45 protein-coding genes, 2 tRNA genes, 1 pseudogene and 1 riboswitch (1 of these 49 running past the window's edge) are annotated in these 57671 nt (G+C 41.9%); of the genes and pseudogenes, 40 read left to right on the top strand and 8 right to left on the bottom strand.

Features of this window, described 5'->3' with window-relative positions; all coding sequences use genetic code 11:
* From AC075L_RS13640 to AC075L_RS13630, 3 genes are all read left to right on the top strand, one after another.
* Positions 1–618: the 3' portion of a diacylglycerol/lipid kinase family protein gene (locus AC075L_RS13640; protein ID WP_118408796.1), read on the top strand. The gene continues 360 nt to the left of window position 1, outside the view; the window shows 618 of its 978 coding nt (coding positions 361–978); its start codon lies off the left edge, out of view; it ends in the stop codon at positions 616–618.
* Between the two features lie 39 nt (positions 619–657).
* A complete protein-coding gene (gene thyA / locus AC075L_RS13635) occupies positions 658–1506 on the top strand; it encodes a thymidylate synthase (protein WP_022381165.1) in 849 nt (282 codons plus the stop codon).
* 104 nt (positions 1507–1610) lie between these two features.
* Positions 1611–2102 (top strand): dihydrofolate reductase, encoded by a 492-nt coding sequence (locus tag AC075L_RS13630; protein WP_008705726.1) that lies wholly within the window; start codon positions 1611–1613, stop codon positions 2100–2102.
* Positions 2103–2305: 203 nt separating this feature from the next.
* Here the strand turns inward: AC075L_RS13630 and AC075L_RS13625 are convergent, their stop codons facing one another.
* Positions 2306–3331 (bottom strand): branched-chain amino acid aminotransferase, encoded by a 1026-nt coding sequence (locus AC075L_RS13625; protein ID WP_008705724.1) that lies wholly within the window; start codon positions 3329–3331, stop codon positions 2306–2308.
* A 228-nt stretch (positions 3332–3559) separates the two neighbouring features.
* On the opposite strand from AC075L_RS13625, the gene AC075L_RS13620 reads away from it, so the two are divergent.
* The 7 genes from AC075L_RS13620 to AC075L_RS13590 all read left to right on the top strand — a co-directional run bounded on the left by AC075L_RS13620 (position 3560) and on the right by AC075L_RS13590 (position 15986).
* On the top strand, positions 3560–4858 hold the full coding sequence (locus AC075L_RS13620; protein ID WP_118408794.1) for a 5-bromo-4-chloroindolyl phosphate hydrolysis family protein: 1299 nt from the start codon (positions 3560–3562) through the stop codon (positions 4856–4858).
* A 34-nt stretch (positions 4859–4892) separates the two neighbouring features.
* Entirely contained in the window at positions 4893–6032 is a 1140-nt protein-coding gene (locus tag AC075L_RS13615) for a toxic anion resistance protein (protein ID WP_118408792.1), read from the top strand.
* Positions 6033–6083: 51 nt separating this feature from the next.
* Positions 6084–7136 carry a flavodoxin-dependent (E)-4-hydroxy-3-methylbut-2-enyl-diphosphate synthase gene (gene ispG / locus AC075L_RS13610; protein ID WP_008705719.1) on the top strand — a complete coding sequence of 351 codons (1053 nt, stop codon included), beginning with the start codon at positions 6084–6086 and terminating at the stop codon, positions 7134–7136.
* 46 nt (positions 7137–7182) lie between these two features.
* Positions 7183–11673, top strand: a complete 4491-nt coding sequence (locus tag AC075L_RS13605; protein ID WP_118408790.1) for a PolC-type DNA polymerase III — start codon at positions 7183–7185, stop codon at positions 11671–11673.
* 97 nt (positions 11674–11770) lie between these two features.
* Positions 11771–13726 (top strand): fructose-1,6-bisphosphatase, encoded by a 1956-nt coding sequence (locus AC075L_RS13600; RefSeq protein WP_118408788.1) that lies wholly within the window; start codon positions 11771–11773, stop codon positions 13724–13726.
* A 208-nt stretch (positions 13727–13934) separates the two neighbouring features.
* On the top strand, positions 13935–15350 hold the full coding sequence (locus tag AC075L_RS13595) for an amidophosphoribosyltransferase (RefSeq protein WP_008705709.1): 1416 nt from the start codon (positions 13935–13937) through the stop codon (positions 15348–15350).
* Between the two features lie 168 nt (positions 15351–15518).
* Positions 15519–15986, top strand: coding sequence for a hypothetical protein (locus AC075L_RS13590; RefSeq protein ID WP_476387801.1), 468 nt, complete (start codon positions 15519–15521; stop codon positions 15984–15986).
* Positions 15987–16064: 78 nt separating this feature from the next.
* On the opposite strand, the gene AC075L_RS13585 is transcribed toward AC075L_RS13590, so the two are convergent.
* Positions 16065–16280 (bottom strand): helix-turn-helix domain-containing protein, encoded by a 216-nt coding sequence (locus AC075L_RS13585; RefSeq protein ID WP_020993399.1) that lies wholly within the window; start codon positions 16278–16280, stop codon positions 16065–16067.
* A 373-nt stretch (positions 16281–16653) separates the two neighbouring features.
* On the opposite strand from AC075L_RS13585, the gene AC075L_RS13580 reads away from it, so the two are divergent.
* The 12 genes from AC075L_RS13580 to AC075L_RS13525 all read left to right on the top strand — a co-directional run bounded on the left by AC075L_RS13580 (position 16654) and on the right by AC075L_RS13525 (position 30594).
* Positions 16654–18186 (top strand): YifB family Mg chelatase-like AAA ATPase, encoded by a 1533-nt coding sequence (locus AC075L_RS13580; protein WP_008705706.1) that lies wholly within the window; start codon positions 16654–16656, stop codon positions 18184–18186.
* 20 nt (positions 18187–18206) lie between these two features.
* Positions 18207–19124 carry a DNA-processing protein DprA gene (gene dprA, locus AC075L_RS13575; protein ID WP_062807261.1) on the top strand — a complete coding sequence of 306 codons (918 nt, stop codon included), beginning with the start codon at positions 18207–18209 and terminating at the stop codon, positions 19122–19124.
* A 131-nt stretch (positions 19125–19255) separates the two neighbouring features.
* Positions 19256–21325: a type I DNA topoisomerase gene (gene topA, locus AC075L_RS13570; protein WP_008705704.1), complete on the top strand. Its 2070-nt coding sequence runs from the start codon at positions 19256–19258 to the stop codon at positions 21323–21325.
* A gap of 371 nt (positions 21326–21696) precedes the next feature.
* Positions 21697–22482 (top strand): GTP-sensing pleiotropic transcriptional regulator CodY, encoded by a 786-nt coding sequence (gene codY, locus AC075L_RS13565; RefSeq protein WP_008705703.1) that lies wholly within the window; start codon positions 21697–21699, stop codon positions 22480–22482.
* A gap of 422 nt (positions 22483–22904) precedes the next feature.
* Positions 22905–23189 (top strand): co-chaperone GroES, encoded by a 285-nt coding sequence (gene groES, locus AC075L_RS13560; protein WP_008705701.1) that lies wholly within the window; start codon positions 22905–22907, stop codon positions 23187–23189.
* A gap of 131 nt (positions 23190–23320) precedes the next feature.
* Complete coding sequence (gene groL, locus AC075L_RS13555) at positions 23321–24940, top strand: chaperonin GroEL (RefSeq protein WP_025579650.1); 1620 nt, start codon at positions 23321–23323, stop codon at positions 24938–24940.
* A 360-nt stretch (positions 24941–25300) separates the two neighbouring features.
* Entirely contained in the window at positions 25301–25804 is a 504-nt protein-coding gene (locus AC075L_RS13550) for a DUF6106 family protein (RefSeq protein ID WP_022380754.1), read from the top strand.
* A 109-nt stretch (positions 25805–25913) separates the two neighbouring features.
* On the top strand, positions 25914–27371 hold the full coding sequence (gene guaB / locus AC075L_RS13545) for an IMP dehydrogenase (protein WP_008705695.1): 1458 nt from the start codon (positions 25914–25916) through the stop codon (positions 27369–27371).
* 117 nt (positions 27372–27488) lie between these two features.
* On the top strand, positions 27489–27683 hold the full coding sequence (locus tag AC075L_RS13540; RefSeq protein WP_476387800.1) for a hypothetical protein: 195 nt from the start codon (positions 27489–27491) through the stop codon (positions 27681–27683).
* Entirely contained in the window at positions 27619–28323 is a 705-nt protein-coding gene (locus tag AC075L_RS13535; protein ID WP_008705694.1) for a peptidoglycan recognition protein family protein, read from the top strand. The genes AC075L_RS13540 and AC075L_RS13535 overlap by 65 nt, the downstream gene beginning before the upstream one ends.
* Positions 28324–28414: 91 nt before the next feature.
* Positions 28415–28495, top strand: a riboswitch (ZMP/ZTP riboswitch).
* Positions 28496–28566: 71 nt separating this feature from the next.
* Positions 28567–29280, top strand: coding sequence for an IMP cyclohydrolase (locus AC075L_RS13530; RefSeq protein ID WP_008705693.1), 714 nt, complete (start codon positions 28567–28569; stop codon positions 29278–29280).
* A gap of 129 nt (positions 29281–29409) precedes the next feature.
* Positions 29410–30594 carry a phosphoribosylaminoimidazolecarboxamide formyltransferase gene (locus tag AC075L_RS13525; protein ID WP_008705691.1) on the top strand — a complete coding sequence of 395 codons (1185 nt, stop codon included), beginning with the start codon at positions 29410–29412 and terminating at the stop codon, positions 30592–30594.
* Between the two features lie 323 nt (positions 30595–30917).
* Here AC075L_RS13525 and AC075L_RS13520 read toward each other — a convergent pair.
* Positions 30918–30990: transfer RNA gene (locus tag AC075L_RS13520), tRNA-Gly, on the bottom strand.
* A 170-nt stretch (positions 30991–31160) separates the two neighbouring features.
* The gene (locus AC075L_RS13515; RefSeq protein WP_008705688.1) at positions 31161–31394 is read right to left on the bottom strand and encodes a hypothetical protein; all 234 of its coding nucleotides are present in this window, start codon (positions 31392–31394) and stop codon (positions 31161–31163) included.
* Positions 31395–31564: 170 nt separating this feature from the next.
* On the opposite strand from AC075L_RS13515, the gene AC075L_RS13510 reads away from it, so the two are divergent.
* The gene (locus AC075L_RS13510; RefSeq protein WP_118408785.1) at positions 31565–32704 is read left to right on the top strand and encodes a 3D domain-containing protein; all 1140 of its coding nucleotides are present in this window, start codon (positions 31565–31567) and stop codon (positions 32702–32704) included.
* A gap of 149 nt (positions 32705–32853) precedes the next feature.
* Here AC075L_RS13510 and AC075L_RS13505 read toward each other — a convergent pair whose 3' ends face one another.
* Positions 32854–34137, bottom strand: coding sequence for an O-acetylhomoserine aminocarboxypropyltransferase/cysteine synthase family protein (locus tag AC075L_RS13505; RefSeq protein WP_022380750.1), 1284 nt, complete (start codon positions 34135–34137; stop codon positions 32854–32856).
* Between the two features lie 117 nt (positions 34138–34254).
* On the opposite strand from AC075L_RS13505, the gene AC075L_RS13500 reads away from it, so the two are divergent.
* Positions 34255–34359, top strand: coding sequence for a DUF6783 domain-containing protein (locus AC075L_RS13500; protein WP_369122394.1), 105 nt, complete (start codon positions 34255–34257; stop codon positions 34357–34359).
* Between the two features lie 73 nt (positions 34360–34432).
* Here the strand turns inward: AC075L_RS13500 and AC075L_RS13495 are convergent.
* A tRNA-Phe gene (locus tag AC075L_RS13495) sits at positions 34433–34505 on the bottom strand.
* A 115-nt stretch (positions 34506–34620) separates the two neighbouring features.
* The gene (locus AC075L_RS13490; RefSeq protein ID WP_008705680.1) at positions 34621–35805 is read right to left on the bottom strand and encodes an iron-containing alcohol dehydrogenase; all 1185 of its coding nucleotides are present in this window, start codon (positions 35803–35805) and stop codon (positions 34621–34623) included.
* Positions 35806–36161: 356 nt separating this feature from the next.
* Between AC075L_RS13490 and AC075L_RS13485 the strand changes: the two genes are divergently transcribed.
* From AC075L_RS13485 to AC075L_RS13450, 8 genes and pseudogenes are all read left to right on the top strand, one after another.
* On the top strand, positions 36162–37529 hold the full coding sequence (locus tag AC075L_RS13485) for an extracellular solute-binding protein (RefSeq protein ID WP_243099425.1): 1368 nt from the start codon (positions 36162–36164) through the stop codon (positions 37527–37529).
* Positions 37530–37824: 295 nt separating this feature from the next.
* Positions 37825–38727, top strand: coding sequence for a carbohydrate ABC transporter permease (locus AC075L_RS13480; RefSeq protein WP_008705678.1), 903 nt, complete (start codon positions 37825–37827; stop codon positions 38725–38727).
* Positions 38728–38730: 3 nt separating this feature from the next.
* Complete coding sequence (locus AC075L_RS13475) at positions 38731–39579, top strand: carbohydrate ABC transporter permease (RefSeq protein WP_008705677.1); 849 nt, start codon at positions 38731–38733, stop codon at positions 39577–39579.
* A 123-nt stretch (positions 39580–39702) separates the two neighbouring features.
* Positions 39703–41502, top strand: a complete 1800-nt coding sequence (locus AC075L_RS13470) for a sensor histidine kinase (RefSeq protein ID WP_118408783.1) — start codon at positions 39703–39705, stop codon at positions 41500–41502.
* Positions 41495–43054 (top strand): response regulator, encoded by a 1560-nt coding sequence (locus AC075L_RS13465; protein WP_118338711.1) that lies wholly within the window; start codon positions 41495–41497, stop codon positions 43052–43054. Before AC075L_RS13470 ends, AC075L_RS13465 begins: the two co-directional genes overlap by 8 nt.
* An 80-nt stretch (positions 43055–43134) precedes the next feature.
* Positions 43135–45256, top strand: a pseudogene (locus AC075L_RS13460) (glycoside hydrolase family 3 C-terminal domain-containing protein).
* Positions 45257–45341: 85 nt separating this feature from the next.
* Positions 45342–45518, top strand: a complete 177-nt coding sequence (locus AC075L_RS13455) for a hypothetical protein (protein WP_476387799.1) — start codon at positions 45342–45344, stop codon at positions 45516–45518.
* Positions 45499–46413 carry a hypothetical protein gene (locus AC075L_RS13450; RefSeq protein WP_476387798.1) on the top strand — a complete coding sequence of 305 codons (915 nt, stop codon included), beginning with the start codon at positions 45499–45501 and terminating at the stop codon, positions 46411–46413. Before AC075L_RS13455 ends, AC075L_RS13450 begins: the two co-directional genes overlap by 20 nt.
* A gap of 186 nt (positions 46414–46599) precedes the next feature.
* Here the strand turns inward: AC075L_RS13450 and AC075L_RS13445 are convergent, their stop codons facing one another.
* Positions 46600–48174 (bottom strand): glycoside hydrolase family 43 protein, encoded by a 1575-nt coding sequence (locus tag AC075L_RS13445; protein WP_118408779.1) that lies wholly within the window; start codon positions 48172–48174, stop codon positions 46600–46602.
* Between the two features lie 339 nt (positions 48175–48513).
* Between AC075L_RS13445 and AC075L_RS13440 the strand changes: the two genes are divergently transcribed.
* From AC075L_RS13440 to ade, 8 genes are all read left to right on the top strand, one after another.
* Positions 48514–49422: an NAD(P)/FAD-dependent oxidoreductase gene (locus AC075L_RS13440; protein ID WP_118408777.1), complete on the top strand. Its 909-nt coding sequence runs from the start codon at positions 48514–48516 to the stop codon at positions 49420–49422.
* 97 nt (positions 49423–49519) lie between these two features.
* A complete protein-coding gene (gene trxA / locus AC075L_RS13435; protein ID WP_118408775.1) occupies positions 49520–49822 on the top strand; it encodes a thioredoxin in 303 nt (100 codons plus the stop codon).
* 6 nt (positions 49823–49828) lie between these two features.
* Positions 49829–51505 carry a B12-binding domain-containing radical SAM protein gene (locus tag AC075L_RS13430; RefSeq protein WP_118408773.1) on the top strand — a complete coding sequence of 559 codons (1677 nt, stop codon included), beginning with the start codon at positions 49829–49831 and terminating at the stop codon, positions 51503–51505.
* Between the two features lie 139 nt (positions 51506–51644).
* Complete coding sequence (locus AC075L_RS13425; RefSeq protein WP_118408771.1) at positions 51645–52232, top strand: AIR synthase-related protein; 588 nt, start codon at positions 51645–51647, stop codon at positions 52230–52232.
* Positions 52233–52286: 54 nt separating this feature from the next.
* Positions 52287–52787 (top strand): tRNA (cytidine(34)-2'-O)-methyltransferase, encoded by a 501-nt coding sequence (locus AC075L_RS13420; RefSeq protein WP_008705660.1) that lies wholly within the window; start codon positions 52287–52289, stop codon positions 52785–52787.
* Between the two features lie 27 nt (positions 52788–52814).
* Complete coding sequence (locus AC075L_RS13415; protein ID WP_022380387.1) at positions 52815–53384, top strand: TetR/AcrR family transcriptional regulator; 570 nt, start codon at positions 52815–52817, stop codon at positions 53382–53384.
* A 287-nt stretch (positions 53385–53671) separates the two neighbouring features.
* Positions 53672–55648: an oleate hydratase gene (locus tag AC075L_RS13410; RefSeq protein WP_182465585.1), complete on the top strand. Its 1977-nt coding sequence runs from the start codon at positions 53672–53674 to the stop codon at positions 55646–55648.
* Between the two features lie 278 nt (positions 55649–55926).
* On the top strand, positions 55927–57651 hold the full coding sequence (gene ade / locus AC075L_RS13405; protein ID WP_118408769.1) for an adenine deaminase: 1725 nt from the start codon (positions 55927–55929) through the stop codon (positions 57649–57651).
* Positions 57652–57671: the final 20 nt, after the last annotated feature.

The following is a 57671-nucleotide window of genomic DNA, read 5'->3' as shown; positions in this document are numbered from 1 at the left end:
CGAAAGGATCAGAGAGGTGAAGCACTTTACAGGATAGATCTGGGGCAGGTAAGCTGGGAAGGCTGTGAGAAGCCGCGGATTTTTGGAATCAGTTCCGGCCTGGGACTGGATGCACTTGTGTGTAAAAAAGCACTTCATTCCAGACTGAAACAGGTTTTAAACCGTTTCCATCTGGGTAAGCTTACATATCTTGCATTGACGGTGCAGTCTCTTTTTACCATGGAGACAGCCAATGCAAAGGTGGTGACAGAACATGGAGGCTATATTCTTCCGAAGATGATCTTTGCGGCAGCTATGAATCTGCCGGCAGAAGGCGGAGGGGTTCCTATGGCACCTCATGCATCGGTGCAGGACGGTCTGCTCTCGCTTGGCAGTGCATCCGGAATCGCCAAATGGCAGACTTTTTTCCTGCTTCCGTTTCTGGTTGCTGCAAAGCAGGAGCATATTAATGGTTTTACTATCAGAAATGAAAAAGGATTTCGCCTGATTCTGGATAAGCCAATGGTGCTCCATGCAGACGGAGAGTACTGTGCAGATGTGACGAGAGTGGAATTTCGGTGTCTGGAGAAGAAACTGTGGCTGCTGCATGAGCAGAAAGGGGATTCAAGTAAGACCTGAAACAATATAAAAAACAGAAAAACAGGAGTGTAAAGAAAAATGAGTTACGCAGATGATGTATTTATAAAAATGTGTCAGGATATCCTGGAAAACGGGACAAGTACGGAAGGAGAAAAAGTCCGCCCTGTGTGGGAGGATGGAACTCCGGCATATACGATCAAGAAATTCGGAGTGGTAAACAGATATGATCTGAGAAAGGAATTTCCGGCTATGACACTCAGACGTACAGCGTTAAAGAGTGCCATGGATGAGATTCTCTGGATCTGGCAGAAGAAATCCAACAATATCCATGATCTTCACAGCCATATCTGGGACAGCTGGGCAGATGAGAGTGGTTCTATCGGTAAGGCATATGGGTATCAGCTTGGCGTGAAACATCAGTACAAAGAAGGAATGATGGATCAGGTAGACAGAGTGATCTATGATCTGAAGAATAATCCGTTCAGCCGAAGAATTATGACCAATATTTATGTGCATCAGGATCTCCATGAGATGAATCTGTATCCCTGTGCATATTCCATGACATTTAATGTGACACAGACACCGGGGAACGATAAGCTGACTCTGAATGCAATCCTCAATCAGCGTTCACAGGATATCCTTGCAGCGAATAACTGGAATGTATGTCAGTATGCACTTCTGCTTATGATGATGGCTCAGGTATGTGATATGGAAGCAGGGGAATTGCTTCATGTAGTGGCAGACTGCCATATCTATGACCGTCATATCCCGCTGATAAAGGAACTGATCCAGAGAAAACCATATCCTGCACCTGTTGTGAAACTGAATCCGGAAGTAAAAGATTTCTATCAGTTTACAACAGATGACCTGATCGTGGAGAATTATGAGACATGGCCGCAGATTAAGAATATTCCGATTGCCGTTTAACCAAACTGTGGAGCAATTATCTGGTTATGAGCAAGTAGCGAATGCGGATGATTTTGTTCGCCTGACTTAAATTGACAATATAAAATCAAGAGAGGAAAATTCAAATGAATGTTATCGTAGCAGCAGATAAAAACTGGGGAATCGGCAAGAACAACCAGCTTCTGGTAAGTATTCCGGCAGATATGAAGATGTTTCGTGAGGAAACAAGTGGAAAAGTAGTAGTGATGGGAAGAAAAACTCTGGAAAGTTTTCCAAACGGACTTCCGCTTAAAAACAGGATCAATATTGTGATCACATCCAATAAAGAATATGAGGTAAAGGGTGCGATCATAGTACACAGTATTGAAGAAGCGCTGGAAGAGATAAAGAAATATCCGGCAGAAGATGTTTACTGTATAGGTGGTGACAGCATTTATGCGCAGATGCTTCCGTACTGTGATGTAGCTCATGTGACAAAGATTGACTTTGCATATGAAGCAGACAGTCATTTCCCAAATCTGGACGAAGATGATGAATGGGAAATTACGGGAGAGAGCGATGAGCAGACGTACTTTGATCTGGAGTATCAGTTTGTGAAGTATGAGAGAAAGAAATAGAAGGAACAAAGCAGATCCGGAAAAGCCAGTGATATAAAAGAAAAAATATCCCTCAGAATGTGTTTAAACTGATTCTGAGGGATGTTTTTGTATAGTGAAAATCTACGTTACTGTTCATTACGTTCTCAGCGGGATAGCAGTGTATGAACAGCAACAATTCTTCTGATGTTGAAAGACGTTAACTGTCTGCAGTCAGATGTTATTTATTCAATAACTTTCAGCCATCCTTCCGGAGCCTGGATACGTCCCATCTGGATACCTGTTAATGTGTCATAGAGTTTCTGGATAACCGGACCCATTTTCTCCATTCCGCTTGGGAAACAGATTTCTTTACCATGGTCAACAATCTTTCCGACAGGAGAGATAACTGCAGCAGTACCGCAGAGACCACATTCAGCGAAATCTTTCACTTCATCGAAGTATATTTCTCTTTCCTCAGCTTCTAATCCCAGGTATTCCTTGGCAACATAGATTAAGGAACGACGTGTGATAGAAGGAAGGATACTGTTGGACTTCGGTGTGACAACTTTGCCGTCTTTTGTAACGAAGATGAAGTTAGCACCGCCTGTTTCTTCTACCTTGGTACGTGTAGCTGCATCAAGATACATGTTCTCATCGAATCCGTTCTTGTGAGCATCTACGATTGCATGTAAGCTCATTGCATAGTTAAGACCTGCTTTGATATGGCCTGTTCCATGAGGTGCAGCGCGGTCGAAATCACTGACGCGGATTGTGATCGGTTTAGCACCGCCTTTGAAGTATGGTCCTACAGGTGTAGTGAATACACGGAACATATACTCATCAGCAGGTTTTACACCGATAACCGGGTTAGTACCCATCATATATGGACGAACATATAAAGTTGCGCCTGAACCGTATGGCGGAACATATGCTGCGTTAGCTTTTACAGTCTGAACAATTGCATCAACAAAACGGTCTTCCGGGAATACAGGCATCTCAAGTCTCTTTGCTGAGTTTGCCATACGTTCTGCATTTAAGTCAGGACGGAAAGTAACGATATGTCCGTCTTCTGTAGTGTAAGCCTTCATTCCTTCGAAAACTGTCTGCGCATACTGGAAAACACCTGCACATTCGTTCAGTGTTACATTAGGATCTGTTGTCAGTTCTCCGGCATCCCATGCGCCGTCTTTGAATTTAGATACATAACGATAATCGGTCTGTACGTAACCGAAGCCTAAGCTGCTCCAGTCGATATTCTTTTTTTCCATAATGAATCTTTCCTCCGTTCACACATATTTACAGTATTTACAAGTGTGATTACTGTTTATCTCTTTACCATTGTAAAACTTTTGTCTGCTAAGTTCAATGGGAAATTTCCAATTTTAATGAAAAATTGAAAAATCGTGTTACTGTTCACATACAGTAACAAAAAATCCGCCAGTCTTGTTTTTTATAGAGGATTTCGCTATAATATGGAATAGAAAATGGAGGAAAATATGAGCGAGAATTTTGATGAATTAGGAGAACTTGGAGACAAAATAAAAAAGATCATAGACACAGCAGTTTCTACTAAAGATTACCGCCAGATGACCGAGGATATTAAGCAGACGGTGGGACAGACTGTTAACAGCGCAGTAAATTCTGCTGTAGATTCCGGAAGTGAGGCAATCAAAAATGGTCTGAATAATGTATTTGGAACCGGAAACAGTCAGTCTGGTGATTCCGGGGTATATCGCAATAAAACAAAAGAATTTGAAGAAAAGCGCAGGCGGGAACGTGAACAGGAGCAGGAACGTCAGAGAATTGAGAAGGAGAAAGCAAAAGAGAAGATGCTGACTCTTTATGAAAGGAACACCGGGGGAAGAATGAAAGGTATGATGATTGCTGTTTCAGGTGGAATCCTTGCCAGTGGAATGGGACTGGGAACTCTGGTCCTCAGCATCTTTGGAGCGGTGGGGCATATGAGTTCCCTTGTGACCGGTGGAACCTGTTTTATGGCAGTCGGAGCTTTGACAGGAGTGGGACTTCTCGCAGGCGGCATTAAAAAACTGGGTAAACTGGAACGTTTTCAGAAGTATATTGACACACTGGGAAATCACACATACTGTAATTTTGAACAATTGTCAGCAGCAGTAAATAAGCCGGTGAAATTCGTTAAAAAAGATATTAAAAAGATGATTGATGACAGATGGTTCCGTCAGGGACATATTGATGAACAGGAAACCTGTCTGATCACCAGTAATGAGACTTATCTGCAATATACGCAGACGCAGAAGGCACTTGAGCAGAAGAAACAGGAAGAAGAAAAACATCAGGCTGAACAGGAGAGAAACAGAAAGAACACACCGCCTGAAGTGCAGGAGGTGCTGGATAAAGGAAATGAATTTCTGGATAAGATCCACAGGAGCAACGATGCGATTCCTGGAGAGGAGATTTCTGCAAAAATATCCAGAATGGAACTGATCGTGGAGAAGATTTTTGAACGGGCGCAGAAGCATCCGGAGATTATTCCGGATCTGAAGAAACTGATGAATTATTATCTGCCCATGACAGTAAAGCTGTTGGATGCATATGAAGAAATGGATCAGCAGCCTGTGCAGGGAGAGAATATCCAGGCATCCAAAAAGGAGATAGAGAATACACTGGATACACTGAATCAGGCATTTGAAAAACTTCTGGATTCTGTCTTTCAGGATACTGCGTGGGATGTTTCAAGTGATATTTCAGTGCTTCATACGCTGCTTGCACAGGAAGGTCTGACAGATGATGACTTTGCAAAAATGAAAAAGAACTGAAAATAAAAAAGGATAAAAAGGAGCGGCAGAGGACATGGGAAATGAATTTAAAGATTTTGAAATGGAAACACCATCATTAACACTGGAGCCGGATCTTGGAGAGTTTGAAAAGAAAGAAGAAGTAATCCCCAAAAAGCAGCTACAGAAGGAAGAAGTGCCTGTACTGACACCGGAAGAACAGAAAATGGTAAATGATTTTGCTGCAAAGATTGATATTGAGAATACTAATCAGATTCTTCAGTATGGTGCAGGAACTCAGAAAAAAATGGCGGACTTTTCTGATACAGCTCTTGAGAATGTAAAGACACAGGATCTGGGTGAGATTGGAGAACTGATCAGTAATGTTGTGGGAGAACTGAAAGATTTCGATGTACAGGAGGAAGGAAAATTCTTTGGATTTTTCAGAAAGCAGACTTCTAAGATTGAAAATCTGAAAAACAAATATGACAAAGCACAAGTCAATGTGGAGAAGATCACAGATTCTCTTCAGCAACATCAGGTGCGCCTTATGAAAGATTCTGCTATGCTGGACAAGATGTATGAACAGAACCTGAATTATTTTAAAGAACTTACCATGTATATCCTTGCCGGAAAAAAGAAACTGGAAGAAACCAGAAACGGAAAGCTTGCAGAAATGAAAAATAAGGCAGCTCTGAGCGGGCTTCCCGAAGACGCGCAGGCAGCCAGAGACCTGGATGAGAAATGCAGCAGATTTGAAAAGAAACTGCATGATCTGGAACTTACCCGTACGATTGCCATGCAGACAGCGCCTCAGATCCGGCTGATCCAGAATAATGATACGGTAATGGTTGAGAAAATACAGACAACGATCGTAAACACAATTCCATTATGGAAAAGTCAGATGGTGCTTGCTCTGGGAATTGCTCACTCTGCAGAAGCGGCACAGGCACAGAGACAGGTAACAGATATCACCAATGAACTTCTCAGAAAGAATGCAGAGACACTTCATATGGCAACGGTTGAGACAGCGAAAGAATCAGAGCGTGGAATAGTTGACCTTGAAACACTGCAGAAGACAAATGCAGATTTGATCCAGACTCTGGATGATGTGATGCGGATCCAGATGGAAGGCCGTCAGAAGAGACAGGCAGCAGAGATGGAAATGCACCGCATGGAAGAAGAACTGAAGAGAAAACTTCTGGAAATCAGATAACTGTTCAGCAGTAATTTATGGAATTGCTATAAATGAGAGAAGAGGAAAATTATGTACAGAGATCATACAAAAGTGATTCAGATCGGAGACAGAAAGATTGGCGGCGGCAACCCGATTTTAATCCAGTCCATGACAAATACAAAAACTGAAGATGTAGAACAGACAGTAGCTCAGATCCTGGCACTGGAGCAGGCTGGCTGTGATATTATCCGTTGTGCAGTACCGACTATGGAAGCTGCAAAAGCACTGAAGGAAATCAAAAAACAGATCCATATACCACTTGTGGCAGATATTCATTTTGATTATCGTCTTGCCATTGCAGCCATGGAAAACGGTGCAGATAAGATTCGGATCAATCCCGGAAATATCGGCAGTACAGAGCGAATCAAAGCAGTGGTTGATGTGGCAAAGGAGCGAGGAATACCCATTCGTGTTGGTGTAAACAGCGGTTCTCTTGAGAAAGAACTTGTGGAGAAATATCATGGAGTCACTGCAGAGGGGCTGGTGGAGAGTGCGCTGGATAAAGTTCATATCATCGAAGACCTGGGATATGACAATCTGGTGATCAGCATCAAATCTTCGGATGTCCTTATGTGTGCAAAGGCTCATGAACTGATCGCGGAGAAGACGAATTATCCACTTCATGTAGGAATCACAGAAGCTGGAACTCTTTATTCCGGAAACATTAAATCTGCTATCGGACTGGGGATCATCCTGAATCAGGGAATCGGTGATACCATTCGTGTCTCTCTTACAGGAGCACCTTTAGAAGAGATTAAATCCGCAAAACGTATCCTGAAAACTCTGGGGCTTCGCAAAGGTGGCATAGAAGTTGTGTCATGTCCAACCTGTGGACGCACACAGATCGATCTGATCGGTCTTGCAAATAAGGTAGAAACCATGGTGCAGGATATCCCGCTTGATATTAAAGTAGCAGTTATGGGCTGTGTGGTAAACGGACCCGGAGAAGCAAAAGAGGCAGATATCGGAATTGCAGGCGGAGTTGGTGTGGGGCTTCTGATCAAACATGGTGAGATCATAAAGAAAGTTCCGGAAGATCAGCTTTTGGATACGTTGCGGGAAGAACTTCTGAACTGGAAGTAACATTTGGAACGAAGACTTCCTGTCAGATCAACGAGGAGATTTTATTTTGGAAAAAGACTTTTTTGACGTATTTCCCAGCTTAAAAGTGAAGAAAGAACTGGAAGAACTGCTGGACATGGTTTTTGTGACCAGAGTGTCCTGCAATCCTTCCAGAACTCATATATGGGTGTATATAAAAAGTGAACGCTGGATTCATAAGAAGCATATCTTTGAACTGGAAGAACAGATAGAGAGACAGATTTTTGCAGGACTGAATGTAACAGTTACAGTTATTGAGAAATTCCGCCTTTCCGGTCAGTACAATCCTCAGAACTTTCTGGAAACTTACAGATCCAGCATGGAACTGGAACTGCGCAGCTACAATATGCTGGAATACAATATGTTCAGACAGGCGCAGATTTCTTTTCCCGGAGAAAATGATCTTCATATGATCCTTCCTGATTCTGTAATAGCCAGAGAAAAGAGCGGGATCCTGATCGAATATCTGCAGAAGGTTTTCTGCGAAAGATGTGGAATGGACTTAAAGGTGGAACTTGAGTTCAGGGAGACGCAGGAAAGTAAGTACCGTAAGAATGCAGCAGTGCAGATCGCTCAGGAAGTGGAAAATGTAATCCGTCATGCGAAATTAAACAGTAAGAATGAAGAGCCGGCTCAGTCTGAAGAAGCAGGAACAGCAGAGAAGAAAGCAGAGAAAAAGACTGATAAGGGACAGCAGGAAAAGAAGGACAAAAAAGCTGCATTTGCAGACCGCAAAGACAACAGGAAGGGAGATTTCCGGGGTGGATTCAGAAGGGACAGCAATCCGGATGTTATCTATGGAAGAGATTTCGAAGGAGAGCCTGTTGCACTTGAGACGATTACCGGTGAGATGGGTGAGGTGATCGTCCGCGGACAGGTTATGGAGGTTGAAGCCAGAGAAATCCGTAATGAAAAAACAATTCTTATCTTCCCGATCACAGACTTTACGGACAGTATTGTTGTGAAGATGTTTTTGCGCAATGAACAGGTGCCGGAAGTGACAGAACATGTAAAGAAGGGGGCTTTTCTGAAGTTTCGCGGTGTGACAACAGTAGACCGTTTTGACAGTGAACTGACTATTGCATCTATAGCCGGGATTAAGAAAATTGCCAATTTTACAACTGCCAGAGTAGATACCAGCCCACAGAAAAGAGTAGAGCTTCACTGTCATACAAAGATGAGCGATATGGATGGGGTTACGGATGCCAAATCTCTGGTGAAACGTGCTTATGAGTGGGGACATCCTGCCATTGCCATTACAGACCATGGGGTTGTACAGGCGTTTCCGGAGGCAAATCACTGTTTCGATGCCTGGGGCGGATGTGTGCCGAAGGATTCTGATTTTAAGGTTCTTTATGGAATGGAAGGCTATCTGGTAGATGATTTAAAAGGTATGGTGACCAATGGAAAAGGTCAGAAGCTGAACGGTAGATTTGTGGTCTTTGATATTGAGACAACAGGTTTTTCTTCGCTGACCTGTCAAATCATAGAGATTGGCGCCGTACTGGTAGAAAATGGTGAGATTACGGACCGTTTTTCCACATTTGTAAATCCAAAGGTACCGATTCCTTTTCGCATTGAACAGCTGACCAGTATCAATGACAGTATGGTCATGGATGCCCCGACTATCGAAGAAGTGCTTCCGAAATTCCTTGAATTCAGCAAGGATGCGGTTATGGTTGCACACAATGCGGACTTTGATATGGGATTTATTATGAAAAACTGTGACAGACTGGGAATCGCACATGATTTTACTTATGTAGATACGGTCGGTATGGCCCGTTTCCTGCTTCCTGCATTGAACAGATTTAAGCTGGATACGGTAGCAAAAGCAGTTGGGGTTTCACTGGAAAATCATCACCGGGCAGTAGATGATGCCGCATGTACTGCAGAGATTTTTGTGAAGTTTGTAAAGATGCTGGAAGAGCGTGATATCCGGGATGTGGATATGCTGAATGAGCAGGGAGCTGTTTCTGTAAATACTATCAGGAAACTGCCGACCTACCATGTGATCATTTTTGCCAGAAATGAGACAGGGCGCATTAATCTGTATAAATTAGTGAGTCAGTCGCACCTGAAGTATTATCACAGACGTCCACGTGTTCCCAAAAGTGTGCTGGAGCAGTACAGAGACGGACTTCTGGTGGGAAGTGCCTGTGAAGCAGGGGAACTGTATCAGGCAATTCTGAGAAATGCACCGGATACTGAGATAGCCAGACTGGTAAATTTCTATGATTATCTGGAGATCCAGCCTGTTGGAAATAACAGATTTATGATAGCAGATGATAAGCATGATATGATCAGTTCCGAAGAAGACCTGAAGGAGATAAACAGGAAGATCGTTAAGCTTGGAGAACAGTTTAAGAAACCGGTAGTTGCAACCTGTGATGTGCATTTCATGGATCCACAGGATGAGATTTACAGAAGGATCATTATGGCCGGAAACGGATTCTCAGATGCAGATGAGCAGGCACCGTTGTATTTACGTACCACAGAGGAAATGCTGGAAGAATTTGCCTATCTGGGAAGCGAGAAAGCAGAAGAAGTTGTCATTACAAATACAAATAAGATCGCAGATATGATTGAGAAGATATCACCTATTCATCCGGACAAATTCCCGCCGGTCATTGAGAATTCCGACCAGGATCTGAAGAATATCTGTTTTACAAAAGCGCATGAAATGTATGGAGATCCATTGCCGGAGATTGTGGAAAGCAGGCTTGACAGGGAACTGAATTCAATCATTTCCAATGGGTATGCCGTAATGTATATCATTGCACAGAAGCTTGTATGGAAGTCAAATGAAGATGGCTATCTGGTAGGTTCGCGAGGTTCTGTAGGATCTTCTCTGGCAGCTACCATGTCCGGTATCACAGAGGTAAATCCTCTGCCACCGCATTATCTCTGTCCTAATCCGGACTGCAAATACAGTGATTTTGATTCACCGGAAGTAAAGCAGTATGCAGGTATGGCGGGATGTGATATGCCGGATAAGATCTGTCCGAAATGTGGAACCAGGATGAAAAAAGAAGGGTTTGACATTCCTTTTGAGACATTCCTTGGATTCAAGGGAGATAAGGAACCGGATATTGACCTTAACTTTTCAGGAGAGTATCAGGCTAATGCACACAGATATACAGAGGTTATTTTCGGTAAGGGGCAGACATTCAAGGCAGGGACTATCGGTACGCTTGCGGAGAAAACTGCATTTGGTTATGTGAAGAATTATTTTGAAGAGCGTGGTGTGCATAAACGTTACTGTGAGATCAACCGCATCGTACAGGGATGTACAGGCGTGCGGCGTACAACAGGACAGCATCCGGGAGGCATTATCGTACTTCCTGTAGGTGAGGAGATTGAGAAATTTACTCCTGTCCAGCACCCTGCGAATGATGTGAACAGTGACATTATCACCACACATTTTGATTATCATTCTATTGACGGAAACCTGCTGAAGCTTGATATACTTGGACACGATGATCCCACTATGATCCGAATGCTGGAGGATTTAACGGGAATCAGTGCCAGGGATGTCCCCCTGGATCAGAGGGATGTCATGTCATTGTTTGCAAGTACAAAGGCTTTGAAAATTGAACCGGAAGATATTGGCGGATGTAAGCTCGGATGTCTGGGAATCCCGGAATTTGGTACAGATTTCGCCATGCAGATGCTTATTGACACCAAGCCGAAATACTTCTCTGACCTGATCCGTATTGCAGGGCTTTCTCATGGTACGGATGTATGGCTGGGTAATGCCCAGGTGCTGATCCAGGAGGGTAAGGCAACCATTTCCACAGCTATCTGTACCCGAGACGATATTATGATCTACCTTATCGGAAAAGGAGTGGAAAGTGGCCTTGCGTTTACGATCATGGAGAGCGTCCGTAAGGGAAAAGGTCTTCGTGACGAGTGGATCGAGACCATGAAAGAGCATGGAGTTCCGGACTGGTATATCTGGTCCTGTAAGCTGATCAAGTATATGTTCCCGAAGGCCCACGCAGCAGCATACGTTATGATGGCATACAGAATTGCGTGGTATAAGGTGTTTCAGCCACTGGCATACTATGCGGCATATTTTAGTATCCGCGCCACAGCGTTCTCCTATGAGCTGATGTGTATGGGAAAGGAACGCCTGGAGTATTATATGGCAGAAATTCGCAAAAAAGGTGATTCAGCATCTAAAAAAGAACTGGATACCCTGAAGGATATGCGTATTGTACAGGAAATGTACGCACGTGGATTTGAATTTGTACCGATTGATCTTTATACTGCCAAGGCACAGAGATTTCAGATCGTGGATGGGAAACTGATGCCGTCACTTGCAACTATTGACGGACTGGGAGATAAGGCGGCAGATGCAGTGGTTGATGCTGCAAAACAGGGAAAATTCTTGTCAAAAGACGACTTCCGCGACAGAACAAAGGTCAGCAAAACGGTTATTGATCTGATGGATGATCTGAAATTATTCGGAGATATCCCGCAGTCGAACCAGATGTCATTATTTGACTTTACAGGATGAGCATAAATTCTGTGACCGCAAAGTGTGTTGCAGGGCATGGTGCAGACAGCAACATAAAATGCCCTGACATCATAATATATGATAACAGGAGATGGATATGAAGAAAGACGAACTTAGATATTTACAGAGACTTGCAGAAATTTATCCTACAATCGGAAAGGCATCTACGGAGATTATCAATCTTCAGTCAATCCTGAATCTGCCGAAGGGAACGGAACACTTTATGTCAGACCTTCATGGAGAGTATCAGGCGTTTTCACATGTGCTCAGAAATGGTTCCGGTGCAGTGAGGAAGAAGATTGATGATGTGTTTGGACATACATTAAGTAACAATGATAAGCGTTCTCTGGCAACTCTGATCTATTATCCGAAAGAGAAGATGGATCTTGTCAAAGATACAGAAGAAGATATGGAAAACTGGTATAAGATCACTCTCTACCGTCTTATTGAAATCTGTAAGACAACAGCCTCCAAATATACCAGATCCAAAGTACGAAAAGCTCTTCCCGCAGATTATGCCTATGTGATTGAAGAACTGATCACAGAGAAAGCGGAGGTTCTTGACAAAGAGGCATATTATGATTCCATTGTAAATACGATCATTGAGATCGGCAGTGCGGAGAATTTTATCATTGCGCTTGCAGAACTGATCCAGCGTCTGGTCGTGGATCATTTACATATTCTGGGGGATATTTATGACAGAGGTCCTGCTCCACATTTCATTATGGATCGCCTGATGCAGTATCACTCCCTGGATATTCAGTGGGGAAACCATGATGTTGTCTGGATGGGTGCGGCAGCAGGACAGAAAGCCTGTATTGCAACAGTGGTAAGAAACAGTATCCGTTACGGAAATCTGGATATTCTTGAGGATGGATACGGAATCAATATGCTTCCTCTGGCGACCTTTGTGATGGAGGCGTATAAGGATGATCCCTGCGAGATTTTTGCCATGAAAGGTGCTTCCAATTATAATGTTCTTGAGGAAGAACTGGGCAAAAAAATGCACAAGGCTATTGCTGTGATCCAGTTTAAATTAGAAGGTAAACTGGTGCGCAGACATAAAGAATTCCAGATGGAAGACAGAGCACTTCTTCATCGGATCAATCCGGAAAAAGGGACGATCACACTGCCTGACGGAAAAGAATATCCGCTTCGCGACAATAATTTTCCGACTATTGACTGGAAACATCCATACGAACTTACAGCCGGAGAAAAAGAAGTTATGGACAAACTGTCCTCTGCATTCAGAAACTGTGAAAAACTGCAAAACCACATCCGTCTCCTACTTGACAAAGGCGGGCTTTATACAGTATATAACGGAAATCTTCTGTTTCATGGAAGCATTCCTCTGAATGAAGACGGAACATTCCGGGAAGTACAGATTTATGGAAAAAGCTACAAGGGAAAAGAACTGTATGATGTACTGGAAACCTATGTGCGCAGAGCATTCTATTCTGTAGGAAAAGAAGAACAGAAGAAGGGCAGAGATATTATGTGGTATATCTGGGCAGCTCCGAATTCACCATTGTTTGGCAAGAGCAAGATGAGTACTTTTGAAAGATATTTCATAGAGGATTCTTCTACACATGAAGAGAAGAAGAATGCTTATTACCGCCTCTGGGAGAATGAAGAAGTGGTAGATAATATGCTTCGTGAATTTGGTCTGAATCCGGAAAAAGGGCATATCATCAATGGCCATGTTCCGGTACACCAGAGTGAAGGAGAAAGTCCTGTAAAATGTGATGGAAAGGTTATCGTGATTGACGGTGGTTTTTCCAAGCCATATCAGAAAGTAACGGGAATTGCCGGATATACGCTGATCTATAATTCCTATGGACTGAATCTTACTGCTCATGAACCGTTTACGTCCAAAGCAGATGCTGTGGCAAGAGAGACTGATATTGTATCGAACCGCGTGGCAGTCAGCTACATGTCCAGACGCCAGCTTGTGGGTGATACAGATACAGGTCATGCGCTGAAAGAGAGAATACAGGAATTGATCCAGCTGCTGGATGCATACAGAACAGGTATCATCAAGGAAAAGAAATAAGATTAAAACTCTTTACTTCTAAATTTTCATTCTATATAATGGGAGTGTTGTGTGATATAACTGTTTTTACAGCAATTTGGCAGGATAAGAACTGTTATAGTGAAGGAAAACGTTATGAAACGGGCTATAGTAATCTTTTTAAATGGATTATCGAAGAGGATTATGATAAAAGTTGCCTGAAGATGATGAACAAAAGGAGAATACGATAATGGGTGGAATTTTTGGAGTAGCATCAAAGTCCAGTTGCATTCTGGACCTTTTCTTCGGAATTGATTATCATTCCCATCTGGGAACACGCAGAGGCGGAATGGCAGTGTATGATAAGAAACGTGGTTTTGACCGCGTGATTCATAACATTGAAAATGCGCCGTTCAGGACCAAATTTGATGGTGACATTGGTGAGATGGAGGGAAATCTGGGAATCGGATGTATTTCAGATAATGAACCTCAGCCTCTTCTGGTGCGCTCTCATCTTGGTAACTTTGCAATTACCACAGTTGGAAAGATCAATAACATGGATGAACTGATTGCCAACTGTTTTAAAAACGGATGCACTCATTTTCTGGAAATGAGTGGAGGAAGCGTAAATCCCACAGAAATGGTAGCTGCACTGATCAATCAGAAAGACAACATGATTGAGGGAATCCGTTATGCGCAGGAAGTGATAGAAGGTTCCATGACCATGCTGATCCTGACACCAAAGGGGATTCTGGCAGCACGTGACCGTCTGGGAAGGACTCCACTGATCGTGGGAAAGAAAGAAGATGCCTGTTGTGTATCTTTTGAAAGCTTTGCATACCTGAATCTTGGATATGAAGACCTGAAAGAACTGGGCCCCGGAGAAATTGTTGCAGTGACTCCGGACGGTGTGGAAACCCTGCAGAAACCAGGGGAAGAGATGCGAATCTGTTCTTTCCTCTGGGTATATTACGGATATCCTACTTCGGCATACGAGGGTGTAAATGTAGAAGAAATGCGTTATCATTGCGGTGATATGCTGGCCAGGAGAGACAGGGGAGAAGTAAATCCCGATATTGTAGCCGGTGTTCCGGATTCCGGTATTGCCCATGCAATCGGATATGCGAACCAGTCCGGTGTGCCTTTTGCCCGTCCGTTTATCAAATATACACCAACCTGGCCAAGATCATTTATGCCTACACAGCAGAGCCAGAGAAATCTTATCGCAAGAATGAAGCTGATTCCTGTACATCGCCTGATCAAGGATAAGAGTCTTCTGATGATTGATGATTCTATTGTACGTGGAACACAGTTAAGAGAAACGACGGAATTTCTTTACAGAAATGGTGCGAAAGAAGTACATATCCGTCCTGCGTGTCCGCCTTTACTTTATGGATGCAAATATCTGAATTTCTCACGTTCAAAATCAGAGATGGATCTGATCACAAGACGTGTGATCGCCAAACGTGAGGGAGAGAATGTCAGTGATAAAGTCCTGGCAGACTATGCAGATCCAAATTCAACAAATTATAAAGAAATGCTGGAAGAAATTCGTAAGGAGCTGAATTTCACATCACTGAAATTCCACAGACTTGATGATCTGAAAGCTTCCATTGGAATTTCACCATGTAAACTCTGTACCTATTGCTGGGATGGAAAAGAATAAGTAACGAACAAGAAACAGAAGAGGAGATGCAGATTTGTCGGTAACAAACAACGGGAAACAGAAACGGAATAAAAGAAAAAAAGACTTATAAAACTTCTGATAATTGTAATTATCCTGTTTATCCTGCTTATGCTGGCAGGCACTCTGCTGCTTCAACACAGAAAGAATGTGGACAGAGAGCAGAGAAAAGCAGAAGCGATCGCGGCACTGGAAAGAGTTCCCACTGTAACACCGACACCTGCAGCTACGCCCACACCTACCCCAACACCGATTCCTACGGCAACGCCAACACCGGTTCTGGAACGGGCTTATGTTTTTAACCCGGAGGATTATCTGGGAACCTGGCGCAGTAAGAACGGCAGGGTTAAGATCAAAATTAAGAAACTCAGTCAGAAGTCGGTTACCTTTACTTATTCACAGACAAATAAGAAAAAGACAGCTACCTGCAAGGCAAAAGTAAAGAAATCCGTCGCAGGAAATGCAACCAGATTCTCGTTTACAGACTCGCTGGGAAATGTAGCAAAGGGTTATCTTACCTTTGATAATGGTCGTCTTTATGTGAATATTAAGACAAAAACAAAAGCGGAGGGTGCAAAAGTCCATCCTTCTGTGGATACTGTTATGATAAAAGAATAAAAGATACAAAAAATATAAAAGGATTCAGTAACATAAACAGTTACAGGAATCCTTTTATATTAAAAAAAGTGATTTTACTTATTTATTCATCTCTTTTTTATCAGTGCGTCCTACCAGATAATCAACACTTATATCGTAATAATTTGCCAGTCTGATAAGCATTTCAACCGGGATATTGCGTGAACCTGTCTCATAGTGAGAGTAGGAACGCTGGCTGATGTGAAGAATTTCGCTGAGCTGTTTCTGTGACATGTCAGCATCTGTACGTAAATCCTGAATACGCTGAAATTTCATATAGTTCACCTCTCTGTTTTGTAGTGTACTCCCAAACATGATCTGTGAAAAGCCTTCGCAGATTATGTACTGAAAAAAGTATAAAACAGAACAAAATGAACGGTTGCAAAACAGAGCAAAATGGTCTATTATAAAAATAATCTTTTTTCAAATCTGATTTCTGAAATAATTTCCAATACAAGTTAAGTGATGTAACTATTCAGTCGTCCGCTGTTTGGCGAGACATACAAGCCAAAATTCCATTGCCGTAGGCAATCTGGAATGAATTTTGGCTACGTTACTGTGAACGGAGTGAACAGTAACGAATTGTTATATATTTTTTGGTGAGCATAAATATCGGGGGAGATTTATGCCGGAAGAAAGGAGTTTATATTTGTTTGCAAGTGTATTATCAGCTGCAATTTTTGGGGTGGAAGTATGCCCTGTGCAGGTAGAAGCTGATGTAAGTAACGGACTTCCTTCCTTTATCATGGTAGGATTTCCTTCTGCGCAGGTAAAGGAAGCGCAGGAACGGGTACGCACAGCCCTCAAGAATAATGGTTATCAGTTTCCACCAAAGAGAATTACCGTCAATTTTGCTCCTGCAGACATGAAGAAAGAGGGAGCCGGTTTTGATGTACCGGTGGCAGCAGCAGTGTTGGCTGCTTTTGAGATGATCAGCCCTCAGGTTGTCAGCAGAGTTATGATGGCAGGGGAGATCGGTCTGGACGGAGAAATCCATGGGATATCCGGAATCCTGCCGATTGTGTTGTGTGCAAGAAGTTTGGGCAGTCGTTTTTGCGTAGTTCCCTATGAGAATCTGAAAGAAGGAAGACTGATCAGGGATGTGCCGGTAGCAGGAGTAAAAAATTTACGGGAACTGGTCGAGTGTCTTAAGAATCCGGAACCCTATCTGAAGAGGGAAATACAGGAAGAAATTCCTTCTATTATAAATACAGATATGGGAATGGATTTTTCAGACATTGAAGGACAGGAAGGGGCAAAAAGAGCGGCGGAAATTGCAGTAAGCGGATTTCACAATCTTCTCCTTATCGGACCTCCGGGAACGGGCAAAACCATGCTTGCCAGAAGACTGCCGACGATCATGCCTGGGCTTGGCTTTGAAGAAAAGCTGGAGCTTACCAGAATTTACAGTATTGCAGGACTTCTTTCAAGAGAACATCCGCTGATCGATGAGCGACCATTTCGCAGCCCTCATCATACAAGTACTCCGCAGGCAATTGCAGGAGGCGGGCGTAATCCCAGACCCGGAGAAATCACTCTTGCGCATAAAGGTGTACTCTTTCTGGATGAAATGCCGGAATTTTCCAGAGCAAGTCTGGAACTTCTGCGACAGCCCATGGAGGATAAAGTGATCCAGATAGCCAGAGCAAGCGGAACTTATAACTTTCCGGCGGATTTTATGTTATGTGCAGCGATGAATCCCTGTCCCTGCGGTTATTATCCGGATTTAAACAGATGCACCTGTACAGCAGGTGAGATCACACATTATATGGGAAAGATCAGTCGCCCTCTTCTGGACAGAATTGATATCAGCACTGAGGTACCGCCGGTTTCTTTTTCACAGCTTCACTGTGGAAGAAAGGGAGAAAATTCCGCTGCTATCAGAAAAAGAGTGGAAAAAGTACAGAAGATCCAGGAAGAACGGTATAAAGATGAGAAAATAAATTTTAACGGGCAGCTGAAGAGCAGTCTGATCGATAAATTCTGCCCTCTTACAGACAGCGCATCCCGACTTCTGGCAAGAGCCTTTGAAAAAATCGCATTCAGTGCCAGATCCTATCACAGGATCCTGAAGGTAGCCAGAACAATTGCGGATATGGAAGGGGAAGAAATGATTGCCGGTCATCATATCGGAGAAGCACTTTCGTACAGGGCATTTGACAAAGATTCGGTCATAAAATAAAGGTCAGTGAGGTATTTTATATGGAAAGAACTGATGTGAAAAATAATCATACAGAAGAATACAGTACAGGTCAGATACGATGTATTGAGAAATCAGATCCGGAATATCCTCAGATAATGAAGCAGTATTCCTCCATGCCGGCAAAGCTTTATGTAAAAGGCAGACTTCCTGATCCTAAGAGAAGAACGGTGGCAGTGATCGGTGCCAGAATGTGCAGTCCTTATGGAAGGATGCAGGCATTCCGGTATGCGAAAGCGTTAAGTGTAGCTGGAGTCCAGATTATCAGCGGTATGGCACTTGGCATTGATTCAGAAGGACATAAAGGCGCACTGGAAGGAAAGATGCCTACATTTGCGGTGCTTGGAAGTGGTGTTGATGTATGCTATCCGAAATCTAACAGAAAACTCTATGAGAGGATCTTATGGGAAAATGGTGGGATCATCAGTGAATGTCCACTGGGTTCAGGACCTGTTTCCTGGCATTTCCCGGCGCGAAACCGGATCATCAGTGCTTTGTCAGACGCGGTTCTGGTAGTGGAAGCAAAAGAAAACAGCGGTTCGCTGATCACTGCGGGATTTGCACTGGAACAGGGAAAGATGGTCTATGCGATTCCGGGGGCAGTGACAGATGAACTCAGCAGAGGCTGTCATAAGCTGATCTACGACGGTGCAGGGATTGCATACTGTCCGGAAATTATGCTGGAAGAACTTGGAATTTCGATGGAAAAAGTAACACAAAACGGTGAAAAAAACAACTTGGGACTTGCAAGAGATTTGAATATGGTGTATAGTTGTCTCGATTTACGACCAAAAAATCCCGACTACATTGTGAGAAAAACAGGCTTTTCCCCGGCACAGGTAAGCAACTGTCTTGTGGAACTGACACTGCGGGGGCTCATAAGAGAGAGCGGGAGACATTATTATGTAAAAGACAGTTGACGATTTATGATTATTGTGCTTCACGTTTCTGCGGCGCAGGGCGATTTTCATATGTAACAATATCGCTGTCAGGCAATGTGCCCGTTCAGGGACACTGTGAAGAATAACAGATTACGACTAGGAGAGGTAGCATGGCGAAATATCTGGTGATAGTAGAATCACCTGCAAAAGTGAAAACAATAAAGAAATTTCTCGGTGCGAATTACGATGTGGAAGCTTCTAACGGACATGTCCGTGATTTCCCGAAGAGTCAGTTCGGAATTGATGTTGAGCATGATTTTGAACCCAAATATATAACGATCAGAGGAAAGGGAGAACTGCTTGCAAAGCTTCGCAAGGCTGCAAAGAAAGCAGACAAGATTTATCTTGCAACTGACCCTGACCGCGAGGGAGAGGCAATTTCCTGGCATCTGATGCAGGCATTAAAAGAAGATCCGAAGAAGATGCACAGGATTACCTTTAACGAGATTACCAAGACAGCAGTAAAATCATCGATCAAACAGGCCAGAGACCTGGATATGGATCTGGTAGATGCACAGCAGGCAAGACGTATGCTTGACCGTATGGTAGGTTATACCATCAGCCCGCTTCTCTGGGCAAAAGTCAAGAGAGGCTTAAGTGCGGGGCGCGTACAGTCTGTTGCGCTTCGTATCATCTGTGACAGAGAAGATGAGATCAATGCGTTTATTCCGGAAGAATACTGGAGCCTGGAGGGAGATTTTCAGGTGAAGGGTGAGAAGAAACCGCTGCAGGCGAAGTTCTATGGAACAGATAAAAAGATGGATATCCACAGCAAAGAGGAAATGGATAAACTTCTGGCCTCTCTGAAAGATAAAGAATATGAGATCAATGAAGTAAAGAAAGGCGAGAGGATCAAGAATGCACCGCTTCCCTTTACTACAAGTACCTTACAGCAGGAAGCAGCCAAGACCTTAAACTTTTCCACACAGAAGACAATGCGTCTGGCACAGCAGCTGTATGAAGGAATTGATATCAAAGGAAATGGAACGGTAGGTGTGATCTCTTATCTGCGTACAGATTCCACCCGAATCTCGGAGGAAGCAGATGCTGCTGCAAGAGAATATATCACTGCTCAGTACGGAGAGGATTATGTTTCAAAGTCTGAGAAAGCTGTGAAAAAGGGACAGAAGATCCAGGATGCTCACGAAGCGATCCGTCCTACAGACATCAGCCGTACACCGGCTGTACTGAAGGAATCTCTTTCAAGAGATCAGTTCAGACTGTATCAGCTTATCTGGAGACGTTTTGCGGCCAGCAGAATGGCTCCTGCAAAATACGAAACAACATCTGTCAAGATTGGTGCAGACCAGTATATTTTTACAGTCTCTGCCTCCAAGATCATATTTGACGGATTTATGTCTGTATACACAGATGAAGAGGACCAGAAAAAAGGAAATGTTCTGAATCAGAGTCTTGAAAGAGGAATGAAGCTTAGTCTTAAGGAACTGAAACCAGAACAGCATTTCACGCAGCCGCCTGCACATTATACAGAGGCATCTCTGGTCAAGACTATGGAAGAACTGGGGATTGGACGTCCAAGTACCTATGCGCCGACGATCACAACGATCATCAGCCGCCGTTATGTTGCAAAAGAACAGAAGAACCTGTATGTTACAGAGTTGGGGGAAGTTGTCAATAATATTATGAAACAGGCTTTCCCGAGTATTGTAGATGTAAACTTCACTGCGACTATGGAAGGGCTTCTGGACTGTGTGGCAGCAGGAACTGTAAAGTGGAAGACAGTAGTAAGCAACTTCTATCCGGATCTGAAGAAGGATGTAGATGCTGCAGAGGAAGAACTTGAAAAGGTTGATATTCAGGATGAAGTGACAGATGTGATCTGCGAAAACTGTGGCAGACATATGGTGATCAAATATGGTCCTCATGGACGATTCCTTGCATGTCCGGGATTTCCGGAATGCAAAAATACCAAACCATATTTTGAGAAGATCGGGGTGGCATGTCCGAAATGTGGAAAAGAGATTGTGCTTAAGAAAACCAAAAAAGGACGTAAGTACTACGGATGTGAGGATAATCCGGATTGTGATTTCATGTCCTGGCAGAAACCATCAGCAAAGAAATGCCCGAAATGTGGAAGCTATATGGTGGAAAAGGGGAATAAGCTTGTCTGCAGCCAGGAGACATGTGGATATGTAGAGGCAAAGGACGAGAAAGAATAATAACGGATTGTAAATGTTATAAATGGGACTGTTGCAGCAGTTGAAAATGAATTTCATTAATGCAACAGTTCCGTTTTTTGTCTTACAGTCAGTGACTTTCTGACTTTTTGTCTTCAATCCTTTGAATTTTTGATGATGATATTTATTGAATAATATTATAAAAGGAATCTATTTTCAGAAAAGCAAAAATAAATAAAAAAATAGTAAAATTTGTCTTGTAATTTGACTTTAAAACGTGTAAAATCAAAGTATCAGTAATGTTAATGACCATGTGTGTCTGAATCTTCCTTGCGAGCAAAAGAAAGTGACTGCTCATTTATGAAATAATGACAGAAAGATTTCGGATATGTACAGGGTGAAAGGAGGACAATATGAGTGTTCAGCTGCTGGATAGAACAAGAAAAATTAATAAACTTCTGCATAACAGCAGTTCCAGCAAAGTGGTATTTAATGACATCTGTCAGGTTCTGATGGAGACACTGAGTTCCAACATTCTGGTTCTCAGTAAAAAAGGAAAGGTTCTGGGTGTCAGTTTATGCCCGGGAGTAGAGGAGATCACTGAACTGATCGAGGACAAGGTTGGCGGATATGTAGATTCCCTGTTAAACGAGAGATTTCTGGGTGTCCTGTCAACAAAAGAGAATGTAAATCTTCAGACACTGGGATTTGAACATGTATCAAGCAGTTATCAGGGAATCATTAATCCGATAGATATTGCAGGGGAACGACTGGGTACTGTATTTATGTATCGTTATGAGAAACCATATGACATTGAAGATATTATTGTCAGTGAATATGGAACAACCGTTGTAGGGCTTGAGATGATGAGAGCGGTTCATGAAGAGAATGCTGAGGAGGACAGAAAGCAGCAGGTAGTGAAATCTGCGTTTAATACTTTATCTTTCTCCGAACTGGAGGCAATCATCCATATTTTTGATGAACTTGACGGAGATGAGGGAATCCTGGTTGCAAGTAAGATCGCAGACCGCGTGGGAATCACCAGATCTGTTATCGTAAACGCTTTGAGGAAGTTTGAAAGTGCCGGTGTGATCGAATCCAGATCTTCCGGTATGAAAGGAACCTACATTAAAGTGCTGAATGAAGTCATTTTTGATGAACTGGAAGAGATTAAAGCTCAGAGAAATAAGAAATCCTGATATAGAAGCTTCCATAAATAATGAATGCAAGAAGGCTGTCTGCTGTATGGTGGACGGTCTTTTTATTATGTTACAAGAATTATAGCAAGCCTCTTAATTAATGTATTTGAAGACAATTCAACTGAGTGTGAAAGACAAGGAAGATATGACAAAATTATTTGTAAATTAAGAAAACAAAAGAAAAAAAGAGAATATATAAGTAAAAAAGAGAATATAGATTATTTCATAATGATAAAAGCACTTGCGAAATCGACTCATTTTCAATAATATAAGGACAGTGATTAGCACTCGAAGTAAATGAGTGCTAGCAAAAAACGGCAGAATTAGACAGAGTGCCGAAACAGTTACCGGATATTTTGCAATAACGGAAAGAGTACGGTAACAGGAAAGCTTTAGTTGGAGAATAAAGGAGGATATAGATCATGACATTAGTACCTTTAGGTGACAGAGTTGTATTAAAACAGGTTGAAGCAGAAGAAACAACAAAATCCGGAATCGTTCTTCCGGGACAGGCACAGGAGAAACCACAGCAGGCAGAAGTTGTAGCTGTAGGACCTGGCGGAGTTGTTGACGGCAAAGAAGTAAAAATGGAAGTAGCTGTAGGTGATAAAGTTATCTACTCCAAATATTCAGGAACAGAAGTAAAAATGGATGGCACAGAATACATTATCGTAAAACAGAATGATATTCTTGCAATTGTTAAATAAGCAATATCAAAATAGAAAACATAAATGAAGATACTTATAAGATAATATTTACAGGATGTAACATGAAATACCGGCTAAGTATCAGAAAGAATTCATAGAGATCAAAATTTGAATCAGGAGGTCATATTATCATGGCAAAAGAAATTAAATTCGGCGCAGAAGCCAGAGCAGCTCTTGAAGCTGGTGTAAATAAATTAGCTGATACAGTAAGAGTAACATTAGGACCGAAAGGAAGAAACGTAGTTCTTGACAAACCATACGGTGCTCCGCTTATCACAAACGACGGTGTTACAATCGCAAAAGAAATTGAACTGGAAGACGGATTTGAAAACATGGGCGCACAGCTGATCAAAGAAGTTGCTTCCAAAACAAACGATGTAGCAGGTGATGGTACAACAACAGCTACTGTTCTTGCACAGGCTATGGTTCACGAAGGAATGAGAAACCTGGCAGCAGGCGCTAACCCGATCATCCTCAGAAAAGGAATGAAGAAAGCTACAGATGTAGCTGTAGAAGCAATCAAGAACATGAGCCAGACAATCAGCGGCAAGAAACAGATCGCAAACGTTGCATCTATTTCCGCAAGCGATGAGACTGTTGGACAGTTAGTAGCAGATGCTATGGAAAAAGTTTCCAAAGATGGCGTTATCACAGTAGAAGAATCCAAGACAATGCACACAGAACTTGACCTTGTAGAAGGTATGCAGTTCGATCGTGGATATGTATCCGCATATATGTCAACAGATATGGAAAAAATGGAAGCAAATCTGGAAGATCCATATATCCTGATCACAGACAAGAAGATCAGCAACATCCAGGAAATCCTTCCATTACTGGAGCAGATCGTAAAAGTTGGTGCGAAACTTCTTATCATTGCTGAAGATGTAGAGGGTGAAGCTCTTACAACTCTGATCGTAAACAAATTAAGAGGAACCTTCCAGGTAGTAGCTGTCAAAGCTCCGGGATATGGTGACAGAAGAAAAGAAATGCTTCAGGATATCGCAATCCTTACAGGCGGCCAGGTAATCTCCGAAGAAGTTGGTCTGGAACTGAAAGACGCAACTATGGAGCAGTTAGGACGTGCAAAATCTGTTAAAGTTGCAAAAGAGAACACAGTTATCGTTGACGGTATGGGTGACAAAGATGCAATCGCAAACCGTGTTGCTCAGATCCGTGGACAGATTGAAGAAACAAAATCTGAATTTGATAAAGAAAAATTACAGGAAAGACTTGCAAAACTGGCTGGCGGCGTAGCTGTTATCCGTGTTGGTGCTTCCACTGAGACAGAAATGAAAGAAGCTAAGCTTCGTCTGGAAGATGCTCTTGCAGCTACAAGAGCAGCAGTAGAAGAAGGTATCATCGCAGGTGGCGGATCTGCTTACATCCACGCATCCAAAGAAGTTGCAAAACTTGCAGCAACTCTGGAAGGTGACGAGAAGACAGGTGCAAATATCATCCTGAAAGCTCTGGAAGCTCCTCTGTTCCGCATTTCTGCAAATGCAGGACTTGAAGGTTCCGTAATCATCAACAAAGTAAGAGAATCCGAACCGGGAATCGGCTTCGATGCTTTGAACGAAAGATATGTAGATATGGTAAGCGAAGGTATCCTTGATCCTGCAAAAGTTACAAGAAGTGCTCTTCAGAATGCTACAAGTGTTGCATCTACATTACTTACAACAGAATCTGCTGTTGCAATTATCAAAGAAGACACACCTGCACCAGCTGCTAATCCTGGAATGGGAATGATGTAATTTTTAATAAACGATAAAATTATACCGCAGTATGCTCAGATAAAAATAGTATGTTACTGTTCACTCCGTTCACAGTAACATAGCCAAAATTCATTCCAGATTGCCTGCGGCAATGGAATTTTGGCTTGTATGTCTCGGGATTTTGGCATATTCATGCCAAAACACCTCGCGGAACAGTGGTGTGTGAACAGTAACAATAGTACAGGTGGAATATGTGAAACGGAACCGTCGTCATAGACGATGGTTCCGTTTTGTGATATAATGCAGAAAAACAGCATGATGAATAAAATATAATTGTTAAATATGCTGTGCAAAAAAAGCTGCTTTCAACAGCTGAACAAATGAAAAGGAGACGAAACAATGGGCGACTTGTATTCAGAATTACTGGTAAAGAAAGATAAGACGGCTAAAGACAGCCTGCTCAAATACGGTCTGATCGTTTTGACAGTGTTGGCAGTATTTGCCGGACTTATCATCACACCGCTGGCACTGATCATTGCCGTAGCGCTTGGAATTGCATGCTATTTTGTAATCCCGAAAACAGATGTAGAATATGAATATCTGTTTATCAATGGCGATTTTGACATCGACATGATCATGTCAAAGACAAAAAGAAAGAAAGTAAAGAGCTTCAAATTATCAGAAGCAGATCTGGCAGCACCGCTGGATTCCCACAGAATGGACTATTACAACGGAAACCAGAACATGAAAGTACTGGACTTTTCATCAGGAAATCCGGAGCATAAACGCTTTGGTGTTATCACAAGACTGGACGGAAATTTATGCAAAATCATTCTGGAACCGGATGAGGCACTTGCACAGGCTATGAAAAATTCAGCACCGAGCAAAGTTTTTTTGGATTGACATAGAATCTGATTTTTGTTACACTTGTTGAAAATAAAAGGACCAGTTGCTGGTTCCTTTTTACATTACAATAGTAATTTAATTTCATATACGCAAGGGAGGAAATGCAATGGGTACTATCATTGGTGAAGGCATTACTTTTGATGACGTGCTGTTAGTTCCGGCATATTCAAAGGTAATTCCGAATCAGGTAGATGTCACAACTTACTTAACAAAGAAGGTTAAACTGAACATTCCTATGATGAGTGCAGGAATGGATACAGTAACCGAGCATCGCATGGCAATCGCTATGGCGAGACAGGGTGGTATTGGTATTATTCATAAGAATATGTCCATTGAAGCGCAGGCAGAAGAGGTAGACAAGGTAAAACGTTCTGAGAACGGTGTTATCACAGATCCTTTCTATTTATCTCCTGAACATACACTTAAGGACGCAGATGAGTTAATGGCAAAGTTCCGTATCTCCGGTGTGCCGATCACAGAGGGCAGAAAACTGGTCGGAATCATTACTAATCGTGATCTGAAGTTTGAGACAGATTTCAGCAAGAAGATCAAAGAGTGCATGACTTCTGAGGGACTGATCACAGCCAAAGAAGGAATTACACTGGAAGATGCCAAGAAGATTCTGGCAAAATCACGTAAAGAGAAATTACCTATTGTAGATGATGACTTTAACTTAAAAGGCTTAATTACTATTAAAGATATTGAGAAACAGATCAAATATCCTCTGGCTGCAAAGGATGAGCAGGGACGTCTTCTCTGCGGTGCTGCGGTAGGAATCACTGCTAATGTACTTGCACGTGTTGATGCACTTGTAAAGGCATCTGTAGACGTAATCGTAATTGATTCTGCACATGGACATTCAGAGAACATTCTGAAGGCTGTACGCGAGATCAAGGCAGCATATCCGGAACTGCAGGTAATCGCAGGTAACGTAGCAACAGGTGCTGCGACAAAGGCTCTGATCGAGGCTGGTGTAGATGCAGTTAAGGTTGGTATCGGACCTGGATCTATCTGTACCACACGAGTTGTTGCAGGTATCGGTGTTCCGCAGATCACTGCTGTTATGGACTGCTACGAAGCTGCAAAAGAATACGGAATCCCGATCATTGCAGACGGTGGTATCAAGTATTCCGGAGATGTCACAAAGGCAATCGCAGCCGGTGCGAATGTCTGCATGATGGGAAGCATGTTTGCAGGATGCGACGAGAGCCCGGGAACATTCGAACTGTATCAGGGCAGAAAATATAAAGTATACCGCGGTATGGGATCTATCGCAGCTATGGAGAACGGAAGTAAAGACCGTTACTTCCAGGAGAATGCGAAGAAACTTGTTCCGGAAGGCGTAGAAGGACGTGTTGCTTACAAAGGACATGTTGAGGATACTGTATTCCAGCTCATGGGCGGTCTCCGTTCCGGTATGGGATATTGTGGAGCAGAAACTATTGAGAAGCTTAAAGAAACAGGCAGATTCATCAAGATTTCTGCTGCATCTCTTAAGGAATCTCATCCACATGATATTCATATCACAAAAGAAGCTCCGAACTATAGCGTAGATGACAAATAATAAATTTCAGGTGTAATATATGCCCCGGCTGGCTGCTGATGGAAAGAAATAAGATTTCCAGGCATGCCGGCCGGGGTATTTTTTGCAGGGAGTAAAATCCCGTAAGAGAAGGTAAAAATGCAAAAGCATATAAACAAAAAGAAAAAAACAGATACCAGAACAGGAAAAACTGGCAGTAAAAAAGAAAAACAGCAGGTCGAAAAGACGAAAGAGCAGCAGAATAAGGCAGAGAAATCAGAGAATTCTTATGAGCCTTATGCTGCTCGTGATCATAGTTCTGAGTGGGTGGATCATAATAAATCGGGCCAGTGAAAATGGATGGAGTATTGGGGACTTTTTACATAATTCTGACACGATGATTTCTGATGCGGAACAGTCAGGAACAGATAATGCGGATTCTTCAGGCGGACCGGAACAATGGCAAAAAGAAGGGGCGCCGTACATAGATGTGGAACTGCTGACGCCGAATGAATATTCCAGACCGCAGATTCCCATTGAGAGTGTACAGTATATTGCCATTCATTATACTGCAAATCCGGGGGCAACAGCCATTGCAAACAGGAACTACTTTGAGAATCTGGCGACTACTCATGACACAAAGGTGAGCAGTCATTTTGTAGTGGGGCTGGATGGGGAAGTGGTGCAGTGTATTCCTACGTCAGAGATGTCCTATGCGACGAACTCACGTAATGTAGATACTTTGTCCATTGAGTGCTGTCATCCGGATGAGACGGGGAAATTCAATGAGGCAACTTATGATTCGGCAGTGAAGCTTTCTGCGTGGTTGTGTGTGCGGTTTGGGCTTACATCAGAGAACGTGATCCGGCATTACGATGTTACCGGAAAAAACTGTCCGAAATATTATGTGGAGAATCCGGATGCATGGATACAGATGAAATCGGATATTGCGGCGCAGATTGATGTTGATTATGGTTTGCAGGATGTTCAGTAAAACGAAAATTCAGCACAGTACAAAAAAATTTGCCTTGAAATCCACAAAGAAGTATTGTACTATAATAACAACGTGTGATTTTTTTTCACGACAGTGCCTGCATGACTGGCGGAAGTAGGATTACCTACAGGGAGTGCAGCGAGTATATGAGCCGACCGCCTGGGCAGCCTGGAAATTATTCAATGAATAAATAGGTTTCCCAGGCTTTTTTTAACCTTATTTTTAACGAAAAGGAGAAAAATTATGGAAATGTTATCACTGGAAAAAGAACTGAAAGAGAATTCCTATCCTGGCAGAGGAATTGTGATTGGACGTTCCGCAGACGGTAAGAAAGCAGTGACAGCTTATTTCATCATGGGCAGAAGCGAGAACAGCAGAAACAGAGTATTTGTAGAGGATGGTGAGGGAATCCGTACCCAGGCGTTTGATCCGTCCAAACTTACAGATCCGAGTCTGATCATCTATGCACCTGTACGTGTACTGGGAAACAAAACAATCGTAACTAACGGAGATCAGACAGATACCATTTATGAGGGAATGGATCATCAGCTTACTTTTGAGCAGTCCTTAAGAAGCAGAGAATTCGAGCCGGACGGTCCGAACTATACACCTCGTATCTCCGGTGTTATGCACGTAGAGAACGGAAAATTCAACTATGCAATGTCAATTCTCAAGAGCAACAACGGAAATCCGGATGCATGTAACAGATACACATTTGCATACGAGAATGCCATTGCAGGAGAGGGACATTTCATCCATACTTATAAATGTGACGGAAATCCACTTCCAAGCTTTGAAGGCGAACCGAAATTGGTAGCAATTCCGGATGATATGGATGAGTTTGCAGAACTTCTCTGGAACAGCCTGAACGAAGATAACAAAGTATCTCTGTTTGTAAGATATATTGATATTGAGACAGGTAAGTACGAAAGCAAGATCATTAATAAGAATAAATAATAGTCACTTACTGAGTACAGATAGTACTTATAGATTATTGTGAACATAAGACGATGCTTTCGCAGTAAGAAATTATTTACAGGAATTAATTTTAAAATACTTATTTGGTTCATACGGAGGATTTATATAATGAAAGAATTCGAATTAAAATATGGCTGTAACCCGAATCAGAAACCTGCAAAAATTTATATGGCAGACGGCTCCGAGCTTCCGGTGAAAATCCTTTCAGGAAGACCGGGATATATCAATTTCCTGGATGCCTTTAACGGCTGGCAGCTGGTATCCAATCTGAAGAAAGCAACTGGACTTCCGGCAGCTACATCTTTTAAACATGTATCTCCCGCAGGTGCTGCTGTAGGACTTCCGCTGACAGAGACTCTGGCAAAGATTTACTGGGTAAATGATATGGACTGGAAGAATTTTTCACCATTAGCATGCGCTTATGCAAGAGCTCGCGGTGCTGACAGAATGTCCTCTTTTGGTGATTTTATTTCTCTTTCTGATGTGTGTGATAAAGATACAGCACTTCTGATCAAGAGAGAGGTATCTGACGGTGTTATTGCACCTGGATACACAGAGGAAGCACTGGAGATTCTGAAGCAGAAGAAAAAAGGTAACTACAATGTGATCCAGATCGATGAGAATTTTGTACCGGCTCCGCTGGAACACAAAGAAGTATTTGGTGTAACTTTTGAGCAGGGCCGTCAGGAGCTTGAGATCGATGATGCAATGCTTTCCAATATTGTGACAGAGAATAAAGAGCTTACAGAGGAAGCAAAACGAGATATGAAGATTTCTCTGATCATCCTGAAATATACACAGTCCAACTCTGTATGTTTCGTAAAAGATGGACAGGCTATCGGTGTTGGTGCAGGACAGCAGTCACGTGTACATTGTACAAGACTTGCAGGACAGAAGGCAGACAACTGGTTCCTTCGCCAGTGCCCGAAAGTGCTGAATCTGCCATTTAAAGATACAATTTCACGTGCGGAACGTGACAATGCCATTGATGTTTATATCGGGGATGAATATATGGATGTACTTGCTGATGGTATGTGGGAGAAAACTTTCACAGAGAAACCGGAAGTATTTACAAAGGAAGAGAAACGTGCATGGCTGGATCAGATGACGGATGTTACACTGGGATCTGATGCATTCTTCCCATTCAGTGATAATATTGAGCGTGCTCATAAGAGTGGCGTGAAGTATATTGCGCAGCCGGGTGGATCTGTGCGTGATGATGCTGTGATCGAGACTTGCAATAAATATGGAATGGTGATGAGTTTTACTGGTATCAGGTTGTTCCATCACTAAATCCAAGTGACGTGTGAAAAAAATAATGGTTTGGGGCGCGGTTTCGGAGCCTAAGAAAAACTAAGCGTCAGGGAATCTGCTAAAAACATGTAAAAAAATCTCAAACTCGCCGCAAATGCGGCTCAGACAGTGAGATTTTTTTACATAACGCAGATTTCCTGACGCTAATTTTTTCTAAGACTCCTGCAAATGCGCCCCAAACCATTATTTTTTTCACACTGAATATTGGCTATAGATGTTATTCGCAGATATGGAATTGCTATAGTTATGGAAAGTTAATAGAAGGGGATGAAAAAAGCATCAGCCTTAGCTGATGCTTTAAGAGCGATAGACGGGGCTCGAACCCGCGGTCTCGACCTTGGCAAGGTCGCGCGTTACCAACTACGCCACTATCGCATTTATGATGTCAGTTGAGTGATTACCTCAGCGACAAAATATATGATACTATATGCAGTGGAGTTTGTCAAATGTTTTTTTATTTATTTTGAAATTTTATATAATGGTTTTATTGAAAAATTATGACTCCCTGAAAAGTGCTGAAATTGGCACTTTTCAGGGAACAATACTTACATATTAAGTTCTTTCATTAATTCTTCCTGAGAAATGAATTCGTGACAGTCAGGGTTGTTTTCGATTTCCTTTAACATTATTAAATCTGTTTCATCGGGTTCAACTTTTTCTATATCTGCGAATGTATCAGGCAGTTTAAAATGTTTTTGAATAATATGCCAGAAGATATTAGCATCTTTATCACTCATAATTGATACAGCACCTATAATACGTTCTTTAACAGCAGTCATAAAATCACACTCCTTTACGAAAAAATATTTATATTTTATCTTATCTTTCGTAAGGCAGAATAGAATTCTGATAATTTTACTATAGCATATAGAAATAATAGAAGCAATATAGTTTATGAAGATTCCGTGAAGGATGGGGTGGAAAATTGCAAATTGGGAGGGGGTGTGCTATGATAGGACAGACGGAGAGAGACGATAAAGGAGTTGAGGCTCAGTTTATGAAGAAAAAAATTTTAGCATTATTAGTTTGTAGTATGCTTACTTTATCAACAACAGTTTCTGCGGATATTCTGGATTATGAGGGGACAATTAATGCTTATAAGCAGGATGATAAGACACCGCAGACCTTTGAGATTGATAATGGAAGTGGAGAGAAGGTAACTGCAGTTGCCAAGTCAGATAAGGTTTCTGTTTCTGCAAAGGCGACTTATATACGTTCTATGCCAGGGAAAAACGGAAAGAAGCTTGCAAGAGTGTATCTTGGTACCGGTGTAGAGAGAGTGGCCGTATGTGATAATGGCTGGAGTAAAGTGACTTATGAGAAAAAGGGTAAAAAGGGTACGGAAAAGATCAGTGGCTATGTGCCCACAAAACATATCAATGATAGTGATCAGGTTGCTCAGGCAAGGGGAACTTTTATAGCACTGAAGGACAGTGATATTCTGGATTATCCGGGAAAGAAGGATGGACAGATAGTAGGTGAGGTCATTCAGGAGGATGAAGTGAAGCGCCTGGCTACAGTGAACGGCATCTGGAGTCAGATTTACTATAAAAAAGAGAATGGAAAAAGAGGCATTGGATATATTCCAACCAGTGTTCTGGAGAATACAGCAGCAGAGGAGAATACGGAAGAGTCAAAGGTCGCTAAAGTAGACGGTGAAGAAGCTGGAACGATTCATAAGAGTGAGGGCAAAGGCGTTTTTGCAGAGGCTGTGGATGGTGTAACTGCTTCAAAGGGAGAGTCTGTGGATGGAGTGAAGGTGGGAACTCCGGTAGCTGTGTCTTCAGATGCGTCACTGGTTCCGCTGGGAACCTTTAAGATTACTCATTATTGTCCCTGCAGTATTTGTTGTGGCCCTTGGGCAAATGGCATTACTTCTACAGGGGTGACTGCTACGACAAACCGTACGATTGCGGTGGACCCTACACAGATTCCATATGGATCTAAGGTTGTGATCAATGGACAGGTTTATGTTGCAGAGGACTGTGGTGGTGCGATTAAACATAATTGTATAGATATTTATGTTGCTACCCATCAGGAAGGGGAGGACAAAGGGGTATATTATACAGATGTTTATTTGTTAAAGTAGAAAATAAGAAAGAATTTAACCGAATCAAGTAGCAAAGCGGATTGCGAATATCCGTTTGACCTGAAAATAAAAATCCGGAAGAATCTGGAAATGATCTGTTATATCTGTGATCATTTCAGAAGTTCTTTCGGATTTTTTGAAATTATCTTTTATGCGTTTTTTAATGCCTGTTCGATGTCAGCAATGATGTCTTCAACATTTTCAATACCAACGGAGAGACGGATCATTCCCGGTGATACGCCGGCTTCTGCAAGCTGTTCATCATTCATCTGGCGGTGAGTATGGCTTGCGGGATGCAGGATCATGGTCTTGGAAGCTGCTACATGAGTTGCAATGGTGGCAAGCTTTAAGCTGTCCATAAAGCGGACTGCAGCTTCTCGACCACCTGTCAGTTCAAAGGAGATAACACCGCAGGTTCTGCCTTCGTTCATGTATTTTTGAGCAAGTGCATAGTATTTGTCATCAGGAAGTCCTGCATAGTTTACATGAGATACTTTCTCATGGGCATTCAGGAATTCGGCAATCTTCTGTGCATTATAGCAGTGACGTTCCACGCGGAGAGGAAGAGTTTCAAGTCCCAGGTTTAACAGGAAGCAGTTTGTAGGAGACGGGATAGAGCCCAGGTCACGCATTAACTGAGAGGTTGCCTTTGTGATATAAGCCTTCTTTCCAAACTGTTTAGTATAAATAACACCATGATAAGATTCATCCGGTTCAGTCAGTCCATGATATTTATGTCCATAGGCATCCCAGTCAAAGTTACCGCTGTCAACGATAGCTCCGCCAACCTGCACAGCATGTCCGTCCATATATTTGGTTGTGGAATGGGTGACGATATCAGCTCCCCATTCAAAAGGACGGCAGTTTACAGGTGTAGCGAAGGTGTTGTCTACAATAAGCGGAACTTCATGTTCGTGAGCAACCTTTGCGAATTTTTCAATATCAAGAATTACCAGGGCCGGGTTTGCGATGGTCTCTGCGAAAAGTACCTTTGTATTAGGACGGAAGGCAGCTGCAATTTCTTCAGGGCTAGCATCGGTGTCAACGAAAGTGCAGTCAATGCCAAGCTTTTTGAAGGTAACAGCCAGGAGGTTAAAGGTTCCTCCGTAAATAGTAGAAGCCGCCACAACATGATCACCTGCTTCGCAGATATTGAAGACTGCATAGAAGTTGGCAGCCTGTCCGGAAGAGGTAAGGATAGCGGCAACACCACCCTCCAGATCTGCAATTTTTGCTGCTACAGCATCATTTGTGGGGTTCTGCAGACGGGTATAGAAGTATCCTTCTGCCTTAAGATCGAAGAGCTGTCCCATTTCATCAGTAGTATCATATTTATAAGTGGTACTCTGATAAATCGGGAGTGCGCATGGTTCACCCTTAGACGGAGTGTAACCGGAATGGAGACATTTAGTCTCGACTTTAAAGTCACTCATGAGTTTAGTTCCTTTCTTATGTGAAATATTGCTTCAATAAAATATTGTATTAATATTGGGAAAATTGTGATGATATTGATACAAAATTTCATGATGGTCTTAGAGCGTGTTTGAAAAATCATTCCCACAAATTGGGATACACATCTTGCGGAAAGCATTTTTCAAACATACTCTGGAAAAATTATACTGCTGAAAGTGAGAGAAGACAATATTAAAAAATGAAATAAAAAAATGCTCAGGCTTTTTCTAACCAGCCGTGAGCAAAAAAAGAAAAAAGATAATAAAAAATAAAAAATGCCCAGAGCCGGAATCGAACCAGCGACACGAGGATTTTCAGTCCTCTGCTCTACCAACTGAGCTATCTGGGCATTTGGTCTGTGAACTGTTGTGTATCACAGGCCTATAATAGCATATTGATTGTTTGAATGCAAGCAATTTTTACGATTTTTGCGAAAAAAGAGAAAATTATAACAAAAATTTATTTTATCTTGCCATAAGGTAGATTTTTTCCATATCTCTCATATTGAGCTGTTTAAAGACTCCAATGGTGCGAGTGTCCTCAAAACTGCATTTGAATGCAAGATCATGAATTTGCTGATCTGTGAGATCCAGCCCCAGTTCATGTAAACTGGTGGGCATTTCTACAGACCGGAAGAAATTTTCCATTGCTTCAATTCCTGCAAGGGCTGTTTCTTTATAATCAGTTCCACATGGAATGTCAAATACATTGGTGGCAAACTGAGCAAAACGTTCAGGGTTCACCTCGTAGACGTATCGTGCCCAGCTTCCCCAGATAGCTGCCAGACCTGCTCCGTGAGTTACATTGTAGACACCTCCCAGTTCATGTTCAAGCTGGTGGCATGCCCAGTCACCACCACCTGTACCGCATCCGGTCAGACCGTTGTGGGAAAGGCTTCCTGCCCACATAATTTCTGCCCTGGCGCTGTAATTGTCTGGTTCTTTCATAAGAATACGGGCATTGTAAATGACTGTCTGCATCAGAGCTTCGCTGATGCTGTCTGTAATCTCCATAGTTTCAATATTTACAAAATATCGCTCCATGGTGTGCATGAGGATATCTACACATCCGCTTTCTGTCTGATACTGTGGGAGTGTGTAGGTGAGACGTGGATTTAAGATGGCAAATTTCGGCCTGCAGTAATCTGTCTTTGCACATCCACGTTTTTCTTTTGTTTCTTCATTTGTGATAACACTGGAACTGCTCATTTCACTTCCGGAAGCCGCAATTGTAAGGATGACACCAATGGGCAGACAGCCGGTTGGAACAGCTTTTTTCAGACAGAAATCCCAGACATCATTGTTCGGATTGGCAACGCCATAGCCGATGGCTTTGGAAGAGTCAATAACACTTCCTCCTCCTACAGCAAGGATAAAGTCTACATGTTCTTTTTGGCATAATTCGATTCCCTCGCGGACTTTGGAAAGAAGTGGATTAGGAATGACACCACCCAGGGTGATGTATTCAAGACCTTCTTCTTTCAGATTAGAAGTGATCTCATCAATCAGTCCGGAACGGACAGCACTCTGACCTCCATAATGGATCAGAACTTTTTTTGCTCCATACTTCTTCAGCAGGGAACCTGCCTGAAGGTGGGTATCTTTGCCAAAGAGAACCTGTGTTGGTGTATAATATTCAAAATTTCTCATAATATGTAAACGACCTCCTATAGATTGAAAGGTTAACTGAATCAGGTAAGTCCTCTGCTTTAATTGTAAAATGTAATGAGCAGTAGGTGGGACTTCCTTTTTATATTAAAGCAAATAATGGAAAAATAGTCAAAAAATAATAAAAAAATTAAAATTTGAAAGTAATTTTTGCTGGTTCTCAGAAGACATTTTTGGAAAGATTCCAGTACAGATATCTATAATTTTCTGCACACAGAAAACGGAAAGACAGAAATTTATAGATTTTGGACAGAATATTTTATGGGCATTATGTGAATGGAATGCTATGATAAATACACTTAAATATACAAAGTGAATAAAAAAGGAGGAAACAAGAAATGAAAAAAAGAATGTACAAGATTATGGCACTTGCCATGACAGCAGCTATGGTGGTACCGATGGCAGCGCAGACAACTGCATTTGCAGCTGACGACAAAGAAATTACTTACTGGAATATCGCGGTAGAGAGCCCGGACAAAGATATTGTTACTGCAGCAGTAGACAAGTTTAACAAAGAAACAGAGTCAGGCTATACTGTAAATCAGGTAGCTATCCAGAATGATACATACAAGGAAAAACTTGTTATCGCGATGAGCTCCGGTGAGTGTCCTGATATGTACTCAAGCTGGTCCGGTGGTCCGATGTATGAATATATTGATTCCGGATTTGCTCAGCCGATTGATGATCTTCTTGATCAGTCCGATGTTAAAGATAAACTTCTGGATGCAGCTATTGAACAGGGAAGCTACAACGGACATGTATATGCAATCCCATATCTGAATGTTTCTCTGGCAGGTATCTTCTACAACAAAGATATGTTTAAACAGTACGGACTTGAAGAACCGAAGACATTAGCTGATCTGGAAAATATCTGTGCAACATTAAAAGAAAACGGAATTACACCTTTTGCACTTGCTAATGCTTCCAAATGGACAGGTTCCATGTACTTCATGTCTCTGGCAGCACGTTATGGCGGACTGGAACCATTCCAGAATGCAGTTGCAGGAACCGGCAAATTCACAGATGACTGCTTCATCAAAGCAGGTGAGAAGATTCAGGAGTGGGTTAAAAACGGATACTTCCCGGATGGCGTAAACTCCTTAAGCGAAGATGACGGACAGGCAAAACAGTTAATGTATCAGGAGACAGCAGGTATGCTTCTCTGTGGCTCATGGTATGCAGGAACATTCCAGACTGACAGTGAGGAATTCTATCAGAAGATCGGCTGGTTCCCATTCCCTGCAATTGATGATTCCGATGCTGATCCTACAATCCAGATCGGTACTGTAGGTGATCAGTTCATTTGCTTCAACTGTGAAGGTGATAAACTTGCAGCAGCATTTGAATGTGCAACAGATCATTTATCTGATGAAGTTGCAGACATTACATACTCTAACAACAAGGTTGTTCCTGTAAAAGATGCAGGAGACCACATCAAAGACCCTGTTGTAAAGGAAATCTTTGATGCAGCTCAGGAAGCATCTTCTATCCAGTTGTGGTATGACCAGTATCTGCCGACATCTGTTGCATCTGCACATCTTGATGGCTTACAGGAAGTATTTGGTCTGACAAAGACTCCTCAGGAAGCACAGGAAGAAATGCAGACAGCAATGGACGAATATTTAAGTACCAAATCTGATTCTGGCGCAGCAGATGATACTGCAGAAGAAGCTACAGATGATGCAGCAGCAGATGATGCTGAATAATCTTTAAAGGAAAGCAGGCATTCATTCTGACCTGAGTAAGGGTAGAAAAGAAGGGTTCTGCACATGCTGAAAGTGCAGAACCCTTTATCTTGAAAAACAATATGTGAGTACACAGAGCGTGCTTGAAAAATCATTTCAATGTCAAATTACATATCAGACAGCATGTCAGAAAATATATAAAAACCATCTCAGAAATATATCTCTAACATATTCCGAAAGCATTTTTCAAACATACTCTGGCATACGTTAGGTCAGATGATCAAATCTCAGAAAGTATTAAAAAGGAGGCACCAAAATGAATGAAAAAGGGATATCTCTGGTTCAGTTAAGACAGAGAAAAACACGTCAGACAGCAGCACTTTTTCTGGCACCTGTTATCATTTTATTAGTAGTATTTATCGCGTATCCGATTATTGATACATTTATTACAAGCGGATACCAGTGGAATGGTATTTCCGCAGACAAGAAGATGGTAGGACTTGCAAACTGGGCAAAACTGATCAAAGATACAAAATTCTGGATAGCATTTAAGAACAACGTTATTATCATGATCCTATCTATCATTATCCAGATTCCGTTAGGACTTGCAATGGCAACATTCCTTGACTTTGGCGGTAAGAAACTTACAATTTTCAAGGTTATCTGGTTTATTCCAATGCTTATGTCTTCTGTTGCAATTGGTTTCCTTTTCACATACGCACTTGCAACAAACGGAGGTATTGTCAGCACAATTTCCGGATGGTTCGGAGGGGGCAACATTGACCTTCTTGGTAATCCAAAATTAGCATTGCTCACAGTTATTCTTATCATTGCATGGCAGTTTACACCATTCTACATGGTTTACTTTATGGCTGGTTATACAAACATCCCATATGATGTATTTGAAGCAGCAAGAATCGATGGTGCTACAAGAGGACAGTATTTCTGGAAGATTGCACTTCCACTTCTTATTCCGTCAATTAAGAGTGCAGCTATCCTTTCAATGGTTGGATCTCTGAAATACTTCGATCTGATCTATGTTATGACAGGTGGCGGTCCTGGTACTGCTACAGAGCTGATGGCAACCTATATGTACAAAGAATCATTCAAGAACTTTAACATGGGTTATGGCTCAGCCATTGCAGGAGGTATGTTTATCCTGATTACAATGGTATCTATGATTACTATGAAACTTATAAACGGAAAACAGGAGGATTAAGGGATGGACAGCTATAAGAAAAGTAGAAGAAAAAGCATCATAGCCTGGATCATTGCTTTTGTTCTTGCTATCGGTGCAGCAATTGTATCATTTACACCTTTTATATTCATGGTGCTGAACTCATTCAAAGAGAAATTTGAGATGCTTACCAAGGGTGTATTCCAGCTTCCTGATCAACTGAACTGGTCCAATTACACTGAGGTACTTACAGGAGGGTTTGCAAATTACTTCAAGAACAGTGTGATCGTTCTTGCAATTTCCCTGATCCTGCTGCTGTTTATTTCAGCATGCGCTTCTTATCCTCTCGCAAGATTTAAGTTTAAAATGGCACAGCCGATTTATGCGATCATTGTAGCCTGTATGTCTATTCCTGTACATATTACATTGATCCCTGTATTCAAAATGTCAAAGTCAACAGGACTTTATGATACAATCTGGTCACTGGTCGGACCGTATGTCGCATTCGCAGTTCCGATTTCCGTATTTATCCTGACCAGCTTTATGAAAGAGATTCCGAGAGAAATCGAAGAATCTGCTGAAATTGACGGATGTGGAAAGATTCAGATGTTCTTCTCCATGATCCTGCCGCTTTCCAAACCCGGAATGGCGACACTGGCAATTTACAATGGTGTAAATATGTGGAATGAATTCTCATTTGTAAATACACTGACACAGTCTGCCCAGAATCGTACCCTGCCGCTGGCAATCTGGGAATTTCAGGGACAGTATTCTATGAATACACCAATGATCATGGCGGTTCTTACATTAACACTTTTACCAATGGTTATCATGTTTATTATTTTCCAGGATAAACTGGTAAAAGGTATGACCGCAGGTGCTGTAAAGGGTTGATTCTTTCTGCGAAATCTGTTATATCCATTTACCATTGAACATGGTATGATATTGGGGAGGTAAAATCCCCCCCCTGATCATGTGGGTATATGTGAAATTATGTGACAGATGAGGAAAGACAACATGAACAAATGGAAAACAAAATTCAGCTACTGGAAATTTGATAAAAAAATACTTTTACTTGTGACCGTCAGTATTCTTATTGTAACGCTGACGGTTGCAGGTGTTTCTCTGACTTTTTCTATAGCATCGATGAAAGAGCAGTCTGTAGAACTTCTGCAGATGCAGAATAATACAGTTGCGGAATCTTTTAAGGGATCAATGGATTCATATAAAGAAATCGTATTGGGTACGATCATGGATGATTCTGTGCAGAATTACTGCAGGCAGGTGCAGAAAAATGAGCTGAAGACAGCAGACATTGATGCAGTTTACAGCAAGCTGGAGAATCTGAATAATATGTATGAGAGTCTGAACTTTGCTGCCATTGTCAGTTCGGATTATAAAAGTTACTACTACAGAGGAAAGGGTTCTTTATCAGTTACGCAGTTTGAAGAAGTGTATCCCCAGGCATATGAGAGAAGCAAATATGCGCAGAAAGGAACGCTGAAAGTTTCCTATAATAACGATTATTATAACGATTATTATAAAGGGAACAGATATACATTGAGTCTGTATTATCCATTATATGATACCAGAAAAGTATCTGATGCAAGAGGGCTTCTGTGCATGAATTTCGATGATCCGGCAGTACAGAGGATGCTGGCTGTAGGAGATTCTTCAGCAGAAACAAGAGTAGTTGACACAGGTGGAATGATACTGCTTTCGAATGATAAAGAGGAGACAGGCCGTTACGTAAATTATATAGATGAGATGGAAAAAGGGATACAGATATTTACAAAGAATGGGAATATGTATGTATGCCAGAAGATTAAGAACTGGAATTATTATGTAGTCAGTTCGATTTCTTTTTATAAACTGATGGAATCAGGATTCCATATAATGGTTGTTGTGATTCTGGTTCTGATCATAGTGCTGATCATAGTAAGCATTATTATAAGAGCACTGGTCAGGAAAATGTATCAGCCCCTTAATAAGGTAGTATCTAATATGGATTATGTTGCAACAGGTTCCCTGAGAACAAGAATCAATGTTGACAATATGGGCGAGGATTTTGCCAAGCTTGCAATTGGTTTTAACTCTATGATGGACGAAATCGAGGTGTTGATGGAACAGGTAAAACTGGAACAGCATCAGCTGGAGCAGATCCGTTTTAATGCCCTTCAGTCGCAGATCCAGCCACATTTTCTTTATAATACACTGGAATGTATCCACTGGCAGGCGATTGCCGAAGGAAATAAAGAGATTTCCACAATGGTAAAGGCGCTGGCGAAATATTACAGGATCTGTCTCAGCAAAGGACATGACGTGATCACGATCAGAGAAGAAGTAGAGCATATCAGGAATTATATGATTATCCAGAACATGAGATACGACAACATTATCGGAAGTGAGATTGTTGTAGAATCTCAGGTGGAAGAAAGCCTGATACCGAAGCTGACCCTGCAGCCACTGGTAGAGAATTCCATTTATCATGGAATGAAAGTAAAAGAGGGAAAAACAGGTACACTTTATCTTACAGCATATAAAAATGAGGATGAAGTTATCATAAAGGTATCAGATACAGGCACAGGAATGAGTCAGGAACAGATAGATGAAATGAATGAACAGCTCTCCAGATACGAGGATTCCTTTGGATATGGAGTGCGAAACGTAAACAAGAGGATTGAACTTCTTTTTGGGGAGGGATATGGTCTTAATTACCAGAAGAATGATTCGGGTGGAGTAACTGTCGTGATCCATCTGCCATATCAGACAGAAATCAAAAAGAACACAGCAGGAGGCGAGCGGACGTGTGTATAGAGTACTGATTGTTGATGACGAAAAGATGATACGCATGGGTATGAAAAATGCCATAGACTGGAAGAAACTGGGAGTAGATGACGTATTTACTGCTGCGTCAGGAAACGAGGCTTTGAAGATTCTTAAAGAAGAAGGTCCTGAAATTATGGTTACAGATATCCAGATGACAGAAATGACAGGACTGGAACTGATTAAAGCGGCCAGAGAATCAGTACCTGAACTGCGTGTGATCGTGCTTACAGGCTTTGATAATTTTGAGTATGCAAGAGAGAGCCTGCGGCTTCAGGTGCAGGATTTCTTCCTGAAACCGATTGATGAAGATGATCTTTTCAATGCGATAGAAAAGCAGATAAAAGAACTGAAAGAGCAGGAAAACAAAGAGCAGAATCAGGCCAGAGTGTGGCGCTCTCAAGGCTCTGTAGTGCAGATGAGACTGGAGCAGTGCATGAGGAATTTGGTGCATACAAAAGCAGATAAAGAGATGCAGTTGTATATTCTCCAGAAAGATTTTCAGTTTGATATTAAGCAGAAAATGAGCCTGATTCTTCTGGAACAGGGAATGTATACAGAACAGCAGAATGACGGGAAATTCCGTGCAATGACTGTTAAAAATGTCTGCATGAGCATGGTGGATTCCCAAAACAGAGGAATCACATTTGTAGATGATGACGGTACGATTGCGATTGTCTGTTTTGAAAAGGATGATGACGACAGCGTTCTGGAACAGATTGAAGAATTGTCGGATGTACTGAAGGATGAATTTGAATATAAACCAAAGATTACGGTTGGAAGTGCTGTGCAAGGATTTGAAAATCTGGCAATTTCCTACAATGATGCCAGATATCTTCTGGAACATGAAAAAAAGAATATTCAGGACATTATACAGACGATGGGGGCTCAGAACAAGAAGAAAATCTTCTGGGAAACCTATGCAGAACTGCGAAATATCATGATTTCCAATATAGGAACTCCAGATTATGTACTAAAGGCATTTAATACCTTTACTAAGGCAACGGAATCCTATAATCTTTCTCCTTCTGCTGTGCGCAGATGTTGTTTCGAGATTGCCTCCTCTTTGATTTTTTCCTACATGGAAGAATCGTGTGAGGTGGAAGAAGGAAAGTTGGATGCACTCTCCAAGAGTCTGTCATCAGCAGGAAAAGAAGAGGCCTGTGAGATTACGAGAATGTTTATTGAGCAGCTTATTGAAAATGATGAAGAGGATGTACATTATACCATTTCCAATGCCAGACACTATATAGATGAGCATCTTGCAGAGGATATTTCGGTTTCCAGCATTGCGGAAAGTCTCTATATCACACCGAATTATTTCTCCAGATTATTTAAGCGGATTACAGGTGAAGGATGTAATGAATACATTGTCAGAAAGAGGATTGAGAAGGCGAAGAGCCTTCTGGAAACTACCAGCATCAAGACTGGAAAGATTGCTATGATGGTAGGATACAGAGATACGAATTATTTCTCACTGGCATTTAAGAAACATACAGGAAAATCTCCGACGAAATACAGAGAAGAAATGCAGAATACATAATGCAGGAGTAGCGGGCTGCGCTGAGGCTTTGTTAATACCTGCTGAATAATTATCAAATTATATAAACAGGAGGATCTGAAATGAAAGATCACAGAAAAGAAAGAGCAGAAGCAAGAAAAAAAGCAGAAAAACTGGTATCACAGATGACGCTTCTGGAGAAGGCTTCCCAGTTAAAATACGATGCTGCTCCCGTGAAAAGACTGGGTGTTCCGGCATACAATTACTGGAATGAAGCACTGCATGGAGTGGCCAGAGCAGGTGTGGCAACCATGTTCCCACAGGCAATTGCGATGGCTGCAGTATTTGACGATGAAGAGATGAAAAAAGTTGGCGATATCATTGCAACTGAGGGAAGAGCAAAATACAATGCATATTCTGCAAAAGAAGACAGAGATATTTACAAGGGTCTTACTTTCTGGTCCCCCAATGTAAACATTTTCAGAGATCCGAGATGGGGCAGAGGGCATGAAACCTATGGTGAGGATCCATATCTGACGTCCAGACTTGGCGTGAAATTCGTAGAAGGAATCCAGGGTGACGGACCTGTAATGAAAGCGGCAGCATGTGCAAAGCATTATGCAGTGCACAGCGGTCCGGAATCGCTCAGACATGAATTTGATGCACAGGCAAGCATGAAGGATATGTGGGAAACATATCTTCCGGCTTTTGAAGCGCTTGTAACAGAAGCGGATGTTGAGGCTGTAATGGGTGCTTATAACAGGACAAACGGAGAACCCTGCTGTGCACATAAATATCTTATGGAAGATGTCCTGAGAGGAAAATGGAAATTCGAAGGTCATTATACTTCTGACTGCTGGGCAATCCGTGACTTTCATGAACATCACATGGTAACTTCCACACCAAGACAGTCCGCTGCTATGGCATTAAATGCAGGCTGTGACCTGAACTGTGGAAATACCTATCTTCATATGATGGGAGCTTATCAGGATGGACTGGTAACAGAAGAAAAAATTACAGAATCCGCAGTAAGACTGCTGACAACCAGATATCTGCTGGGCCTGTTTGACGGAAGTGAATATGATAAGATACCGTATAGTGTGGTAGAGTGCAAAGAGCACATTGATGAAGCTCTTAAGATGGCAAGAAAGAGCTGCGTACTTCTGAAGAATGATGGAGTTCTTCCGATTGATAAAACAAAAGTAAATACTATTGGTGTCATCGGCCCGAATGCAGACAGCCGTGCAGCTCTTATTGGAAATTATCATGGAACATCTTCAGAATATATTACTGTTCTTGAAGGAATCCGTGAAGAAGCAGGTGACGATGTCAAGGATCCTTTACTCTCAGGGATGTGATTTATATAAAGACAAAGTTGAAAATCTGGCATGGGATCAGGACAGAATTTCTGAGGCAGTAATTACAGCTGAAAACAGCGATGTAGTCATACTCTGCGTAGGTCTTAATGAGACTCTGGAGGGAGAAGAAGGAGATACCGGAAACAGTGATGCATCCGGGGACAAAGTTGATCTTCATCTTCCGAAAGTACAGGAAGAACTGATCGAGAAAGTAACAGCAGTAGGAAAACCTACCATCGTAGTTCTGATGGCAGGAAGTGCGATTGACCTGAATTATGCGCAGGATAACTGTAATGGAATCCTTCTTGCATGGTATCCGGGAGCAAGAGGCGGACGTGCAATAGCAGATCTTCTCTTCGGAAAAGAATCTCCATCAGGAAAACTTCCGATAACCTTCTATAAAGACCTGGAAGGAATGCCGGAATTTACAGATTACTCTATGAAAAACAGAACTTACCGTTATATGGAAAAAGAGGCACTTTATCCATTTGGATACGGACTTACATACAGTGATACCTGCGTAACAGAAGCAGAGGTTGTCGGTGAAGTATCAGCAGAGTCCGATATCATGTTAAAAGCAACTGTTAAGAACAATGGAACAGTAGATACAGATGAAGTTGTTCAGGTGTATATCAAAGACCTTGATTCTCCGCTTGCAGTTCGTAACTACAGTCTCTGCGGATTTAAGAGAGTATCTCTGAAAGCGGGAGAAGAGAAATCTGTAGAATTTACAATTTCTAATAAAGCAATGAATATAGTTGATGAAGATGGAAATCGTTACATCGCAGGAAAACATTTCCGTTTATTTGCAGGAGTATCCCAGCCGGATACAAGAAGTGCAGAACTGACAGGACATAAGCCTGCTGAGATAGAAATTGCACTTTAACCGAACGGAGTAAGTATTCTGTTTCAATTGCGAAAAGTAACATAAAATAAAAACCATATTATATATGGACAGGAGGAACACAGACATGAAAAACAAAATTAAAAAAATATTACTTCTTGGAATGACAGCCATGTTTACTGCCGGTGCAGCAGGCACAGCAGTTATATCCTGTCCTGTATGGGCAGATGAAGCAGAACAAAACTCTGAGAACTGCAGAAGAGCCAAAAGCAGAAGATGCAGCTGTGGAAGAAAAAATTGCTGATCAGACAGATGATAAAACAGAAAATACAGATTTAAAAACTGTAGAACATCCAAGAATGTCTGCCTATTCCATTCGCAGATTTTCCATTGTAAAGGACGGCGAAGAAGTATTTCAGATCAAACAGGAACCGGCAGATTATAAGATGGATTTCGACTACTGGGAAATTACCAATCCGTATGATGAGACTGCAACAGTAAACACAGAGAATATGTATGAAATGTTTGGAGTGCTGGCTGCTTTTGATCTCAGCAACGGCGTCGATGCAGCAAATACAGATACCGGACTGGATAATACAAAGACATATTTTACAGTAGATTTTGTAAATACAGTTAACGATGACACAGCAAAAGAAACACAGGATGCAGATGCAACAGCAACGATCCTTATCGGAAATACAGATGAGAATGGTGACTATTATGCATGTGTAAAAGGATACGAAGAGGCTGTTTATATGCTTTCAAAAGAGTCGGTGAACAGTCTTCTGGAACTGAAACCATTTAATTTGATTCTGAAGATTCCGGCATTGGTAAATATTGATACACTTGACAGTGTGGATATGAGCATTGGAAAGAAAACCTATACCATGAAGCTGGACGGCAGCGATTATAAATTTGGAAAGAAAACTGTAAAGAAGGAGAAATTTACTGAATTGTATCAGGCACTTCAAAGTATAATGCTTGATTCGGAAGTTGAAGAAACAAAAGATGCAGCAGATAAGGAAGAAGTGCTGACTGTAACATTCCACAGAAACACAGAAGAAGCTCCGGAAGTAACTCTGAAATATTTTGCATATGATGATACTTATGATAGTCTGGAAATCAATGGAACCGAGAGATTTCTTGTGAAAGCGGAAGATGTGGATGCACTGGTAAAACAGATTAAAAAAGCGTTTTAATCGAATAAATTGTGGAACAGTTATTTGGTTACGGGTAAGTGGAGAAGCGGATGATTTTATCTGATTGATTAAAGAGATATAGATATTGCAAACAGTAAAAACGGATTGCGAAGTTCACGTTGAACGGCAATCCGTTTTTGCGTTATATTTTAAATTTTTTATGGATTTGTTAATTGTAAACAGTGATTATTCTCCCTGATAGTTGAACCAGTCAAAGTCAGCATAATTAGTACTTGGCTGATGGTTGGAACTTGTATACATACCGATGTATGTTCCGGTAAATCCGTTATTTACTACAGAACTTAACAGAGAAGCATCCAGCCCTCTGACAAGCGGGAGCATTTCCTGATCTGTGTATCCGTAATAGAAGTCATAATCAGTAGTATTACCCTGAACACTGAGGTAGAGGCGTTTTACATCTTTGATCTCAGTTTCTGCAAGCAAAGATTTTGTACCATTTTCTGTTTGGTAAGCCTGAAGGAATGGCTTTCCGTCTTTCTGAACTAATACCATAAGATAATGGAAACGGTCATCCTGTACAAGAGCAATTCCGGCCTCTTCATTCTCGTTTGCAGGAGTAAATTCCATAGCTGTTTTTGCCAGGAATACTTTGTGACGTTGTCTGCGTCCTATGAAAGAAGGAAGACAGATTTCGTTCAGAACTTCTTTTCTTGTATACAGACGCAGATATCCGAAGCGGTCTGTCAGAGAATAAATTTGTTTAACTGGCGGATGAATGGTATTCCACTGCATCTGCAGAGTATCACATTCGAAGTTATCAGATTCAGGCATTAATGGATAAATGGTCTTAGGTAGATCCGGAAGACGGTCTTCTGTCTGGACAAGTCCTGTTTCGTTATCAACCATAGGCCATCCGTCCTCGGCCCATATAATTGGAACCATAAAGGTCTCGCGGCCAAGATTATAATGTCCTCCTTCATATGGACGCACAGCCAGAAGGACCATCCACCATTCACCATTCTGAGTTTCTACGATATCAGCATGTCCTGTAACAGAAATCGGGTTCAACAGAGGCATGTGTCTGTGACTAACAATCGGATTTCTCGGGCAGATTTCGTAATCTCCCTGAATTGTACGGCAGCGGGCCATCTGTACACTGTGATTTACGAAAGTACCACCTTCTGCAACAAGGAGATAATACCATCCGTCCTTCTTGTAAATATGCGGAGCCTCAATCCATTTACTGCGTGTTTTTACACCATCCCAGATAATGTAACGAGGTCCCTTGAACTGGAAGGTTTCCGGATCAAGCTCGTTCAGATAGATACCATGATGTCCTTCATAAAGGCAGTCAGGACTGATGTAGTTGCCTACATACCACAGAGAACCGTCATCATCAAAGAAAAGACTGGAGTCGATGCCGTCTGCACCTTTTACAACAATCGGATTACTCCACGGGCCGGCAGGATTTTTTGCTGTAATAATATAATTGTCACGGTCTGCTTCACGTCCTGCAGATACGAAAGTGTTAATGATGTAATAAGTTCCGTTATGATAACGGATACTTGGTGCCCATAATCCCTCAGAAGTTTCGCAGTTCTTATAGTCAAGCTGCTCAGGTCTGTGAATCCCATGACCAATCTGTTCCCAGTGAACCAGATCCTTACTGTGGAAAATCGGCAGTCCCGGATAATAAACAAATGAAGAAGTAACCATATAATAATCATCTCCTACCCGGCAGATAGAAGGGTCAGGATAAAAACCGGGAAGAAGCGGATTGTGATATGTATTTTGAAGCATAAAAAGAACCTCCTTAAAAAAACTATAATCATTTTAACTATAGGGCAAAATTATAATAAGTAAAATAGAAATAAGTTTCTATCTGATGGAAAAAACAGCACAGTTTTTGCTGTTTAACCGAATCAAGTAAGTCCCCTGCGGAGGTTACAAAAAGCAATAAGCAGTGGGTGGGGACCTTAACCAAATTATACCAAAATTATCCAAATAAAATCATGGATTTTTTTCAGAAAACGTAGTATAGTAACAATAGCTGATAATAAGTTACTGAGAACAGAGTGAACAGTAACGATGATATATCACAGTATATTGAAAATAATAACAGAGAGCAGGTGACAGAATTTGGAAAAAGTGATAATCATAGGTGCCGGACCTGCAGGAATTTCCGCTGCGCTTTATGCAGTTCGTGGAAATCTGGATCCCCTGGTGATCAATAATGGGATCGGTGCTTTGGAAAAAGCAGAGAAAATAGAAAACTATTACGGACTGGAGCATCCGCTGTCCGGTCAGGAATTATATGATACAGGAATTGCTCAGGCGAAAGCACTGGGCGTACGAATATTGGATGCACAGGTTCTGGGAGTCGGCGGGTTTGATACCTTTGTGGTAAAAACTACAGAAGGTGAATTCGAGACTCAGAGTCTGATCCTTGCAACAGGAAGCAAGCGTGCTGCACCGAAGATTCCGGGTGTTAAAGAATTTGAGGGAAAAGGTGTCAGTTACTGTGCAATCTGCGATGCTTTCTTTTACAGAGGCAAGGATGTGGCAGTTCTGGGAAATGGTGATTTCGCCATGCATGAAGCAAAGGAATTGTCCAATACTGCTTCTACAGTAACCATTTACACAAACGGAGAAGAACCGGAATTTACACCTGAAGAGAATATCAGTGTAAACACAATGAAGATCCAGTCTGTAGAGGGTGATGATCTGGTATCCGGAATCCGTCTTGCACCTGATGTGCAGGCGGAGGAAATAAATGCAGAAGCAGGTCAGCAGGCAAATGATTTCTGTCCTGCAGATGGTGTATTTATCGCAATGGGAACTGCAGGCAGTACTGAGATTGCCCGCCAGATGGGAGCCGAACTTACGGAAAAAGGCAACATTAAAGTTAATGAAAATATGGAAACAACCATCCCAGGACTCTATGCGGCAGGTGACTGTACAGGTGGACTTCTTCAGGTGGCGAAAGCTGTCTATGAGGGAGCACAGGCTGGTATTAATGCAGGAAAGTATGTAAGAGCTTTAAAATAAAAACTGAAAATTTAACAGAGTTATAGTGCTGATATTATAAAATCAGAGAACTTACATTGTAAATTTTTATAAAGAATAAGCAAAGGAGATATGAATTATGGCAAGAGAGATTACAACAGCAAATTTTGAAACAGAAGTATTAAAATCTGAGAAACCGGTTCTTATAGATTTCTGGGCAACATGGTGTGGTCCATGTATGCGTCAGGGTCCGGTTGTGGAAGAACTGGCAGAAGAGGGATACGCAGTGGGAAAAGTAGATGTAGATCAGAATATGGCACTTGCACAGCAGTTTCGTGTAGTCAGTATTCCGACACTGATCCTGTTCAAAGATGGTGCGGAAGTGAAACGCTTCGTAGGTCTTACTTCAAAAGAAGAGCTGAAGAGTGCACTGGAAGGCTAAGGTTTTATGAAGATTCTATTAGCGGCATGCAATGCCAAATATATTCATTCCAATCTTGCTGTTTATGATCTGCAGGCATATGCATCCGATTACGCAGATCATATTGTATTAAAGGAATATACCATCAACCAGCAGAAAGATGATATCATGCGCGATATTTATCTGGAACATCCTGATGTGGTATGCGTGTCCTGTTATATCTGGAACATTTCTTTTGTAAAAGAACTGATGGCAGATCTGATAAAGATTCTTCCGGGCGCCGACTTCTGGGCCGGCGGTCCGGAAGTTTCTTATGATGCGGAGAAATTCCTGACAGAAAACTCAGAATTTAAAGGTGTTATGGTCGGAGAAGGTGAAGAAACATTTAAAGAACTTGCCGGATATTATGTGGAAAAAAATCCGCAGAACCTGAAAGATATGACAGGAATCTGTTACAAAGACGGAGATCGGATCATACATAATGGATGGCGCCAGATCATGGACTTAAGCAGTATTCCATTTATTTACAAAGATCTGTCCGAGTTTAAGAACAGGATCATTTATTATGAAAGCAGCAGAGGATGTCCCTTCTCCTGCAGTTACTGTCTTTCTTCTATTGATAAGAAACTGCGTTTCAGAGATACAGAGACAGTAAAGAAGGAGCTGCAGTTTTTTATAGACAATAAGGTTCCGCAGGTAAAGTTTGTAGACCGTACCTTTAACTGTAAACATGATCATGCAATGGCAATCTGGAAGTATATTAATGAACACGATAATGGTGTGACAAACTTCCACTTCGAGATTTCAGCAGATTTGTTAAGAGAAGAGGAACTGCAGGAAATGTCCACTATGCGTCCGGGTCTGATTCAGCTGGAGATCGGAGTACAGTCAACAAATCCGGATACGATTAAGGCAATTCACAGAACTATGGACTTTGAAAAACTGAAAGGAATCGTTGACAGAATCCACAGCTTTGGAAATATCCACCAGCATCTGGATTTGATCGCGGGACTTCCCTATGAAGATTATGACAGCTTCCGGCATTCTTTTAATGATGTTTATGCACTGAAACCACAGCAGCTTCAGCTGGGTTTTTTGAAGGTGTTAAAGGGTTCCAACATGATGGAGATGTGCAGGGAATATGATATTGTATACAAAACACAGGAGCCTTATGAGGTACTTTCCACGAAGTGGCTGGATTATGACCATGTTTTGAAGCTGAAAACTGTGGAAAATATGGTGGAAGTGTATTATAATAGTGGACAATTCCAGAATACACTTGAATATCTGGAAAACTTTTTTCCGGATGCTTTCTCGATTTATGAGAGACTGGGCAGCTTTTACATGGAAAAGGGTTATGGTGATGTTTCTCATACAAGAATGCGAAGATATGAGATCCTGCTGGAATTTCTTGAAGATGTGCCGGAGATTTCCATGGATCAGGTAAAAGACCAGATGATATATGATCTCTATCTGAGAGAAAACCTGAAAAGCCGTCCTGGCTTTGCCAGAGACCAGAAGCCTTTTGAGAGACAGATATGGGACTTCAGAAAACGGGAAAAAGTGGCAAAGAATGCACATGTGGAAGTATTTGCAGATGGAACAGTACTGCTGTTTAACTATGCAGACCGTGATCCGCTGACTAACAACGCTCATGTGACAGATGTGACGAAAGATGTGTTTGAGAACCTGAACAGAGATTAGAGAGGTGAAGAGAAATGGGAATGTTTAATCCAAAGAACCGTAAAGTGATCACAGCGATTATTGCGATCATCCTGGTGCTGGCAATGGTAGTGCCGACAGTTCTGTCTCTGATCGTATAATAAATTTTCGGAGGAAAAGAATGAGACTGGGACAGGCGGCAATGGAGGCTCTGAGGGCAGAAATAACCGGATGCCTGAAACCGGGAGATGAACTGGTAGTGGCATGTCCGGTGGCTCTGAAAGGAACCTCTGTAATAGCAAAAAATAAAAAGGACAAACTGGCAGAGAGATTCTCTGCCGGTTTTATTCAGAATTGCATTTCACTCCGGGATGCTTATGGAGCCGGCAGTATTGTCTGGAAAATTGCGCAGGAGGCAGATGCCAGCGCATTATATGCTATGGGTGAGGGCGGCTTTTTAAGTGCGCTCTGGAAGATGGCAGAAGCTTCAGAAGTAGGACTGGAAGCAGATTTCCGTAAGGTACCGATTCGTCAGGAGACCATAGAAGTGTGCGAGATTTTTGACCTGAATCCATATAAGCTTCAGGCAGATGGAGCAGTATTGATTGGAATCCGCGGAGGTGAAGCACTGGTACAGAGACTTCGCAATGAGGGATTTATGGCAGAGGTCATCGGTCAGACAAACAGTGGCAATGACCGGCTTCTCTACAGCGGTGGCTGTGCCCGATATCTGGAACGTCCGGCAGAGGATGAACTGCAGAAAATTTAAGAGACGATTTTCTAAAAAAGACAGACGATTAATAACAAGAGGAATAAAAACAAAATGGCAAAATTAAATATTGTACTTCATGAGCCGGAGATTCCTGCAAACACAGGAAATATCGGCCGTACCTGTGTGGCAACAGGAACCAGACTTCATCTTATTGAGCCTCTGGGATTTTCCTTAAGTGAGAAAGCCTTAAAGAGAGCAGGAATGGATTACTGGAAAGATCTGGATGTAACTACATATCTGGACTTTGAGGACTTTCTGGAGAAGAATCCCGGGGCAAAGATTTATTATGCAACAACAAAAGCACCTCAGACTTATACAGATGTTCATTATGAAGAAGACTGTTACATTATGTTTGGAAAAGAGAGTGCAGGAATCCCGGAGGACATTCTGGTCAATAATCAGGAAACCTGCGTAAGGATTCCTATGATCGGAGATATCCGTTCTCTGAACCTGAGCAATTCTGTAGCAATCGTTCTGTACGAGGCACTGCGCCAGAATAATTTTGACCACATGAATCTGGAAGGACACCTGAGAAACTACGACTGGAAATAATCACAGTAAGCAGACAGGAGGAGTTATATGCCAAATACCACAAAAGCAGCTCTGGAAGAATCCCTGAAACGGCTTCTTCTGAAGAAACCTCTGGACAAGATCACGATAACAGATATTACCACAGACTGCGGAATAAGCCGCATGGCTTTTTATTATCATTTCAAGGATATTTATGATCTGGTTGAATGGTCCTGTGTGGAAGATGGGACAAAAGCTCTGCAGGGTAAAAAGACTTCTGAGTCCTGGACAGAAGGGCTGACCCAGATATTTGAGGCAGTGCTGGAAAACAAACCGTTTATTATGAATGTTTACAGAAATGTGGACAGGGAGCGGATAGAAAATTACCTTTTTAAATTAACCTATGATCTGATCGTGGGTGTGGTGGAAGAAAAAAGCAAGGGTCTGAATATCACAGAAGAGGATAAGAAATTTATTGCAGACTTCTATAAATATGGTTTTGTGGGAATCATGCTTGAGTGGATCAGGGAAGGAATGAAAGAAAATATTGAAGATCTGGTAAGAATGATGGATCTGACGCTTCACGATACAGTGACTACATCCATTCATAACTTTCAGAAAAATAATATGGAAAAATAATCATATAAAAATTCTTTACAAAAGCCGCAGGGTGATAAAAAACTTATCATTCGGCGGCTTTTGTAAATTGTAGAATCATATTTTAACTGTTAATATACAGCCATAGCAACAAACAAATCATTCAGACGGATGAAATGCTTATGATATGGGAAACATACAGATAAGAATGTAAAAGTCATGAAGATGTCTTGACGGGAAATGGGTAAAGCAGAGAGAACGAAAAGCATTTAAAATCACAGAGCTGAAAGAACTTCTAAAGAAGAATTGAAGAAAGGTGGATGTGTATTATGAGTAAAAATAAAGGTTTAGGACTTGTATCCGCATTGGCAGTTGGAGCAGGCGTGGCAGCAGTGGCAGCAGGAAAGAAGTATAAAACAGCTGAGACAAAGAAAAAAGAAGATTATGACGCACTTCATAATACAAGTGAATATCGCAATACAGAACGTGGAAAATATGAGAAAAACAGTAAGGGAATTTATTATACAAACGGTAACTATGAAGCATTTGCACGTCCAAGAAAGCCGGAAGGCGTAGATGATAAACATGCTTATATCGTAGGAAGCGGACTGGCTTCTCTTGCAGCAGCCTGTTTCCTTGTACGTGACGGACAGATGCCCGGAAAGAATATCCACATTCTGGAAGCAATGGATATTGCAGGCGGTGCATGTGACGGTATCTTTGATCCGAGCCGCGGATATGTGATGCGTGGGGGACGTGAGATGGAAAACCATTTCGAGTGCTTATGGGATCTTTTCAGAAGTATTCCATCCATTGAAACACCTGGTGTATCTGTACTTGATGAATATTACTGGCTGAATAAGGAAGACCCCAACTATTCTCTCTGTCGTGCAACAAAAGAGAGAGGCAAGGATGCTCATACAGACGGTAAATTCAATCTGAGCCAGAAGGGCTGCATGGAGATCATGAAGCTGTTCATGACAAAGGATGAAGATCTTTATGATAAGACAATTGAAGATGTATTTGACGATGAAGTATTTGATTCCACATTCTGGTTATACTGGAGAACCATGTTCGCATTTGAGAACTGGCACAGTGCACTGGAAATGAAACTGTACTTCCAGAGATTTATCCATCACATTTCCGGACTTCCGGATTTCAGTGCCCTGAAATTTACTAAATACAATCAGTATGAATCTCTGATTCTGCCAATGCAGAAATATCTGGAAGAAGCAGGCGTTGAATTCCAGTTCAATACAGAGGTTACAAACGTACTCTTTGAGTTTGAAGGCAATAAGAAGATTGCAAAAGCAATCGAGTGTAAGGTGAATGGCGTAGAAAAGGGAATTGTTCTTACAGAAAACGACTTTGTATTTGTGACAAACGGAAGCTGTACAGAGGGAACCATCTATGGCGATCAGAATCATGCACCGAACGGAGATGCAGAAGTTCGTACAAGTGGATGCTGGAGTCTCTGGAAAAATATCGCAAAACAGGATCCGTCCTTCGGACATCCTGAGAAATTCTGTTCTGATATTGCTAAGACAAATTGGGAGTCAGCAACAGTGACTACTCTGGATGATAAGATCATTCCTTATATTACAGATATCTGCAAACGTGACCCGAGAACAGGCAAGGTTGTTACAGGCGGTATTGTAAGCTGTCAGGATTCCAGCTGGTTATTAAGCTGGACGATCAACAGACAGGGACAGTTCAAGGATCAGGACAAAGACAAGGTTTGTGTATGGGTATATGGTCTGTTTACAGATGTACCTGGTGATTATATCAAGAAGCCTATGAAGGAGTGTACAGGTAAGGAAATCACAGAAGAGTGGCTCTATCATCTTGGCGTTCCGGTTGACCAGATTGAAGACATGGCTGAGAACAGTGCAGTTTGTGTACCGACCATGATGCCTTATATTACAGCATTCTTTATGCCGAGAACAAAGGGTGACAGACCTGATGTTATTCCGGATGGCTGTGTAAACTTTGCATTCCTCGGACAGTTTGCCGATACACCAAGAGATACTGTATTTACTACTGAATATTCCGTAAGAACTGCTATGGAGGCTGTATATGGACTTCTTGGTGTTGACAGAGGTGTGCCGGAAGTATGGGGCAGTGTTTATGATATCAGAGAATTACTGGATAGCAGTGTGAAGCTGATGGATGGAAAATCTCCACTGGAGATCGAACTTCCGGGACCACTGGATATGCTGAAGAAACCGCTTTTGAAAGCTATTAAGGGAACTGTGATCGAGAAAGTACTCAGAGATCATGATGTGATCAAAGATTATATGATGTAAATATAGAGATGTAAGTGATATGAAAAGGCTGCAGGAGATATCCGGCAGCCTTTTTGTAAAGCCGTTAAAAGTTGATGGAAAGTTGCTTTGGTAAAGAAAAAACAGGTTGCAAATTAAAAAGACAGATGATAATATATAATGAAATATATAGAAAAAAATGATTGGGACAATAAAAAGTCTGAAAAAACAAGTAAATATGATAATATATTGGAAGTTTTACTGTAATAATGAATGTGTGGCGCAGGAGGGCTTTCAAGGGAGCGAAGGGAGGTTTTTTTATGGAACTTGAGATGTATCGCAGGTATTCGCAGATGGCAAGAGGTATTGAGAAGGCTGAGTTGGTGTTTAAAAATGGGCGTGTGTTCAGCTCTGGTACAGGAGAATTTATTGATGGTGATGTGGCTGTTGCAGATGGAATTGTGATCGGAGTCGGTACATATGAAGGAGAGACAGAGATTGATCTGGAAGGAAAAGTAATCTGTCCGGGATTTATCGACAGTCATCTGCATCTGGAATCTACTCTGGTGACGCCGGGTGAGCTGGTCCGGCAGGCTGCACAGTGTGGAACTACAACATTTATTGTAGATCCTCATGAGTCTGCAAATGTATCCGGTACGGATGGAATTGATTATATCCTGGATCAGACAGAAGATGCACCGGCGAATGTATATGTGATGATGCCTTCCTGTGTTCCGGCGACTCATGTGGATGATAACGGGTGTATTCTTACAGCGGGAAAGATGAAGGGATATCTAGAACATCCGAGGATTCTGGGACTGGGTGAAGTGATGGATGCGCCTTCTGTGATTAACGGAAGTGTTGCCATGCATGAAAAGCTCCAGCTGTTTCAGGACAGAGTGAAGGATGGCCATGCACCGTTTCTGGCACCTGGGGATCTGGCTGCATATGTACTTGGCGGAATTGACACAGATCATGAGTGTGTGGATTATGAGTATGCAATGGCTGAGGCAAGAAATGGAATGCAGGTATTGATACGTGAGGGAAGTGCAGCAAGAAATCTGGATGCTATTGTGAAGGGGATTGTGGAACACCATACAGATACGTCAGGTTTCTGCTTCTGTACTGATGATAAGCATATCGAAGAAATCCGTAAAGAGGGGCATATCAATTATAATGTGAAGCGGGCTGTACAGCTTGGACTTCCGGTTGAGAAAGCACTGCAGATGGCAACGATCCAGCCTGCAAGATGTTATGGTTTATACAGACTTGGAATGATCGCACCCGGAAGACAGGCAGATTTTGTCATTCTGGATAATGTGGCAGATCTGAATGTTGTAGATGTATATCATTGTGGTAAGAAGATCATTAAAGATGAGAAAGCAGAATTGAAACCATGTCCTCCATATCTGAAAAATACAGTTCATGTATCAGGTTTCAGTGAGGAACGTCTAAAACTGAAACATCCGGGAACAAAGGCAAGAGTGATTCAGATGCTTGAGAAACAGATTGTGACAAAAGATGTTCTGGAAGAGGTTCCATGGATAGAATCGGATGGTGAGAAATATTTTGCTCCGGACGGAGAATATCAGAAGATTGCAGTGATCGAGCGTCATAAGAATACGGGCAAGATGGGAGTGGGCATTGTAAAAGGCTATGGAATCCACGGCGGAGCTATTGCTTCCAGTGTTTCCCATGATTCCCACAATATTATTGTAGTAGGAGATAATGATCGTGATATGGCTGTTGCTGTAAAAGAAATGATACGGACGCAGGGTGGTTATACTCTGGTATGCAACGGAGAGATTTATGGAACCTTACCACTTCCTGTCATGGGACTGATGAGCGATGCCGGCTACGAGAGTGTAAACGGAGCACTTGCAAAAATGATTCCGAAGGCCCATGAGATGGGAGTGAAAGAAGGATTTGATCCGTTTATCACCCTGTCATTTATGGCACTGCCTGTGATTCCTGAAATCAGGATCACACCGAGAGGAATCTATCTCGTAAATGAAGACAGAATGCTGAGAACACCGTTTAGTTAAGGTGGGTGAAATGTCCTAAA

This window comes from Blautia sp. ZXY-1-B12 (genome assembly GCF_056339915.1).
The sequence above is the reverse complement of the archived record's forward strand: the minus strand, read 5'-3'. Positions and strand labels throughout refer to the sequence as shown.

What these genes read in the sequence shown, in the direction of transcription:
- groES (WP_008705701.1), top strand. Translation starts at nt 22,905, where the DNA reads ATGACATTAGTACCTTTAGGTGACAGAGTTGTATTAAAACAGGTTGAA.
- AC075L_RS13415 (WP_022380387.1), top strand. Translation starts at nt 52,815, where the DNA reads ATGCCAAATACCACAAAAGCAGCTCTGGAAGAATCCCTGAAACGGCTT.
- ispG (WP_008705719.1), top strand. Translation starts at nt 6,084, where the DNA reads ATGTACAGAGATCATACAAAAGTGATTCAGATCGGAGACAGAAAGATT.
- AC075L_RS13530 (WP_008705693.1), top strand. Translation starts at nt 28,567, where the DNA reads ATGGAAATGTTATCACTGGAAAAAGAACTGAAAGAGAATTCCTATCCT.
- AC075L_RS13455 (WP_476387799.1), top strand. Translation starts at nt 45,342, where the DNA reads ATGAAAAACAAAATTAAAAAAATATTACTTCTTGGAATGACAGCCATG.
- codY (WP_008705703.1), top strand. Translation starts at nt 21,697, where the DNA reads ATGAGTGTTCAGCTGCTGGATAGAACAAGAAAAATTAATAAACTTCTG.
- guaB (WP_008705695.1), top strand. Translation starts at nt 25,914, where the DNA reads ATGGGTACTATCATTGGTGAAGGCATTACTTTTGATGACGTGCTGTTA.
- AC075L_RS13625 (WP_008705724.1), bottom strand. Translation starts at nt 3,331, where the DNA reads ATGGAAAAAAAGAATATCGACTGGAGCAGCTTAGGCTTCGGTTACGTA.
- AC075L_RS13540 (WP_476387800.1), top strand. Translation starts at nt 27,489, where the DNA reads ATGCAAAAGCATATAAACAAAAAGAAAAAAACAGATACCAGAACAGGA.
- AC075L_RS13515 (WP_008705688.1), bottom strand. Translation starts at nt 31,394, where the DNA reads ATGACTGCTGTTAAAGAACGTATTATAGGTGCTGTATCAATTATGAGT.
- AC075L_RS13615 (WP_118408792.1), top strand. Translation starts at nt 4,893, where the DNA reads ATGGGAAATGAATTTAAAGATTTTGAAATGGAAACACCATCATTAACA.
- AC075L_RS13485 (WP_243099425.1), top strand. Translation starts at nt 36,162, where the DNA reads ATGAAAAAAAGAATGTACAAGATTATGGCACTTGCCATGACAGCAGCT.
- AC075L_RS13585 (WP_020993399.1), bottom strand. Translation starts at nt 16,280, where the DNA reads ATGAAATTTCAGCGTATTCAGGATTTACGTACAGATGCTGACATGTCA.
- trxA (WP_118408775.1), top strand. Translation starts at nt 49,520, where the DNA reads ATGGCAAGAGAGATTACAACAGCAAATTTTGAAACAGAAGTATTAAAA.
- AC075L_RS13445 (WP_118408779.1), bottom strand. Translation starts at nt 48,174, where the DNA reads ATGCTTCAAAATACATATCACAATCCGCTTCTTCCCGGTTTTTATCCT.
- AC075L_RS13535 (WP_008705694.1), top strand. Translation starts at nt 27,619, where the DNA reads ATGAGCCTTATGCTGCTCGTGATCATAGTTCTGAGTGGGTGGATCATA.
- thyA (WP_022381165.1), top strand. Translation starts at nt 658, where the DNA reads ATGAGTTACGCAGATGATGTATTTATAAAAATGTGTCAGGATATCCTG.
- AC075L_RS13630 (WP_008705726.1), top strand. Translation starts at nt 1,611, where the DNA reads ATGAATGTTATCGTAGCAGCAGATAAAAACTGGGGAATCGGCAAGAAC.
- AC075L_RS13600 (WP_118408788.1), top strand. Translation starts at nt 11,771, where the DNA reads ATGAAGAAAGACGAACTTAGATATTTACAGAGACTTGCAGAAATTTAT.
- AC075L_RS13410 (WP_182465585.1), top strand. Translation starts at nt 53,672, where the DNA reads ATGAGTAAAAATAAAGGTTTAGGACTTGTATCCGCATTGGCAGTTGGA.
- AC075L_RS13550 (WP_022380754.1), top strand. Translation starts at nt 25,301, where the DNA reads ATGGGCGACTTGTATTCAGAATTACTGGTAAAGAAAGATAAGACGGCT.
- groL (WP_025579650.1), top strand. Translation starts at nt 23,321, where the DNA reads ATGGCAAAAGAAATTAAATTCGGCGCAGAAGCCAGAGCAGCTCTTGAA.
- AC075L_RS13525 (WP_008705691.1), top strand. Translation starts at nt 29,410, where the DNA reads ATGAAAGAATTCGAATTAAAATATGGCTGTAACCCGAATCAGAAACCT.
- dprA (WP_062807261.1), top strand. Translation starts at nt 18,207, where the DNA reads ATGGAAAGAACTGATGTGAAAAATAATCATACAGAAGAATACAGTACA.
- AC075L_RS13470 (WP_118408783.1), top strand. Translation starts at nt 39,703, where the DNA reads ATGAACAAATGGAAAACAAAATTCAGCTACTGGAAATTTGATAAAAAA.
- AC075L_RS13475 (WP_008705677.1), top strand. Translation starts at nt 38,731, where the DNA reads ATGGACAGCTATAAGAAAAGTAGAAGAAAAAGCATCATAGCCTGGATC.
- AC075L_RS13510 (WP_118408785.1), top strand. Translation starts at nt 31,565, where the DNA reads ATGATAGGACAGACGGAGAGAGACGATAAAGGAGTTGAGGCTCAGTTT.
- topA (WP_008705704.1), top strand. Translation starts at nt 19,256, where the DNA reads ATGGCGAAATATCTGGTGATAGTAGAATCACCTGCAAAAGTGAAAACA.
- AC075L_RS13595 (WP_008705709.1), top strand. Translation starts at nt 13,935, where the DNA reads ATGGGTGGAATTTTTGGAGTAGCATCAAAGTCCAGTTGCATTCTGGAC.
- AC075L_RS13480 (WP_008705678.1), top strand. Translation starts at nt 37,825, where the DNA reads ATGAATGAAAAAGGGATATCTCTGGTTCAGTTAAGACAGAGAAAAACA.
- AC075L_RS13490 (WP_008705680.1), bottom strand. Translation starts at nt 35,805, where the DNA reads ATGAGAAATTTTGAATATTATACACCAACACAGGTTCTCTTTGGCAAA.
- AC075L_RS13420 (WP_008705660.1), top strand. Translation starts at nt 52,287, where the DNA reads ATGGCAAAATTAAATATTGTACTTCATGAGCCGGAGATTCCTGCAAAC.
- AC075L_RS13505 (WP_022380750.1), bottom strand. Translation starts at nt 34,137, where the DNA reads ATGAGTGACTTTAAAGTCGAGACTAAATGTCTCCATTCCGGTTACACT.
- AC075L_RS13620 (WP_118408794.1), top strand. Translation starts at nt 3,560, where the DNA reads ATGAGCGAGAATTTTGATGAATTAGGAGAACTTGGAGACAAAATAAAA.
- AC075L_RS13425 (WP_118408771.1), top strand. Translation starts at nt 51,645, where the DNA reads ATGAGACTGGGACAGGCGGCAATGGAGGCTCTGAGGGCAGAAATAACC.
- AC075L_RS13430 (WP_118408773.1), top strand. Translation starts at nt 49,829, where the DNA reads ATGAAGATTCTATTAGCGGCATGCAATGCCAAATATATTCATTCCAAT.
- ade (WP_118408769.1), top strand. Translation starts at nt 55,927, where the DNA reads ATGGAACTTGAGATGTATCGCAGGTATTCGCAGATGGCAAGAGGTATT.